General features: G+C 54.8%; 62 protein-coding genes, 4 tRNA genes, 6 pseudogenes and 1 riboswitch (2 of these 73 running past the window's edge). Of the genes and pseudogenes, 61 read left to right on the top strand and 11 right to left on the bottom strand.

Annotated features, from left to right (window positions below):
* Both MUN79_RS00610 and MUN79_RS00605 read right to left on the bottom strand, forming a co-directional pair.
* On the bottom strand, positions 1–152 hold the beginning of the coding sequence (locus MUN79_RS00610) for a helix-turn-helix domain-containing protein (RefSeq protein ID WP_244675901.1). Its footprint begins 421 nt before the window's first position; only the first 152 of its 573 coding nucleotides appear in the window; the start codon lies at positions 150–152; its stop codon lies off the left edge, out of view.
* Positions 149–508 (bottom strand): hypothetical protein, encoded by a 360-nt coding sequence (locus MUN79_RS00605; RefSeq protein WP_244675900.1) that lies wholly within the window; start codon positions 506–508, stop codon positions 149–151. The genes MUN79_RS00610 and MUN79_RS00605 overlap by 4 nt, the downstream gene beginning before the upstream one ends.
* 248 nt (positions 509–756) lie before the next feature.
* Between MUN79_RS00605 and MUN79_RS00600 the strand changes: the two genes are divergently transcribed.
* A complete protein-coding gene (locus MUN79_RS00600) occupies positions 757–1,020 on the top strand; it encodes a hypothetical protein (protein ID WP_244675899.1) in 264 nt (87 codons plus the stop codon).
* A 95-nt stretch (positions 1,021–1,115) separates the two neighbouring features.
* Here the strand turns inward: MUN79_RS00600 and MUN79_RS00595 are convergent, their stop codons facing one another.
* Both MUN79_RS00595 and MUN79_RS00590 read right to left on the bottom strand, forming a co-directional pair.
* A complete protein-coding gene (locus MUN79_RS00595) occupies positions 1,116–2,210 on the bottom strand; it encodes a YncE family protein (protein WP_244675898.1) in 1,095 nt (364 codons plus the stop codon).
* A gap of 44 nt (positions 2,211–2,254) precedes the next feature.
* Positions 2,255–4,153, bottom strand: a complete 1,899-nt coding sequence (locus MUN79_RS00590; RefSeq protein ID WP_244675897.1) for a TonB-dependent receptor — start codon at positions 4,151–4,153, stop codon at positions 2,255–2,257.
* A gap of 222 nt (positions 4,154–4,375) precedes the next feature.
* Positions 4,376–4,601, bottom strand: a riboswitch (cobalamin riboswitch).
* A gap of 79 nt (positions 4,602–4,680) precedes the next feature.
* Here MUN79_RS00590 and MUN79_RS00585 point away from each other — a divergent pair.
* On the top strand, positions 4,681–5,283 hold the full coding sequence (locus MUN79_RS00585) for a DNA-3-methyladenine glycosylase (RefSeq protein WP_244675896.1): 603 nt from the start codon (positions 4,681–4,683) through the stop codon (positions 5,281–5,283).
* 163 nt (positions 5,284–5,446) lie between these two features.
* Here MUN79_RS00585 and MUN79_RS32235 read toward each other — a convergent pair whose 3' ends face one another.
* Genes MUN79_RS32235 through MUN79_RS29755 form a run of 3 tightly spaced genes read right to left on the bottom strand, consistent with a single transcriptional unit; the run spans position 5,447 to position 7,293 of the window.
* Positions 5,447–6,655, bottom strand: a complete 1,209-nt coding sequence (locus MUN79_RS32235) for a hypothetical protein (protein ID WP_445991687.1) — start codon at positions 6,653–6,655, stop codon at positions 5,447–5,449.
* 33 nt (positions 6,656–6,688) lie between these two features.
* A complete protein-coding gene (locus tag MUN79_RS00575) occupies positions 6,689–7,120 on the bottom strand; it encodes a hypothetical protein (protein WP_244675895.1) in 432 nt (143 codons plus the stop codon).
* A gap of 41 nt (positions 7,121–7,161) precedes the next feature.
* Positions 7,162–7,293 (bottom strand): hypothetical protein, encoded by a 132-nt coding sequence (locus MUN79_RS29755; RefSeq protein WP_262922963.1) that lies wholly within the window; start codon positions 7,291–7,293, stop codon positions 7,162–7,164.
* Between the two features lie 185 nt (positions 7,294–7,478).
* Between MUN79_RS29755 and MUN79_RS00570 the strand changes: the two genes are divergently transcribed.
* From MUN79_RS00570 to ahcY, 3 genes are all read left to right on the top strand, one after another.
* Positions 7,479–8,045 (top strand): DUF4397 domain-containing protein, encoded by a 567-nt coding sequence (locus MUN79_RS00570; protein ID WP_244675894.1) that lies wholly within the window; start codon positions 7,479–7,481, stop codon positions 8,043–8,045.
* Positions 8,042–8,227, top strand: coding sequence for a hypothetical protein (locus MUN79_RS00565; protein ID WP_244675893.1), 186 nt, complete (start codon positions 8,042–8,044; stop codon positions 8,225–8,227). Before MUN79_RS00570 ends, MUN79_RS00565 begins: the two co-directional genes overlap by 4 nt.
* 125 nt (positions 8,228–8,352) lie before the next feature.
* Positions 8,353–9,672 carry an adenosylhomocysteinase gene (ahcY, locus tag MUN79_RS00560; RefSeq protein ID WP_244675892.1) on the top strand — a complete coding sequence of 440 codons (1,320 nt, stop codon included), beginning with the start codon at positions 8,353–8,355 and terminating at the stop codon, positions 9,670–9,672.
* 39 nt (positions 9,673–9,711) lie between these two features.
* Here ahcY and MUN79_RS00555 read toward each other — a convergent pair whose 3' ends face one another.
* A complete protein-coding gene (locus tag MUN79_RS00555; RefSeq protein WP_244675891.1) occupies positions 9,712–10,917 on the bottom strand; it encodes a hypothetical protein in 1,206 nt (401 codons plus the stop codon).
* 149 nt (positions 10,918–11,066) lie between these two features.
* Here MUN79_RS00555 and MUN79_RS00550 point away from each other — a divergent pair, with 149 nt between their 5' ends.
* The 7 genes and pseudogenes from MUN79_RS00550 (at position 11,067) to nadD (ending at position 16,390) form a co-directional block, all read left to right on the top strand.
* Complete coding sequence (locus MUN79_RS00550) at positions 11,067–11,843, top strand: glycosyltransferase family 2 protein (RefSeq protein ID WP_244675890.1); 777 nt, start codon at positions 11,067–11,069, stop codon at positions 11,841–11,843.
* Positions 11,844–11,940: 97 nt separating this feature from the next.
* Complete coding sequence (locus MUN79_RS00545; protein WP_244675889.1) at positions 11,941–12,879, top strand: glycosyltransferase family 9 protein; 939 nt, start codon at positions 11,941–11,943, stop codon at positions 12,877–12,879.
* Between the two features lie 348 nt (positions 12,880–13,227).
* Positions 13,228–14,187, top strand: a complete 960-nt coding sequence (locus tag MUN79_RS00540) for an O-antigen ligase family protein (protein WP_244675888.1) — start codon at positions 13,228–13,230, stop codon at positions 14,185–14,187.
* A 78-nt stretch (positions 14,188–14,265) separates the two neighbouring features.
* A complete protein-coding gene (locus MUN79_RS00535) occupies positions 14,266–14,904 on the top strand; it encodes a sigma-70 family RNA polymerase sigma factor (protein ID WP_244675887.1) in 639 nt (212 codons plus the stop codon).
* A 21-nt stretch (positions 14,905–14,925) separates the two neighbouring features.
* Complete coding sequence (locus MUN79_RS00530) at positions 14,926–15,216, top strand: hypothetical protein (RefSeq protein WP_244675886.1); 291 nt, start codon at positions 14,926–14,928, stop codon at positions 15,214–15,216.
* A 9-nt stretch (positions 15,217–15,225) separates the two neighbouring features.
* Positions 15,226–15,809 (top strand): annotated as a pseudogene (gene gmk / locus MUN79_RS00525) (guanylate kinase).
* Positions 15,806–16,390 carry a nicotinate (nicotinamide) nucleotide adenylyltransferase gene (nadD, locus tag MUN79_RS00520; protein ID WP_244675885.1) on the top strand — a complete coding sequence of 195 codons (585 nt, stop codon included), beginning with the start codon at positions 15,806–15,808 and terminating at the stop codon, positions 16,388–16,390. The pseudogene gmk and the gene nadD overlap by 4 nt, the downstream one beginning before the upstream one ends.
* 72 nt (positions 16,391–16,462) lie before the next feature.
* Here the strand turns inward: nadD and frr are convergent, their stop codons facing one another.
* From frr to MUN79_RS00505, 3 genes are all read right to left on the bottom strand, one after another.
* Positions 16,463–17,026 carry a ribosome recycling factor gene (frr, locus tag MUN79_RS00515; RefSeq protein ID WP_244675884.1) on the bottom strand — a complete coding sequence of 188 codons (564 nt, stop codon included), beginning with the start codon at positions 17,024–17,026 and terminating at the stop codon, positions 16,463–16,465.
* Between the two features lie 92 nt (positions 17,027–17,118).
* The gene (gene pyrH / locus MUN79_RS00510; RefSeq protein WP_244675883.1) at positions 17,119–17,904 is read right to left on the bottom strand and encodes a UMP kinase; all 786 of its coding nucleotides are present in this window, start codon (positions 17,902–17,904) and stop codon (positions 17,119–17,121) included.
* A 107-nt stretch (positions 17,905–18,011) separates the two neighbouring features.
* The gene (locus MUN79_RS00505; RefSeq protein ID WP_244675882.1) at positions 18,012–18,515 is read right to left on the bottom strand and encodes an acyl-CoA carboxylase biotin carboxyl carrier protein subunit; all 504 of its coding nucleotides are present in this window, start codon (positions 18,513–18,515) and stop codon (positions 18,012–18,014) included.
* Positions 18,516–18,789: 274 nt separating this feature from the next.
* Here MUN79_RS00505 and MUN79_RS00500 point away from each other — a divergent pair, with 274 nt between their 5' ends.
* From MUN79_RS00500 to rpsD, 49 genes and pseudogenes are all read left to right on the top strand, one after another.
* Positions 18,790–21,204, top strand: coding sequence for a M1 family aminopeptidase (locus MUN79_RS00500; RefSeq protein ID WP_244675881.1), 2,415 nt, complete (start codon positions 18,790–18,792; stop codon positions 21,202–21,204).
* A 250-nt stretch (positions 21,205–21,454) separates the two neighbouring features.
* A tRNA-Tyr gene (locus MUN79_RS00495) sits at positions 21,455–21,535 on the top strand.
* Positions 21,536–21,605: 70 nt separating this feature from the next.
* Positions 21,606–21,678 (top strand) — tRNA-Gly (locus MUN79_RS00490).
* Between the two features lie 29 nt (positions 21,679–21,707).
* A tRNA-Thr gene (locus MUN79_RS00485) sits at positions 21,708–21,779 on the top strand.
* A 169-nt stretch (positions 21,780–21,948) separates the two neighbouring features.
* Positions 21,949–23,134 (top strand): annotated as a pseudogene (gene tuf / locus MUN79_RS00480) (elongation factor Tu).
* Between the two features lie 127 nt (positions 23,135–23,261).
* Positions 23,262–23,332, top strand: a tRNA-Trp gene (locus MUN79_RS00475).
* Positions 23,333–23,384: 52 nt separating this feature from the next.
* On the top strand, positions 23,385–23,579 hold the full coding sequence (gene secE / locus MUN79_RS00470) for a preprotein translocase subunit SecE (protein WP_100337266.1): 195 nt from the start codon (positions 23,385–23,387) through the stop codon (positions 23,577–23,579).
* Positions 23,580–23,594: 15 nt separating this feature from the next.
* Positions 23,595–24,155 carry a transcription termination/antitermination protein NusG gene (gene nusG, locus MUN79_RS00465; protein ID WP_226181917.1) on the top strand — a complete coding sequence of 187 codons (561 nt, stop codon included), beginning with the start codon at positions 23,595–23,597 and terminating at the stop codon, positions 24,153–24,155.
* Positions 24,156–24,343: 188 nt separating this feature from the next.
* Complete coding sequence (gene rplK / locus MUN79_RS00460; protein ID WP_100337268.1) at positions 24,344–24,787, top strand: 50S ribosomal protein L11; 444 nt, start codon at positions 24,344–24,346, stop codon at positions 24,785–24,787.
* Positions 24,788–24,808: 21 nt separating this feature from the next.
* Positions 24,809–25,504: a 50S ribosomal protein L1 gene (rplA, locus tag MUN79_RS00455; protein WP_135395071.1), complete on the top strand. Its 696-nt coding sequence runs from the start codon at positions 24,809–24,811 to the stop codon at positions 25,502–25,504.
* 17 nt (positions 25,505–25,521) lie between these two features.
* Positions 25,522–26,076 carry a 50S ribosomal protein L10 gene (rplJ, locus tag MUN79_RS00450; RefSeq protein WP_135395070.1) on the top strand — a complete coding sequence of 185 codons (555 nt, stop codon included), beginning with the start codon at positions 25,522–25,524 and terminating at the stop codon, positions 26,074–26,076.
* A gap of 64 nt (positions 26,077–26,140) precedes the next feature.
* Complete coding sequence (rplL, locus tag MUN79_RS00445; protein WP_244675880.1) at positions 26,141–26,521, top strand: 50S ribosomal protein L7/L12; 381 nt, start codon at positions 26,141–26,143, stop codon at positions 26,519–26,521.
* Positions 26,522–26,725: 204 nt separating this feature from the next.
* Positions 26,726–30,615, top strand: a pseudogene (gene rpoB, locus MUN79_RS00440) (DNA-directed RNA polymerase subunit beta).
* 355 nt (positions 30,616–30,970) lie between these two features.
* Complete coding sequence (gene rpoC / locus MUN79_RS00435) at positions 30,971–35,317, top strand: DNA-directed RNA polymerase subunit beta' (RefSeq protein ID WP_244675879.1); 4,347 nt, start codon at positions 30,971–30,973, stop codon at positions 35,315–35,317.
* Between the two features lie 98 nt (positions 35,318–35,415).
* Complete coding sequence (locus MUN79_RS00430) at positions 35,416–35,829, top strand: hypothetical protein (RefSeq protein WP_244675878.1); 414 nt, start codon at positions 35,416–35,418, stop codon at positions 35,827–35,829.
* Between the two features lie 12 nt (positions 35,830–35,841).
* Positions 35,842–36,173, top strand: a pseudogene (locus MUN79_RS00425) (DUF3467 domain-containing protein).
* A gap of 428 nt (positions 36,174–36,601) precedes the next feature.
* Positions 36,602–37,030, top strand: coding sequence for a 30S ribosomal protein S12 (gene rpsL, locus MUN79_RS00420; RefSeq protein ID WP_100337276.1), 429 nt, complete (start codon positions 36,602–36,604; stop codon positions 37,028–37,030).
* 84 nt (positions 37,031–37,114) lie between these two features.
* Positions 37,115–37,582 (top strand): 30S ribosomal protein S7, encoded by a 468-nt coding sequence (gene rpsG, locus MUN79_RS00415; RefSeq protein ID WP_100337277.1) that lies wholly within the window; start codon positions 37,115–37,117, stop codon positions 37,580–37,582.
* 113 nt (positions 37,583–37,695) lie between these two features.
* Positions 37,696–39,839: pseudogene (gene fusA, locus MUN79_RS00410) on the top strand (elongation factor G).
* Positions 39,840–39,859: 20 nt separating this feature from the next.
* Positions 39,860–40,165 (top strand): 30S ribosomal protein S10, encoded by a 306-nt coding sequence (rpsJ, locus tag MUN79_RS00405; protein ID WP_022822123.1) that lies wholly within the window; start codon positions 39,860–39,862, stop codon positions 40,163–40,165.
* 159 nt (positions 40,166–40,324) lie between these two features.
* Entirely contained in the window at positions 40,325–41,602 is a 1,278-nt protein-coding gene (locus MUN79_RS00400) for an O-antigen ligase family protein (protein ID WP_244675877.1), read from the top strand.
* A gap of 287 nt (positions 41,603–41,889) precedes the next feature.
* A complete protein-coding gene (gene rplC, locus MUN79_RS00395; RefSeq protein WP_244675876.1) occupies positions 41,890–42,510 on the top strand; it encodes a 50S ribosomal protein L3 in 621 nt (206 codons plus the stop codon).
* A gap of 6 nt (positions 42,511–42,516) precedes the next feature.
* Positions 42,517–43,155 carry a 50S ribosomal protein L4 gene (gene rplD, locus MUN79_RS00390; RefSeq protein WP_244675875.1) on the top strand — a complete coding sequence of 213 codons (639 nt, stop codon included), beginning with the start codon at positions 42,517–42,519 and terminating at the stop codon, positions 43,153–43,155.
* Entirely contained in the window at positions 43,155–43,442 is a 288-nt protein-coding gene (rplW, locus tag MUN79_RS00385; protein ID WP_100337282.1) for a 50S ribosomal protein L23, read from the top strand. Before rplD ends, rplW begins: the two co-directional genes overlap by 1 nt.
* A gap of 37 nt (positions 43,443–43,479) precedes the next feature.
* Positions 43,480–44,307: a 50S ribosomal protein L2 gene (gene rplB, locus MUN79_RS00380; protein ID WP_244675874.1), complete on the top strand. Its 828-nt coding sequence runs from the start codon at positions 43,480–43,482 to the stop codon at positions 44,305–44,307.
* Positions 44,308–44,310: 3 nt separating this feature from the next.
* Positions 44,311–44,589, top strand: coding sequence for a 30S ribosomal protein S19 (rpsS, locus tag MUN79_RS00375; protein WP_044515463.1), 279 nt, complete (start codon positions 44,311–44,313; stop codon positions 44,587–44,589).
* A gap of 1 nt (position 44,590) precedes the next feature.
* Positions 44,591–45,076, top strand: coding sequence for a 50S ribosomal protein L22 (gene rplV, locus MUN79_RS00370; protein WP_100337284.1), 486 nt, complete (start codon positions 44,591–44,593; stop codon positions 45,074–45,076).
* Positions 45,077–45,081: 5 nt separating this feature from the next.
* A complete protein-coding gene (gene rpsC, locus MUN79_RS00365; RefSeq protein ID WP_244675873.1) occupies positions 45,082–45,975 on the top strand; it encodes a 30S ribosomal protein S3 in 894 nt (297 codons plus the stop codon).
* A gap of 39 nt (positions 45,976–46,014) precedes the next feature.
* On the top strand, positions 46,015–46,440 hold the full coding sequence (gene rplP, locus MUN79_RS00360) for a 50S ribosomal protein L16 (RefSeq protein ID WP_100337286.1): 426 nt from the start codon (positions 46,015–46,017) through the stop codon (positions 46,438–46,440).
* A gap of 1 nt (position 46,441) precedes the next feature.
* On the top strand, positions 46,442–46,654 hold the full coding sequence (gene rpmC, locus MUN79_RS00355) for a 50S ribosomal protein L29 (protein ID WP_100337287.1): 213 nt from the start codon (positions 46,442–46,444) through the stop codon (positions 46,652–46,654).
* Positions 46,655–46,656: 2 nt separating this feature from the next.
* Positions 46,657–46,947, top strand: a complete 291-nt coding sequence (gene rpsQ / locus MUN79_RS00350; RefSeq protein WP_244675872.1) for a 30S ribosomal protein S17 — start codon at positions 46,657–46,659, stop codon at positions 46,945–46,947.
* A gap of 1 nt (position 46,948) precedes the next feature.
* Positions 46,949–47,317, top strand: coding sequence for a 50S ribosomal protein L14 (rplN, locus tag MUN79_RS00345; protein WP_100337289.1), 369 nt, complete (start codon positions 46,949–46,951; stop codon positions 47,315–47,317).
* Positions 47,318–47,321: 4 nt separating this feature from the next.
* Positions 47,322–47,558, top strand: a complete 237-nt coding sequence (rplX, locus tag MUN79_RS00340) for a 50S ribosomal protein L24 (protein WP_511177093.1) — start codon at positions 47,322–47,324, stop codon at positions 47,556–47,558.
* Positions 47,540–47,584: a hypothetical protein gene (locus MUN79_RS32330; protein WP_511177092.1), complete on the top strand. Its 45-nt coding sequence runs from the start codon at positions 47,540–47,542 to the stop codon at positions 47,582–47,584. The genes rplX and MUN79_RS32330 overlap by 19 nt, the downstream gene beginning before the upstream one ends.
* A gap of 15 nt (positions 47,585–47,599) precedes the next feature.
* Complete coding sequence (rplE, locus tag MUN79_RS00335) at positions 47,600–48,160, top strand: 50S ribosomal protein L5 (protein ID WP_100337291.1); 561 nt, start codon at positions 47,600–47,602, stop codon at positions 48,158–48,160.
* Positions 48,153–48,422 carry a 30S ribosomal protein S14 gene (gene rpsN / locus MUN79_RS00330; RefSeq protein ID WP_135464447.1) on the top strand — a complete coding sequence of 90 codons (270 nt, stop codon included), beginning with the start codon at positions 48,153–48,155 and terminating at the stop codon, positions 48,420–48,422. Before rplE ends, rpsN begins: the two co-directional genes overlap by 8 nt.
* A gap of 186 nt (positions 48,423–48,608) precedes the next feature.
* Positions 48,609–49,006 (top strand): annotated as a pseudogene (rpsH, locus tag MUN79_RS00325) (30S ribosomal protein S8).
* An 18-nt stretch (positions 49,007–49,024) separates the two neighbouring features.
* On the top strand, positions 49,025–49,579 hold the full coding sequence (gene rplF / locus MUN79_RS00320; RefSeq protein ID WP_100337294.1) for a 50S ribosomal protein L6: 555 nt from the start codon (positions 49,025–49,027) through the stop codon (positions 49,577–49,579).
* A gap of 9 nt (positions 49,580–49,588) precedes the next feature.
* Positions 49,589–49,939 (top strand): 50S ribosomal protein L18, encoded by a 351-nt coding sequence (gene rplR / locus MUN79_RS00315; RefSeq protein WP_100337295.1) that lies wholly within the window; start codon positions 49,589–49,591, stop codon positions 49,937–49,939.
* A 128-nt stretch (positions 49,940–50,067) separates the two neighbouring features.
* Positions 50,068–50,541 carry a 30S ribosomal protein S5 gene (gene rpsE / locus MUN79_RS00310; RefSeq protein ID WP_188556339.1) on the top strand — a complete coding sequence of 158 codons (474 nt, stop codon included), beginning with the start codon at positions 50,068–50,070 and terminating at the stop codon, positions 50,539–50,541.
* Positions 50,542–50,636: 95 nt separating this feature from the next.
* Complete coding sequence (locus tag MUN79_RS31610) at positions 50,637–50,726, top strand: uL30 family ribosomal protein (RefSeq protein WP_375378277.1); 90 nt, start codon at positions 50,637–50,639, stop codon at positions 50,724–50,726.
* A 13-nt stretch (positions 50,727–50,739) separates the two neighbouring features.
* Entirely contained in the window at positions 50,740–51,186 is a 447-nt protein-coding gene (rplO, locus tag MUN79_RS00300; RefSeq protein ID WP_135464449.1) for a 50S ribosomal protein L15, read from the top strand.
* Between the two features lie 13 nt (positions 51,187–51,199).
* Positions 51,200–52,522, top strand: coding sequence for a preprotein translocase subunit SecY (gene secY / locus MUN79_RS00295; RefSeq protein ID WP_244675870.1), 1,323 nt, complete (start codon positions 51,200–51,202; stop codon positions 52,520–52,522).
* 7 nt (positions 52,523–52,529) lie between these two features.
* Positions 52,530–53,300 (top strand): type I methionyl aminopeptidase, encoded by a 771-nt coding sequence (gene map, locus MUN79_RS00290; RefSeq protein ID WP_244675869.1) that lies wholly within the window; start codon positions 52,530–52,532, stop codon positions 53,298–53,300.
* 4 nt (positions 53,301–53,304) lie between these two features.
* Positions 53,305–53,523: a translation initiation factor IF-1 gene (infA, locus tag MUN79_RS00285; RefSeq protein ID WP_086592757.1), complete on the top strand. Its 219-nt coding sequence runs from the start codon at positions 53,305–53,307 to the stop codon at positions 53,521–53,523.
* 9 nt (positions 53,524–53,532) lie between these two features.
* Entirely contained in the window at positions 53,533–53,649 is a 117-nt protein-coding gene (rpmJ, locus tag MUN79_RS00280; protein WP_046246595.1) for a 50S ribosomal protein L36, read from the top strand.
* 26 nt (positions 53,650–53,675) lie between these two features.
* Positions 53,676–54,053, top strand: a complete 378-nt coding sequence (rpsM, locus tag MUN79_RS00275) for a 30S ribosomal protein S13 (RefSeq protein WP_244675868.1) — start codon at positions 53,676–53,678, stop codon at positions 54,051–54,053.
* A 76-nt stretch (positions 54,054–54,129) separates the two neighbouring features.
* Positions 54,130–54,522 (top strand): 30S ribosomal protein S11, encoded by a 393-nt coding sequence (rpsK, locus tag MUN79_RS00270; protein WP_100337301.1) that lies wholly within the window; start codon positions 54,130–54,132, stop codon positions 54,520–54,522.
* A 130-nt stretch (positions 54,523–54,652) separates the two neighbouring features.
* On the top strand, positions 54,653–54,738 hold the 5' portion of the coding sequence (gene rpsD / locus MUN79_RS00265; RefSeq protein WP_100337302.1) for a 30S ribosomal protein S4. The gene runs 520 nt beyond the window's last position; the window shows 86 of its 606 coding nt (coding positions 1–86); its start codon is at positions 54,653–54,655; the stop codon falls past the right edge of the window.

Genomic DNA, 54,738 nt, shown 5'->3' with positions numbered 1-54,738 from the left:
ACGGCCGGGTCGGCGGGCGTGGTATGGTCGAGCTGCGCCTGGCCGAGAGTCACCTCGGTAGGACGGTAGCCGGCCTGTTCGAGAAGGTGGCGCACTGCGTCGATGCAGCGAGGGCACACCATGTTCTTAATGTGGAGGAGCGTCGTTTTCACGGATGTTTTGGAGTGTTCTGCCGCGGCGCGGGCCGCGTGGGTTTCCGATTATTTACTGCAACCGAAGCCGAAGCCGGCCGGGCGCGCCGCACGGGAGCCGCGGGCTCATCCGACCATTCTTTACCAAACCAACGAGTAGCCGCCCAGTTCACGAAAGGCACAACGCCCAGGAACGTAACGGCTAAGAGCCAGAATAATACGAAAAAAGCACCAAACAATCGACCGAAGAAATGATCTGACACCCCGAAAAGGTAGGTTATCAGCAGCAGGGCCAATAAAAAACTTACGCCCGCCAGCACGCCGGCGCGGCGCAGCAGGGCAGGAGAAAAGGCAGACAGGGCGGTAAGACGATTCATAAGCTAAGCGTGGCAACAAATATACCCGGAAAGCAGTTTCGGCGCATTTGGCGGCAAGGCTCAGCTTGTCGGTTACCCTGATCTTGCGCCGGCCGCTAGCTGTCCGGGTGGCAGGCAAAGCAAATTTATTCTGGCGGTTGTTGGTCTGATTGAGGAGCTGGCTGAGGGGCCTCCGTGCTTACGCAAAAACCACGGCGGCGGTCAGCCGTAGGTAGTACTTCAGCTCTCCATCCTATTTAGCCCAACCCATGAAAACCTTTCTGCTCCGACCCCTCGCGCTGGCTTTCCTGCTGGCCACTGCTTCCCTCACGGCCTGTAACACCGGTAACGACTCGGGTGATACGAACGTAGAGCGCGGCGCCGACAAAACCAAGGACCCCGCTCCCGGCGAAAGAAGCAGCTCCAATACCAACGGCATGGCCAACGACACAGCCAAGGTCACCACTGGTAAGGACCTGTACGACCACGCCGGCGAAGCCAAAGACCGTAACAACGACGGCCTGGAAGACTAAGCCGACCTCCGCATTCATAGAAAAAGCCCTTCTGCATCGTCGCAGAAGGGCTTTTTCATTCACAAGGAATAAAGCACTAAGGATAAGTCACACGATTAATAGAACACAAAGCCGTTGGGAGCAATATTGACCTCGAATGAGTCGATGGCTGCACCCGTGCCCTGGTAGCGGATAAACTTGCCGGCCGTGGTGTAGGAAGGCGTAACGGCGGCATAGATGGTGTTGTCCTTGGGGTCAATGTCTAGGCCGCTGAAGCTGCGCCGGATCAGCGGGGTAGCGGGCAGCGTAAGGTCGGTGGTGCTCATGCGGTAGATGGCGCCCTTGTAACGGTAGAAGAGCTGGGCGCCCGTCCCGTCGATGCGCAGGCCGCTGGGGTTGTTGCTGGCAAAAGCCAGGCTCGACTGCACCGTGTTGGTCGTCGGGTTCACCTTGGTCAGGCTGCCGGGCGTCGACGACAGCACGGCGTAGGGCGGGTTGGAGTCGTACACGGTAAAGCCCGCGCCCAGCACCCAGATGGTGTTGGTTTTGTCGACTACAAGGCTGCTGGGGCCGTCGGGCACCGTGATGGTGGCTTCAACCACGTCGGTAGCCGGGTTGATAACGCTCAGGTTATTGTCGCCCGAGTTGGCCACGTACACCTTGCCGTTCACGGCCACGATTTGCTCGGGCTGCTTGCCAACGGTAATGGTCTTAACCACGGTATTAGTAGTCAAGTCCAGCACCGATACCCGGCCCGGGCTGCCGTATTTTACCCACTCGGTGATGTACGCCTTGTTGGTACCGGCCGCTACCGCGTAGCGGGGCTGCTCCAGGTTTTTGACCGTAGCTATAGTCTTAAACGTGGTCAGGTTCACTACTTCCACCTTCTTGCTGTTGTTGGCCACGATGTAGCCTTGGTTGCCTACCACCAGCATCGACTGTACCACGTCGCCCAGTTCCCGCTGGTTTACGGTCTGGAAAATGCTCTTGTCGACTACCGTCTTGCTGCCCTTGTTGAAGTAGGAAACGGCCCCGTTAGGAGTCTGAAACTTGCCTTCATTCAGTACGAAGACGTTGTTGCCATCCTTGCTGATGTTGTACAAGGGCCCGGCTTCTTCCGGATCGTCGGAGCAGCTGCCCAGGGCCAAAGCCAGGCCGCCGACGAGGGCGAAGCGGGAAAACAGAGTAGAAAAGGGTTGTGCGGAAAGCATGGGTAGGGGAAAGTGGAAAAGTGAAGAGTTATTGATTCGTTGGACTAGTGCCAGTTCACGCGCAGACTCACGCTGCCCGAGCGTAGCGGCATGGCGCGGTACTCGTAGCTCTGGTACACCAGGTTGGTTAGGTTGAAGCCCTGCACCAGCACCGTGGCCGACCAGGCCGGCGTGACCCGTACCGTGTGGCCCACCGTGGCATTGAGCAGGGTATAGCCCGGCAGTTTGTTGCTGCCCGTGGCGTCGATAAAGCGGGTGCCCGTGTACGTCAGGACCGTGGACAGCACCCAGCGCCGCCAAGCGTGGTCGGAGCTGAAGGCCGCCGCGTGCAGGGGCACGTAGGCCAGCTGCTGGTTTACCGGGTCGGGGTCGTCGTTGTAGCCCCGCACTTTCCTGGACTGGGTATAGGCGTATTCCACTCCGGCCCGCACCTGGTAGCACCGGTGCGTCCAGCGCAGGTGGGAGCCAAGCTCTACGCCCTGGGCCCGCACCTGGCGCAGGTTTTTGGGCGTGTAGCGGCCCAGGCGGTCGGGCAGCCACTGCACCCAGTTATCCACGAGTTGATGGTAACCAGTCAGCTCACTCTGTAGTGTCAGGTCTTCCCGTGGTTTCCACTCGTAGGTCAGCCCGCCCTCGTAGCCCAGCCCCGACTCCGGAGCCAGGTTTGGGTCGCCGGTGGGCCAAAACCGCTCATTGAGCGTGGGAGCCCGGTAGCTGCGCGATGCGTTGGCCTTCGCGGCCAGAGTTTGGGCATCGGTTTGCCAGAACTGCCACTCCGCACCTAGAGTAGGAGTGAGGGGCGCCCGCCGTCCCGGGAGCAAGGCCTGGCGCAGGTTAGCCGTCAGGTGCAGCCTGGGCCGCGGGTCGTAGCGCAGCAGGGCAAAGCCGGCGTAGCGGTTCTCGTCGATAGACTGTTGGTAGCCATCTACCCGCCCGCTGAAGTGCTGGGCTTCTGCACCCACGCGCAGACTGGCATTGGGTCGAAAGGTAAACGTGTGCTCCGCCTGAGCCTGGGTGGTCTGCACCCGGGAGTTGTTGGTCACGTCATCGGAGCGGTAGTTGAGCACGTCTTCAAACCAGGCTACCCGCACCCCCGACTCGTGACGAGCCGCTACGTGGTGGTAGCCGGCCAGCAGGCGGCGGCTTTGGTCGCGCTGCCGGGCATGGGTATTGGCCGAGCCCGTCGAGGGCTGAATCTGCCGGTCGGCATCGGTCAGCCAAGCGGCGGCCTGCCACTCGCTATGCTCGCCGGTGCGCAACTGGATGTCCTGAGCTAGGCTCCACTGGCGAAAAGCGGCATTTTCCTGGCGGCGGCGCACCATCCCGCTGGCCTCGCGCACCTCGTAGGAAAAATCGTTCTGGGCCGAGCGTTGGGAGGCGCTGGTCCGCACCGAAACGCGGGCATTGCTGAAGCCGCCTTCCAGACTGTTGGCCTGCAAGCCAAAGTTGCCCAGCTCGGTTTGAAACGAAGCCCGCGGGCCCGTATTCCAGCGGGCCGGTGAGGAAAGCAATACGGTGCCGCCGATGGAACTGCTGCCGTACAATGCGCTGGCCGGGCCGTGCTGCACCTGCACCTGGGTAGCGCCGCTATTAGGCAGCAACGCAAAGTCCGACTCGCCCAGGGACGGCAGGCTGATGTTGAGCCCGTTCCAGAGCACGGCTGTATGGCGGGCTGAGGTACCTCGAATTGAAATAGAGGATAACTGCCCCGGCCCGTAGTTCTTAATATATAAAGGCGTGCGGGCCGACAGCACATCAGCCACGGTGCCGCTGCGGTAGTGGGCCAGGGCCACCGAGTCGAGGGTGAGCGTGCGGCTACCGACGGCAAAGCGGCTGGGTTGCCCGGCCTGAACTCTGACCGCGGGCAGCTGCTGCACCTGCTGAATCTGCCGTGTCGAGTCGGCGGGCAGTTGCTGGGCGTGCCCTGCTATTGGCCCAGCCATGCCGGCGGCCAAAGCAAGTAGAAAAGGTGGCCCAAGCCACCGGAAACGGTAAAAACCAATCATCCGAACCAAATTTCCGGTTTAGGAAAATTCGGTTCAAAACTTCCCGCCGGCCTATTTCTGCGAAGAAAAGCCAACTAGAAGCCGAGGCTGAAAACAGGGAAATCAACGACCCGGGGCCGCCACTGTCATCATTCTCCGCCTTTCACCCGAAAGCGCTGAACACTATAATTTGTATAGGCAGGTCTCCTGGCTTGCTCCCGGTAGGCCGCCTTCCCATTTCTCGGGTCGTTTCAGCGGGTGAAACGGCCTTCGGCGAAACAGTGGCGAGAATGGGCCTACCAATACTCGAAGCGTACAGTTGCGGGGACAGCTCCGGATTTAAACCGGATTCCCTTTTCAGCCTCGCCCCAATCGGGGTCTGGCCACCTATAACGGGACAAAGATACGGCGTTTTTAGTATGCACCGCCAAACGTTCAGCTCCGTCAGCCGTTTGGGTGTCAAACTCCCTATCTGCTCACTCTATATGCCCAAGCTGCCCCTGGCCTTTTACCAGCGCCCCAACGTAGTCCAAATAGCCCGCGACCTGATCGGCAAATACCTGTTCACCACCATCGACGGCGTGCTCACCGGCGGACGAATCGTGGAGACGGAAGCCTACGCCCATATCAACGACCAGGCCTGTCATTCCCACCTGGGCCGCTACACGGCCCGCACCAAGGTAATGTACGAAGCCGGCGGCGTGGCCTACACCTACCTCATTTACGGCCGCTACGTGCTGTTCAACATCATTACCAACGAGGCCGGCAAAGCCGATGCTGTCTTAATTCGGGGCCTGGAGCCCACCGAGGGCATCCCGGAAATGCTGCTGCGCCGCGGCCTTACGGCTTCGGCCCGCAACCTGACCGGCGGCCCCGGCCTGCTTACCCAGGCTCTGGGCATTACCACCAAGCACTACGGTACCGACCTAACCGGCGACCTGATCTGGATGGAAGACCGCCAGGAGCCCGTCCACGAGGAGTTAATCGTTGCCAGCCCCCGCGTCGGTATCGACTACGCCGGCTCGGATGCCGCCTTGCCCTGGCGCTTCCGCCTCAAAGGCAGCCCCTGGACCAGTCCGGCAAAGTGAGAAGTGGTAGGCGAACGAAATAAATAGTGAGAACGTGTCATGGCGAGGCCGAAGGCCGTGGCCATCCGTCCTCTGAAATGTGCTGAGCCCTCTAAAATGAAAAGCCCTAACGCCTGAGCAGGCGTTAGGGCTTTTTGGTAAAAGGGTTAAATCGTGCTGCGTCTCACATTGACAGATGGTGCTGCCTACAGCTTTTCACAGACCAAAACCGCCAATCTGCCCTGCAGGTCCGTGGTGGCAAACATGTATAGGTTGCCACCTTCCCGGATGCCGGTACGGTGGCGAAAATCAGCCACGGTGTCGGGAAAGTTGCGGGTCGTGACGTGGGCTCGGGCTTCGGGCCGAGGTGGGCCCGCAGGGCGTCCCGGTCGTAACGCTCCGTAGCCACGATGCGGAAAATTCGGCCGGGGAAGTCGGCGCGCAGCACGTCGGACGTGTAGAGGTGGCTGTGCTGATGCAGCTTAAGCAGCTCGAAAGCCGTGCCTACGCTCTTGAAGCCTCCAGCCTTGAGCACTGCCACATTGGGTTCGTACAGGTAGCCCTGAGCTTCGGCGTAGCGGGCAATAGCGCGGGTTTCGCGGGCTTTATTCAGCCGGAATTCCTGCTGCTGCCCATTACGCAGCAAGTTCACGGTGTAGCGCTCCGGATCCACAGCCGGCTCGGGGCTCAGCTCGTAGAGCACTTCCTTGCACTCATTGTCCACGGCTACCACCCACAGGCGGCGCACTTGCTTAAGCTCCAGCAGCGCTTGCTCAATGTCCAGCATCGGCGAGGTTTTGAGCAGCACCCGGTTGCCTTTGTGCAGCAGCAGGGGCAGAATACGGAGCACGTCGGGCTCACAATCCTGCAGGCGGTAAATCTTCTTGTCGGCCGGATTGCGCCGGGCCGGGTCCAGATAAATCCAGTCGAACGTATCGGGTGTGCTCTTTAGGAAGCTCAGCGCGTCACCGGCGTGGCAGCTGATATTAGTGATGCCGAGCTGGGCCAGGTTGTATTCGACTACAGCCACCAGACCCGGGTCCCGCTCCACATAATGCACCTCCGGAATCTGCTCGGCAAAATGCGTGGCATCCACCCCGAAGCCGCCGGTTAGGTCCACCAGCCGCTGCCCGCTTACCAGGCTGGCCTTAAAAGCCGCGGTGCGGGCCGAGGAAGCCTGTTCTACCGACAAAGCCGGGGGAAATATCAGGTCGGGGTTATCGGCCCAGGCCGGCAGCTTGGTACGGGCTTTCTGGCGGGCCTGGATTTGGCGCACCAATTCCGGCACCGGCAGGCCCGGGTATCGGCGGGCCTGCAGAGCTAGTTTAGCAGGGTCATCATGCAAATGGTCGGCAACGTATTGCCGGGCCGCTGCAGGAAGCGGATAGTTCATGAAGGGGAATTACGGGAAAATAGCGCGAACGGCTTACCGCACGTTCCAGCGCAAAGCTAGCAGCGGATAGCCACTAGGCGCTGCTGCTATTCCAACAGACGACGGCGTCAGCCGGTTCAGCATGCTGCCCTGAGCCGTCGAAAGTCCGGCGTTGTGCGCCTCTACGGCCCGCTGAAACCGTTCGTTGGTGTGGCGGGTAATAAGGATGTTGGACAACAAACTTGCCGCTGCCACCCCAATAGCCACTTTCTGAGTATTCTGGAAATACTGCTGGTCGCCGTCGCCGGCCAGTACCTGCTGGCTGTAGAGCGCTACGGCACCCACAAACGTCAGCCGCTCGCCCAGGTACAGCCATTTGTGCAGGCGGTAGCTGTTCAGGCTGGCCAGAGCTTCCTCGTTGCCTTTCAGGTACGGGCGCAGACGCTGCCCGAAAAAGCCGGCATTCTTATAATCTTCCTCCCGCATGCCGTCACCGGCCTGAAAGAAGAAATTCCGCTGCGGGCCATTCAGCCCCGGGCCTGATCTTCCGGGCTGAGCCGGATGGCGGGCGGAGCGGGAGTAGGTGCCTGCTGGGCAAAACCGGCCAAAGAAGACAAAGAGAGGCCAAGCACGAAAGTAGTGCGACGAAGAGCTGACATGGAGGGTTGCAAAGGTAGAATAGGCGTGAATGCAAATATAGCGCTCTGTACAATAGCTCACTAGACCGTTGGTCGAGGAAAAAATCCTATTCGTCTAGAAAAAGTTTATTGCCCCCATCCAACAAAAGCCCTAAGTCTTACGTTCTGTCGGCAGTTGAATTTGCACCTACCTTTTTTCTCTGCTTATGAAAACCTTACTAAACATCCTGCAGCGCCGTATTTTCCTCGCAGCCGTACCCGCTGTATTGGCTTTTGCTGGCTGCGGCAAGGACGATGATTCGCCGGCTCCCGCCCCCGACCAGGGCCGAATCGTAATCGTGAATGGTGCTGCTAGCCTGAACGTACCAGTAAAAGTGCTGGCCAACGATGTCGAAAAAGCGCAGCTTTCCTACGGGCAGAGCAGTTCTTACCAGAACATCAACACGGGCGCCCAGACGTTTAAGGTAAACGTGGCCTCCTCGGGGCAGAACGTCGTTACCCAGCCGTCTTCCCTTAGCATCGAGAAGGACAAGAGCTATTCTTACTTCCTGTATACGCCCAACGCTACTACTGCCGGGGCTGGCCTGCAGGTAGTCGACGACCTGACGGCGCCGGCCACTGGCAAAGCCAAGATTCGCCTGGTAAACCTGGCTATGGCCTCGACTGGGCCGCTGCGCCTAAGCCAGCAATTGGCCGTGGGATACTCCGATATTATTCCGGACGTAACTTTCCCCGGTGCTTCCAGCTTCATTGAAATCAACGCCGGCCCTTGAATCTGGCCGTGTCGGCTGGCAACCCGAGCTTGCCTATCTATCAGGTAGGTGATGGCAGCGGCAGCGGTACCGGTACCAAAACCTACGAAGCCGGTAAAATTTACTCGGTCATCGTGCGCGGCGACGTCAACAACCTCGACCCCGAGCGCAAGCCCAAAGCTTTTTTGCTGCAGCATAACTAAGCTGAGCAGAAATCAGCTCTCAGAATCAAAAGCCCGGACCGCCATGGTCCGGGCTTTTTTGTCTTATATAAGCCCGCGAACAAAAACCGTATCTTTGTGGTTGAATCGCAAATATCTTCTGCATCATGGTTGAAACCACGACGAATACGTACGTTCCGTACAAAGTAAAGGACATGTCGCTGGCCGAATGGGGCCGCAAAGAAATCCGGTTGGCTGAGGCCGAAATGCCGGGTTTGATGTCCCTGCGTGAGGAGTTCGGTGCTTCCCAGCCGCTGAAAGGCGCGCGCATCGCCGGCTGTCTGCACATGACCATTCAAACGGCGGTTCTGATCGAAACGCTTATCGCGCTGGGTGCCGATGTTACCTGGTCGTCTTGCAATATCTTCTCTACCCAGGACCACGCCGCTGCTGCTATTGCCGCCGCTGGTATTCCGGTGTATGCCTGGAAAGGCATGAACGAAGAGGAGTTTAACTGGTGCATCGAGCAGACGCTGTACTTCGGCGAAGAGCGTCAGCCCCTGAACATGATTCTGGACGACGGCGGCGACCTGACCAACATGGTTCTGGACCGCTTCCCCGAGCTGGCCGCCGGCATTAAAGGCATTTCGGAAGAAACCACAACGGGTGTACTCCGCCTGCTGGACCGCGTGAAAAACGGTACGCTGCCCATGCCTGCTTTCAACATCAACGACTCGGTTACCAAGTCGAAGTTTGACAACAAGTACGGCTGCAAAGAGTCGGCCGTGGACGCTATCCGCCGCGCTACCGACGTGATGATGGCCGGCAAGATTGCCGTGGTGGCCGGTTACGGCGACGTAGGAAAAGGCACTGCTGCCTCCCTGCGTGGTGCCGGCGCCCGCGTTATCGTGACCGAAATTGACCCCATCTGCGCCCTGCAGGCAGCCATGGACGGCTACGCGGTGAAGAAGATGAGCAATGCCATTAAAGAGGCCGATATCGTGGTAACGGCTACCGGCAACTGCGACATCATCACCGAGGAGCACTTCCGTGCCCTGAAAGATAAGGCCATCGTCTGCAACATCGGTCACTTCGACGATGAAATCGACATGGCTTGGCTCAACAACAACTACGGCCACACCAAAGACACGGTGAAGCCACAGGTTGACCTTTACAGCATCGACGGCAAGGAAGTAATTATCCTGGCTGAAGGCCGCCTCGTAAACTTGGGCTGCGCTACGGGTCACCCTTCGTTCGTAATGTCGAACTCGTTCACGAACCAGACGCTGGCGCAGCTGGAGCTGTGGCAGAACTCGGCCGCCTACGAGAACAAGGTGTACACCCTGCCCAAGCACCTCGACGAGAAAGTAGCCCGTCTGCACCTGGCCAAAATCGGCGTGGAGCTCGACGAGCTGCAGCCCAAGCAGGCCAGCTACATCGGTGTGGAAGTACAAGGCCCGTTCAAGTCGGACCTGTACCGCTACTAAGCCCGTTTAATCCTTTATAAAAAAGCCCGCCTGTTTATTTCAGGCGGGCTTTTTTATTCTAGAATAGTAAACCAAGGAATGGACAATGCCCCGGCTGCAGCAGAACCTGAGCTTTGGTGCCGGGTTGGGCGCTTTCGTAGAAGTCTTCGGATACGGTGACGTCCTCAGCCGTGGTGCGCGGCCCCACGGGCTCACCTTTACATAATACGTAGTGGTTTTGCCCGAGCTTTTGTGCTTGTCGAGAATCTGCACATCGTAGGTAGCGCCTTGGCTTTCGTCGAAGGTGCAGTTGTAAGAAATTACGGCCGCAAAGCCATACACGGCAGCGTAGGCTATGCAGGATAGCAGTAAGGAGGCGCGGGAGTCGTTACGGGCTATAAATGGCTGGCTCCCTACCAGCAACAGTAAGGCTACCAGCACGGCTACGGTGCCGGCCACAGGCCAGAGCGGGGCATAGCTTAAAAGCTCAAAGTCCATTAGCACCCGCATTACCAGCGCCAGCGCCGGCATCAGGAACGCCACGGTTATGGAAGGGTAGGCACTGTTCTTTACCTCGTCGGGCCGAATTACACCCCGGTGCAGCCAGAGCAGCACCGTAGCTAGCAGCGGCAGGGCCAGTCCGGCGGCTATGGCCCACTGATAAGGCTGGGGCTCTAGAAAAAGCCAGGCCGCTACCAGTCCGCCAGCAATGTTGGCCACTTTTGCTACCTGGCTAGCTGTGGCCAGGGTTGCTTCGCGCTCTTCTACAGTGCGCCCCAAGTCTTCTTCCTGCAGCAGGCGGGCGGCTGCTTCCTGCTGCTCCTGCACATCCAGATTGGGGTAGTGAGCAGCAAACCACTGCTGCATGGCGCTATATTGCTCACTGGTGTAGCCAATGCGGATTTTAGGATCTGCAGGGCTCATCGGCACTATGTGGGTGTAGTGCTCATCAATACGAAACCCTTTGATATTAGCCAGCGGCAATTCCTTGCGCCGCAACACGCCCTGGTAGATAAGTTTGTCGGCAGTAATGATGTGCCTGCCCTGAATAGTTTCCAGCAGGCCATAGCCCAAAAACAGCGCCATGCCAATGGCTCCCACGGTTACCCCGATGGTGAGGCCAAGCTGGTCGTCGTCTTGCCACAGCAGAAAAGGCACCGCCAGCAGTCCCAGAATCAGGGGTGGAATGATAATGTATATGAACAGGCGCCAGCCTTTAGCAGTGCCGTACTCCTGACGGACTTCCGGCGGTTGGGTTGTAAGCATTAAGAGTAGAGTTGCGAAATAGAGCAGGAGTAAAGAGAAATGCTTTTGAGAATTGAGTCAGGGCAAAGTATTCCAAACGTATCTTAAAGTACGGTTTAGGGGTGTCCAAAAGCAAGAAGCTGAACTCAAATCCGGATATTTGACGCCTTATGCTCCCCATTTCTCTCTCGGTCGTCGTCATCACCTTCAACGAGGAAGCCAATATTGGCCGCTGCCTTGCCGCACTGCAGGACGTGGCCGACGACGTGGTAGTTGTTGACTCCTTTTCCACTGATGGCACCGTGGAAATCTGCCGTCAGCACGGGGCGCGGGTTGTTCAGCACGCGTTTGCTGGCTACGTCGAGCAGAAAAACTACGCCACGGCCCAGGCCCGCTACGACCATGTGCTCCAGCTCGACGCCGACGAAGTGCTAACCGATGAGCTCCGGGCCTCCATTCGGGAGGTAAAAGCCAGTTGGCAGCACGCGGGCTACACCCTGGCCCGGCTTACCAACTACTGCGGCACCTGGGTGCGGCACGGAGGCTGGTACCCCGACCGGAAGCTACGCCTCTACGACCGGCGTCTGGGCCAGTGGGAGGGCCTGCTGCTACACGAGCGGTTTGAGGTAGCAGCCGGGCAGTCGGTGGGGGCCTTGGCCGGCGACGCGCTGCATTATTCCTACCATTCTGTGGAGCAGCACGTGAGTCAGCTCAACCGCTTTACCAGTATTTCGGCCGCTGAGCTGGCCCTGCGGGGCAAAACCCGGGTGGGCCTGTTTCATCTGCTGCTCAAGCCCCTGTGGAAATTTGTGCACGGCTATTTTTTCCGTCTGGGCTTCCTCGACGGTTTTGCCGGGCTGTGCATTGCCACGATTTCCGCCTGGGGTGTTTTCTTGAAGTTCGCCAAGCTGCGTACCAAACCGGCTCCTGCCGCCTTGCCCATATGAGAACGTTCCTGATCAGCCGTACCGATGCCATTGGCGACGTGGTACTGACGCTTCCCATATGCGGCTTGCTCAAGCTGCAAGTCCCGGCTGCCGGGTCGTGCTCATAGGCCGTACTTACACGCAGGCTGTAGCGGAGGCCTGCCCCTGGGTTGATGATTTTCTGAACGTTGACGAGTTGCTCAAGCGCAGCGAAGCTGAACAGGTAGCCGCTCTGCGGCAATACAAAGCGGAAGCCATTGTGCACGTGTTTCCCCACAAGGTACTGGCCCGGATAGCGCAAAAAGCGGGCATTCCCGTGCGCATCGGTACCCGCAACCGGTGGATTCACTGGCTCACCTGCAACCGGCTGGTGTCCCTGAGCCGCCGCAACTCGCTGCTGCACGAGGCTCAGCTCAACGCAAAGCTGCTACTGCCATTGGGATTCTCCCAGGAGTGGCCGTTGGCAGAGTTAGCGTCCTTGGTAAAGCTGCAGGCCACGGCGTCACTTCCGGAACCGGTGCAGCAGCTTCTGCAGGCCCGCACTACCGGGCAGCTCAACATCGTTCTGCACCCTCGGTCCCGCGGTAGTGCCCGGGAGTGGGGCCTTACGCATTTCGGCACTCTAGCTAAGCTGCTCCATGAGGCGGGGCACCGGGTGTTTGTTACCGGCACTGCCGCCGAAGGGGAAGAGCTGACCGATTGGCTCCAGCAACACGCCGCCTACCTGGCCGGCAACCTGACCGGGCAGTTGTCCCTGGCGCAGCTGCTCGGCTGCATAGCGGCTGCTGATGGCCTGGTTGCAGCCAGCACGGGACCATTGCACCTGGCAGCCGCTTTGGGCCGGCATGCCCTGGGTTTGTACCCGCCCATGCGGCCCACGCACCCCGGCCGGTGGGCCCCGCTCGGAACCCATGCCGAATACTTGGTCTTCGACCGGCCTGATTGTTCCGACTGCCGCCAGGAACCTAGTACCTGTGCCTGCATTAAAGCCATTACGCCTCTGCAGGTAGCCCATCAGGTTCTTGGCTGGCCGCCGCTGCCCTCTGGCTTATCCTAACGTTATTGCGCCTTTCTTCTGCATATGACACATTCCTCCCGGGAATACGTTGCGTAGTGCCTACCACGATGGTCGGCTTTCTCAATACCTGCTGCTGGTGGCCTGCCTGGCCGGTGTGGTAGGGCTGTTTGCCGCACGGGCATTGGTGTCTCTGAGCCCGGTAGCGGCGGTGGTTGCAGCGTTCCTGAATCCTGATATCCGGCAGCAAATACCGCGGTGGCTGCGCAATGGAGCGGCCATCCGGCTGGCTCTGCTATATGCTTTACTTCTGATTAGTGGCTTCTATACGTCTGCTTGGGACGTCTGGCGGCATGAGGTTTTTCGCCAGCTTCCACTGCTGGGGTTCCGTTGGCTTTTGCCCTGGCAGTTCCCCTGACCCGGCTCCAACGCTACTGTGTAGGCTGCTTTTTTACAGTTGGCGTCGCTTTGATTGGTCTTGCTACGTTGGGCAAATACCTGCTCAATCCAACAGAAGCCAACCGCCTTATCGAAACTGGGCAGAATATTGCCTCCGTAACCCGCATCTTCCATATTCACTTCAGCATCATGCTGGTGCTGGGCGTGTATTTTGGTTATTTCCTGCAGCGCGAAGCCACTGCCCCGGCGCTTCTGCGCTGGATCTTGCGCGGCGCAGCCCTCACGTCGGCCGTGGTTTTGCACGTGCTGGCCTACCGCACAGGGCTCCTAGCGCTCTACACTACGCTGCTGGTCGATGTGGTGTTGGTCGTAATTCTGAAACGGAAGCTCCTGGTCGGACTAGGGTTGTTGACTTGTCTGGTGGTGGTGCCTTATGCCGCCTATGAGAGCCTGCCTTCTATTCAGCGCCGTTTCTGGGGCTCCCTTCACGATGTAACGCAGTTTCGGGAAGGCCGGGATATCAATACTTCTTCCCTGTCGCAGCGCTTGGCTGCTTGGCAAACCGCCCAGGACGTCGCCGCGCGCAGTCCGTGGTTGGGCGTGGGCCCAGCCGATGCCTTCGACGCCATGATGCAGGAATATGCTTGGCAGGATTACGGGCTGCGCTCCGAACACCGGCCTATGATTCATAATCAGTACTTACACTACTTGGTTGCAAGTGGACTACTGGGCTTATTCCTCTGGTTACTGGTGCTTCTTACGCCGCTGTTGCAACCCGCAATGCGGCAGAACCCGTACGTAGTGCATTTCCTAGTGATTCTTGGGGCCGCTATGCTGGTCGATTCCTTGTTGGAAGTTCAGATCGGCTTCAACCTTTTCGTATTTCTTTACGGCTTTCTCGTAGTGAGTATGGAAAGGCAGGTGCAGGCTGCCCAACAAAACCCTTCTTGAGCGGATTAGTATAATCTGTACATTTGTTTACACGGCTGCTATTTTTTAGTCTAGCGTAGCCGCAATCTTTTAGCGCCCATGAGCGATTCTCCCGAACGGGTTCCGAAGTTGAGCAAAGAGGAAAAAGACCGCCGTTTTCAGGCGGAATTGATGCCTGTGCTCGATTCGCTGTACAACTTTGCCTTCCGCCTCACACTCGATGAAGACGACGCCAACGACCTCGTCCAGGAGACCTATTTGAAGGCCTACCGCTTCTTTGAGTACTTCGAGCAGGGAACCAACGCCAAAGCGTGGCTGTTTCGCATCCTGAAAAATTCGTTCATCAACGACTTCCGGAAAAAAAGCAAGCAGCCCGCTAAAGTTGACTACAGCGAAATAGAGGGCTACTACAATACGGAAGACGTGGAGTCCGAAGGCGACGCGGGTAGCACGTCGTCCGACATGCGGCAGCAGGCCGTGCGCGACCTTATCGGTGATGAGGTGGCCAGCGCCCTGAACTCGCTGCCGGTTGATTTTCGCACCGTCATTATCCTCTGTGACCTGGAAGGGTTTACTTACGAGGAAATGGCCAAAGTCTTGGACATTCCAATCGGGACTGTCCGTTCCCGCTTGCACCGGGCGCGCAATTTTCTAAAGGAGAAATTAGAAAAATACGCAAAATCAATGGGCTACGGTAACGATATCGATGGCTCTGATGTTGAGGACGAAAACGAATAAACTTTAATACCGGGCTCGGTTATGGAAAACACTGCTACTACATCAACCAATCAGCAAGCTGCTTCTCAAGTGGAAGGGGCCGATTGTGAACGCGTGAATACAATTCTCGACCAAATCATCGTAGGCCAAGAGCCTAGCGTGGAAGATGAAGAATACTTTGTTAACCATGCCGAAGATTGCTCCCCTTGCTTTGATAGCATCGGCAAGCAGCAGATTTTCATCGACTTTCTGTCCCAGCATGTAGGGCGGAAAGGCGTGCCAACTTCGCTTTCGCAAACAATTTTAGCGCGCGTTCAAGCAGAAATGGCCTAATTTTACCCCATGCAGGGTAAAATCATCGCTTTTTCGGCTCCTTCCGGTGCCGGTAAGACTACTATCGTCCACCGGCTTATGGAACAAATTCCGGAGCTGAGCTTTTCCATTTCGGCCTGTACGCGTGATAAGCGCGGCCGCACCGAAGCCAATGGCAAAGATTATTACTTCATTTCCGTCCAGGAATTCCAAGAGAAAATTCGTCACGACGAGTTTGTGGAATGGGAGGAAGTGTATGAAGGGGCCTTTTATGGCACTCTCAAATCCGAAATTGAGCGCATCTGGGAAAGCGGCAAACATGCCATTCTGGACGTGGATGTAAAAGGCGGCCTTAGCATTAAGGAGTTCTATAAGGACCGGGCCCTAGCCATTTTTGTAAAGCCCCGTCCCTGGAGATTCTGGAAGAGCGCCTGCGCACCCGCGCTACTGATTCAGCTTCTAGTATTTCAGCCCGTCTCTACAAAGCCAACTTCGAACTCACCTTCGAGGACCGGTTTGATGTCACAGTCGTTAACGACGACTTAGACCATGCCACTGAGCAGGCTGCCAAGCTAGTACGGGACTTTATTACTGCCGAGCCCGCCATTTTGTGAAATCAGCACCTAAAATAGGACTGCTTTTCGGCTCGTTCAATCCTATTCATACCGGCCACCTGATTTTGGCGCATTTCATGGCCACGCACACCGACTTGGACGCGGTGTGGCTAGTCGTGTCGCCCCAAAGCCCATTTAAGGTAGGGCAGGAGATGCTGGGCGAGCAGGAGCGGTTTGATATGGTTAGCCTGGCAATTCAGCACAACGACCGGCTGCGGGCTTTGGACATTGAGTTTGCCATGCCCAAGCCCAGCTATACCATCGATACCCTCGATGAGCTGCACCGGCGTTACCCCGACCATAGCTTTGTGTTACTCATGGGGGAGGACAACCTGCCGGGCTTACCCCGTTGGAAGCAAGCCGACCGTATCCTGGCTGAGTACGCCGTTTATGTGTATCCTCGACCCGGAGTAGACGCTACCGACGTTAATGCTCACCCCGGTGTGCAGGTAGTAGAGGCGCCCCTGCTGGACATATCAGCTACCTTCATCCGGGACTGTGTGCACACCGGCAAGTCAATTCGGTATCTGGTACCGGAAGCCGTAGAGGCCCAGATTTTGGAGAAGGGTTTCTGGCGCTAACAAAGTACATTAGCATAAAAAAGCCCCGGCAGCTAACTGTCGGGGCTTTTTTATGCTCGGTAAGAACCAGAATCAGATGGTCATGATTTCCGATTCCTTCTTGCTCAGCAGGTCGTCTACTTTGCTGATGTAGGAATCCGTGGCTTTCTGCACCTTGGCTTCGGCGTCTTTAATCGAGTCTTCCGCAGCGCCGTCTTTCAGCAGCTTGCGCAAGGCTTCGTTCACGTCCTTACGGATACCGCGGATACGAACTTTGCCCGATTCAGCTTCGGTTTTGGCTTGCTTTACCAGGTCACGGCGCCGCTCTTCCGTCATGGGCGGGATGTTCAGGCGTACTCCTTCAGCATCCGACTGTGGGTTCAAACCCAGGTCGCTGTTCTTGATGGCCTTGGCTACCTCGGAAATAATGTTCTTTTCCCAGGGCTTGATGAAGATGGTGCGGGCATCAGGCGTAGAGATATTCGCTACTTGGCTAACCGGCGTCGGGGTTCCATAGTAATCCACTCGCAGGCCATCCAGCATGGCGGGCGAGGCTTTACCCGCCCGGATTCGACTCATCTCGAGGCTGGTGTGCTGCAGCGACTTGGCCATCGACTCTTCGGCATCGCTGAGGTAAAACTGAATTTCTTCGTCCACTTTTAAAAGGTTGAATGTTGAAGTTTGAATGATATGAATGCCTGGGCTTTAACAACAAATTGCTTGATTCAGCGCCCGGAATCCAGAATTTCTTAGGCCTGCTCCGTGGGAGAAGTCAGGGAAGGCTGCAGAACGCTAGACTTAGCATCGGTCTTGGGCGTTTCCGAGCCGTTCATCGACACCCGGGTACCGACTGTTTCACCATCAATGAGGCGCTGCAGGTTACCGGGCTTGTTCATATCGAATACGATGATGGGCAGGTTGTTTTCCTTGCACAGCGTGAAAGCCGTCATGTCCATCACGTTGAGGTTCTTTTCCATTACCTCGTCGAAGGTAATTTCCGGATAGCGGGTCGCGGTGGGGTCTTTCTCCGGATCTGCCGTGTAGATGCCATCCACGCGGGTACCTTTCAGCACCACGTCTGCTTCAATCTCAATGGCTCGTAGGGAAGCTGCCGAGTCAGTCGTGAAGTAGGGGGAGCCGATGCCGGCGCCAAAGATGACAACCCGGCCTTTTTCGAGGTGGCGCAGCGCCCGGCGGCGGATATAGGGCTCACACACCCGCTGAATCGTAACGCCTGAAAGCAGACGGGTATTTACGTTAAGCTTCTCCAGGGCGCTCTGCAGGGCCATCGAGTTGATAACCGTGGCCAGCATACCCATATAATCGCCCTGCACCCGGTCGAGACCAAACGCCTCAGCCTGCACACCGCGGAAGATGTTGCCCCCGCCAATGACGACGGCCACCTGCGTACCAGTAGCGGCGGCAGTCTTGATTTCCTCGGCGTATTGCATCAGGCGGACCGCATCGATGCCATATTGCTGCTGGCCCATCAGGGCCTCACCGCTCAGTTTTAGCAGAATTCGGTTGTACTTCAAAGGGTGGGGGGTTAAGCGTGAATATGTTAGTCGTTTTAAAGCAGCCCGCCAGGGGAGGAGTTAGGCCTCAAGCCGGTATACTGGCAAACGAGGAACAGGTTAAAGACTTAGCTGAATTGAATGAGCACCTGGCCTTTGGTGACATTGTCGCGCAGGCCGACCTTGATGGCGCCTACTGTTCCGTCGCCGGGTGCTTTGAGGATGTTTTCCATTTTCATGGCTTCCAATACGAGGAGCGGGTCGCCCTTCTTCACTTGTTGGCCGGCTTCTACCCGAATGGCGACTATCAGGCCGGGCATGGGCGCTTTGAGTTCATTCACCTTACTGGCCGCGGCATTGCTCATTCCGAGCTTGTCGAGCAGCAAATCGAACCGGTCTTTTGCCTGGAGTTCGATGAGCTTGCCGTTGAGCTTAAGCACGAAAGTTTTGGCTGTATAATCGGTGCTGATAACTTCCGCTGAATACGAGCGGCCTTCGTGCAGCAGGTGGTAGTGGCCATTTCCGAGCGAAACCAGGTCCCAACTAAACGGCTCACCGTTAACTAGTGTGGAGCCGTTGGGACGATAATCAACATCCCAGGTCTGGTTGGAACCGGTGCTTACCTGTAGCATAGAGAGGGGGCAGATGGGCGGAAAAGGGCTTAAAGATAGGCCAAATCTGAAATATTTTCGGAACTTTAGCCCACTTACCCCTATTGCCACTCTGCATGAAATATTCGGTCCTCGGCATTCTTGGCCTGGTCCTTACGTGCCATCTGACAGCTCCGGCGCAGACTGCTAAATCGGCGAAGCCTTCTTCGGAAAAGCCCGCCGTACGTAAGAAAGCTACGCCTGCTGCCGAACTGCCAGCTACGGAATCCGCTACGAGTACCATCATCGTGCCTTCTTGGCTGCCCCCACCAATCCGGTGCAGCCTGCTGCTACCATCGTAACCGACTTGCTGGATACCAAGCTCGATGTGCGGTTCGATTGGGCCAAGCAATGGCTGCTGGGTACGGCTTCCCTCACCTTACGCCCACATTTTTTTCCTCAAAGCCAGGTTGTGCTTGATGCCAAAGGCTTCGACATCAAAAGTGTGCGCCTGCTGGCCGGCGGCAAGGAGAAAAACCTGAACTATACCTACGACAAGCGCAAAATCACCGTCACGCTTGACCGGCCGTATTCCCGCACCGAGTCCTACCAGATTCGCATCAGCTACACGGCTAAGCCGAACGAGCTGGAACAAGGAGGCAGCGCGGCTATTACCAGCAATAAGGGCCTGTACTTTATCAACCCGCTTGGCACCGATAAGAATAAGCCCAAGCAGATCTGGACTCAGGGTGAGACGGAAGCCAACTCCTGCTGGTTTCCGACCATCGACAAGCCCAATCAGCGCATGACCCAGGAAATTGCCATGACCGTGGACGCTCAGTACAAGACGCTGTCTAATGGGTTGATGATTTCCTCCAAGAAAAACGCCGATGGCACCCGCACCGATGTGTGGAAGCAGAGCCTGCCCGCGGCCCCTTACCTGACCATGATGGCCGTGGGCGACTTTGCCGTCGTCAATGATACCTGGCGTGGTAAGGCTGTGGACTACTATGTGGAGCCCAAGTTCCAAGGTACGGCCAAGACCATCTTCGGAAACACCCCGGCCATGCTGGACTTCTTCTCCAAGAAGCTCGGCGTAGACTATCCCTGGGAAAAGTACGCGCAGGTATCTATCCGCGACTTTGTGTCGGGAGCTATGGAAAATACCTCCGCTACCACCATTCGCCAGGAATGGACCCAACTGACGCCCCGGGAGCAGCTCGACAAAACCTATATCACCGAGGGTACCATTGCCCACGAGCTGTTTCACCAGTGGTTCGGCGACTATGTTACGGCCGAGTCATGGGCCAACCTGCCCCTGAACGAAGCCTTTGCCGACTACTCGGAGCTGTTGTGGGCTGAGTTTAAGTATGGGGCTGACGCTGCCGAGCTAGTGCAGCAGGAAAAGCTTACCCAATACCTGAGTGAAGCCGAAAGCAAGCGGGAGCCTCTGATTCGCTACCGCTATGCCGAGCAAGAGGACATGTTCGACCGGCACTCGTACGACAAAGGTGGCCGGGTGCTGCACATGCTGCGCAAGTACGTAGGCGACGAAGCATTCTTTGCCTCACTCAACCGGTATCTGACGACCAACAAATTCTCGGCTTCGGAAATAGCCAAGCTGCGCATTGCCTTCGAGGAAACGACCGGTGAAGACCTGATGTGGTTCTTCGACCAGTGGTTTATGCAGCGGGGCCATCCTGAGCTACGCATCACGCACTCCTATGCCAATGGGCAGGTGACTATGCGGGTGCAGCAGGTGCAAGACTCCACCTTTACGCCTATCTACCGCCTTCCCGTCACGGTTACTACCTGGATCAACAAGCAGGCTACCGATACGCGAGTTGTTATCACCAAAGCCGACCAAACCTTCCAGTGGGCTGCCCCACAGCGTCCCAATCTGGTCAAGTTTGATTCCGAAGGCCAGCTGCTAGCCAAAGTGCAGGAGGAGCGCACTCAGGATGAGCTGATGTTCCAGTACTACAATGCCCGCAATTACCTGCAGAAGTATGAGGCTATTGATGGGCTGCGTAGCAAAGTAGGGGACCTGGCCGTGAGCGGACTCCTGCGCAATGCGCTAAATGATAATTTTTGGGCCGTGCGTAATGCCGCTCTCGAGGCTCTGCGTAAATACAAAGGCCCCGAAGGCAATGCCGTTCGTAAAGACATCAAGCGAGTAGCCGCCGGCGACGTGAAAAGCCAGGTGCGCGCTACGGCACTAGGGACCCTCTCTACTTTCCCAAATGAAGACTTCGGCGACGTGTACAGCGTAGCACTCAACGACAGTTCTTACCTCGTGGCTAGTGCTGCTATAAATGCGCTTACCAAAGCTCCTACCGTTGGTACCCGGGACCGAATCAATGCATTGCAGGAAACTAGTAGCACAACGGTCCTTAGCGCTTTAGCCAACTACTATTCTCTCAACGGCAACCTCGACCACTATCCCTGGTTTCTGCGCCGTCTGAATGATGTACCCGAAGAAGACCTGTATAACTACCTGCAGAACTTCGGCACTCTCATGACCCGTATCCCACCGATTGAGCGAGAGAAGGGTATTCAAAAGCTCGAAACGTTGGCCCGTACTCACCGCAACTATGCTGTGAAACTTGGCGCCTACCGTGCTTTAAATACACTTGTGGCTAGTACTCCTAGTCTCAAGCCCATCCTGCAGGATATTAAAGCCAAGGAAAAAGACAGTCAGTTAAAGGCCTTTTATAGCCTGCTTCAATAAATTTTAATAAATTTTTTGCCTGATTTGGGTTGGATATGCTCTAAGCTTACTCCTCCCAAATCAGAGGCTTAGCTTCACGTAGCACCAAAAAGCAGCCCTGTCCCCAGAAAAATATTACAACGATTTTTGGCGGAGGACTTGACTTGCATCAGAAAGTGCCTAATTTTGCAACTCCTTTAGCAACCACCCCACTTCTAGGTCACGGTTCAAAGGAAAAACACTCAGCGCAAATGGTGCTGAAAAACTAACTGGGGGTATCGCATAGCGGCAATTGCGGGTGACTGTAACTCACCTCCTTCGGGTTCATAGGTTCGAGTCCTGTTACCCCACAGTAAGTGAAATATTAGAGTAGAGGTTCGATGAACTTAAATCGTCGGACCTCTACTCTGAAGCTCACAAACGCGGGAGTAGCTCAGTTGGTAGAGCGGCAGCCTTCCAAGCTGCAGGTCGCGGGTTCGAACCTCGTCTCCCGCTCTAAAGTAAATCCCGAGTACAATACATAAGCCGTTTTAGCTCAGTGGTAGAGCACTTCCTTGGTAAGGAAGAGGTCATGGGTTCAAATCCCATAAATGGCTCACATTACATTACAAATACCGACGGAGCAGCGCGACTGCACTGTTTGGATCTGTCAAACAGGTAAAGCGACGTGCAGGCCCTAGGTGGAGCTGCGTTTCGCTTTCTTGTAGTATAGCTCAGTCGCGTTTTACTCTCATCCCCACAAAATCTCCTCTTAATCTCTTTACAATGGCCAAAGAAAATTTTGATCGTTCCAAGCCGCACGTGAACATCGGTACGATCGGGCACGTCGACCACGGCAAAACCACCCTGACTGCTGCTATCACCACGGTACTGGCGAACAAAGGTTTGGCTGCTAAGCGTGACTTCTCTTCGATTGACAATGCTCCCGAAGAAAAAGAGCGTGGTATCACCATCAACACCGCTCACGTAGAATACTCGACCGAAAACCGTCACTACGCTCACGTTGACTGCCCTGGTCACGCTGACTATGTGAAGAACATGGTAACGGGTGCTGCCCAGATGGACGGTGCTATCCTCGTAGTAGCTGCTACCGACGGCCCAATGCCCAGACGCGTGAGCACATCCTACTGGCTCGCCAGGTAGGTGTACCTCAGCTGGTAGTGTTCATGAACAAAGTGGACATGGTGGATGACCCGAGCTGCTCGAGCTGGTGGAAATGGAAATCCGTGAACTGCTCTCGTTCTACGACTTCGACGGCGACAACATTCCCGTTATCCAGGGTTCGGCTCTGGGCGGCCTGAATGGCGACGCTACTTGGGTTCCCAAGATCGAAGAACTGATGGACGCTGTTGACTCGTTCATTCCGATTCCTGCCCGTCTGACCGACCTGCCCTTCCTGATGCCCGTAGAGGACGTATTCTCTATCACGGGTCGTGGTACGGTAGCTACTGGCCGTATCGAGCGTGGTATCATCAACTCGGGTGAGCAGGTTGACATCCTCGGCATGGGTGCTGAAGGTCTGAAGTCGACCGTAACCGGTGTTGAGATGTTCCGCAAGATCCTCGACCGTGGCGAAGCTGGCGACAACGTAGGTCTGCTGCTCCGTGGTATTGAAAAAGAAGCCATCCGTCGTGGTATGGTTATCTGCAAGCCCGGTTCGGTAACTCCTCACCAGAAGTTCAAAGCTGAGGTGTACGTACTGTCGAAAGAAGAAGGTGGCCGTCACACGCCCTTCTTCAACAACTACCGTCCACAGTTCTACCTGCGTACCACGGACGTTACTGGCATCATCACCCTCCCAGAAGGTGTTGAAATGGTAATGCCCGGTGACAACATCACCATCCAGGTTGAGCTGATCAACAAGGTGGCAATGGAGAAAGGTCTGCGTTTCGCTATCCGCGAAGGTGGCCGTACAGTAGGTGCCGGTCAGGTAACTGAAATCCTCGACTAGTTTCTGCTGGAAATCCAGTAAATCAATACAATCCGCCTCTGATTTTTTCAGGGGCGGATTTGTTTTGTATAAAGAGTTCAGTACATTTGCAGTCCCAATCCGGCTTTACTGAGAAAGGGACGCATCCACGGGCGTAGTTCAAGGGTAGAATAGAGGTCTCCAAAACCTTTGATGGGAGTTCGAATCTCTCCGCCCGTGCAAGATTGGTTACGGAGAAGTAACCGCAGTAGTTAAAGCCAAAACCGGCACCATGAGCAAGCTGACGAAATATTTCCGCGATACCACGGAGGAGATGCGTTACAAGGTAACGTGGTCTTCTTTTGAGGAACTGCAGAAGAGTGCCGGTCTGGTGCTCATCGGTTCGCTCGTGTTTGCCGCTGTTGTAGGCATTATGGACGTGGTGTTCAATAAAAGCCTCGAAGCGTTTTACAACTCGTTCCGTTAATCGAATTCAGTAGAGATGGGAGAGTTGAAGTGGTACGTGGTTCGCTCGGTTAGCGGACAGGAGAAAAAGGCCAAGCAGTACTTGGAAACCGAGATTGGCCGTCATGGCCTTTCGGAGCTAGTCCCTCAAGTATTGATTCCGGCCGAGAAGGTTTACGAAATGCGCAATGGTAAGAAGCGCGTTCGGGAGCGGAACTTCTTCCCCGGTTACATCCTGATCCACGCTGACCTGACCCACGGCGAAGTTGACCACATTATCACCAGCACACCAGGGGTAATTGGTTTCCTGAGCGACAAAGAAGGCAAGAGCACCAACACCAAGCCGATTCCGCTGCGCCTGTCCGAAGTAAACCGGATTCTAGGCATTGTTGACGAAGCCGAAGAAGAAACGGCCAGCCTCGAAACGCCTTTTGTAGTAGGCGAGCTGGTGAAAGTAGTCGATGGAGCCTTTAGCGGCTTCTCGGGCAACGTTTCGGAGGTGTTCGAAGAGCGGAAAAAGCTCAACGTAATTGTGAAAATATTCGGCCGTAGCACGCCCATGGAGCTGAGCTACACCCAGGTCGAGAAAGAATCATAAGTCAGTTAGTAAAAGACGAGAGCGTAGAAGTAGGAGACTCCTCCTTTTTCTACGCTCTCTGATCTAACTTCTGCAAAGAACGTCGTCGGTTATTCGCTCTGAGCCGGCGGGGCTTCCACTAGAGCACACATAAAATAAAACGGAGGGTTGCTTGTGTTACGACATACAGCCCGAAGCCTTTCAAACCAATGGCCAAAGAAATTAGAGGTTATCTGAAGCTTCAGATAAAGGGAGGCGCTGCGAACCCCTCGCCGCCGGTTGGACCTGCACTTGGTAGCAAAGGCCTTAACATCATGGAATTCTGCAAGCAGTTCAATGCTCGCACCCAGGATAAGGCCGGCCAAGTATGTCCCGTATTGATCACCATGTACACCGACAAGTCGTTTGACTTCGTGGTGAAGACCCCTCCAGCACCAGTGATGCTGCTGGAAGCTGCCAAGCTCCAGGGTGGTTCGAAAGAGCCTAACCGGAACAAGGTAGGTTCGGTTACGTGGGACCAAATCCGCACCATCGCCGAAGTGAAAATGCCCGACTTGAACGCCTTCCAGGTGGAGTCGGCCATGAAGCAAGTGGCAGGTACGGCCCGCAGCATGGGTATTACCATCAAGGGCGATTCTCCCTTTGCTGAATAACTTTAAAGGAGAAGAAAACTGATGGCACAAGTTAGCAAAAAGCGCAAGGAAGCCCTTGCCAAACACGACCTGACGCAGGTACGCAACCTTGTTGAGGCAGCCAAAGTGGTGAAGGACATTACCTACACCAAATTTGACGCTTCCGTTGACATCGACGTACGTCTGGGCGTTGACCCCCGCAAAGCCGACCAGATGGTTCGTGGCGTCGCCACGCTGCCCCACGGTACCGGCAAAACCGTACGCGTTCTGGCTCTGGTTACTCCCGACAAGGAGGCCGAAGCTACCGCTGCCGGCGCTGATTTCGTAGGCTTGGACGACTACATCTCGAAAATTGAGAAAGGCTGGACCGACATCGACGTGATTATCACGATGCCGTCGGTAATGGCTAAAGTAGGTCGCCTGGGCCGCGTACTTGGTCCCCGTGGTCTGATGCCAAACCCCAAGTCGGGTACGGTAACGACCGACGTGGCTAAGGCAGTGCAGGAAGTGAAGGCTGGTAAAATCGACTTCAAAGTTGACAAAACCGGTATCATTCACACCAGCATCGGCAAAGTGTCTTTTGATGACCAGAAGCTGGCTGAAAACGCCATCGAAGTAATCCAGACGCTTCAGCGTTTGAAGCCTTCGTCGGCCAAAGGCACTTACATCAAGAGCATCACGCTGAGCAGCACGATGAGCCCCGCCGTTCCGGTTGACACCACGGTTACTTCCGCTTAATTCACAATCAAGACGATATGACCCGGGAAGAAAAACAAGCCCTCGTCGACGAGTTGAGCGAAAAGTTTCAATCGCACAACGCGTTCTACATTACCGATGCTTCGGGAATGTCGGTGGCGAAAATCAACGAATTCCGCCGGTTGTGCTTCAACCGTGGCCTGGAGTTCAAAGTGTATAAAAACACGCTAATCCGTAAGGCGCTCGATACGTTGGGCACTGACACGGCAGAACTGGACGCAGCGCTGAAAAGCCAGTCGGGTGTACTATTCTCGAAAGAGGCTGGCAACGCTCCCGGCAAACTGCTGAAGGACTTCTATAAGGCTCAGAACTACGGCAAAAACGTAGAGCCCAAGCCTGCTCTGAAGGGTGCTTACATCGATGCTAGCATCTATCTGGGTGCTAATCAGCTCGAGACGCTGAGCACGCTGAAAGGCAAAAACGAGCTTATCGGTGAAGTTATCGGTTTGCTCCAGTCGCCTGCCAAGAACGTTATCAGCGCTCTGTCGAGCGGTGGCAACAAGCTGGCCGGCATCCTCAAGACGCTTTCCGAAAAAGAAGAGGCGGCTGCTTAATTGCCCCTACCTTTTTCCTCCTAAATCAAATTCAACAACCCTCTTTTTTTAACAATCTACAGAAATGGCAGATTTGAAAGCATTCGCTGAGCAGCTCGTTAACCTGACGGTGAAAGAAGTAAACGAACTGGCTACTATCCTGAAGGACGAGTATGGCATTGAGCCTGCTGCTGCTGCTCCCGTAATGATGCAAGGTGGTGGCGGTGGCGCTGCTGCTGACGCTCCCGAGGAGAAGACGGCATTCGACGTAATCCTGAAGTCGGCTGGCGCTAGCAAGCTGGCAGTAGTTAAGCTGGTGAAAGACCTGACCGGTCTGGGCCTGAAAGAAGCCAAAGAACTGGTTGACGGTGCTCCCAAGGCCCTGAAAGAAGGTGTTGCTAAAGACGAAGCTGATTCGTTGAAGAAGCAACTGGAAGAAGCCGGTGCTGAAGTAGAAGTTAAGTAAGCTGCTCCGCGCTTTTTCTCTTAGAAACATGGATAGGCCTGGCAACTAAGCCAGGTCTTTTCCTGTTTGTAGGCTACAAGCTTTACCAGATTGCCCCCAGACGCCGCATTGCGGCTTTTTGTGCCTACGGGTAACGGACGAGGGCGCGGCAGGGTTTGCCGATAGTTTAGTACGCTTCAGTGTCCATTTTTAACCTTCAACGCATTGGCTACACCGAAAGCACAGGCTTTGCAGAAAGCCGACGAGCGAATCAATTTCGCCAAGATTAAGAAAGTTATCGAGTATCCGGATTTCCTGGACGTGCAGGTTCGCTCGTTCATGGATTTCTTCCAGTTGGAGACGGCGGCCGAAAGCCGCACCGACGAAGGCCTGTTTAAGGTATTCGCCGAGAACTTCCCCATCTCGGACTCCCGCGAGAACTTCGTACTGCAGTTCATGGACTACCACGTCGATCCGCCGAAGTATTCGGTTGACGAGTGTATTGACCGTGGCCTGACGTATTCGGTTCCGCTGAAAGCCAAGTTGCGCCTGATCTGTAATGATACGGACAACGAGGATTTCGAAACGATTGAGCAGGAAGTGTTTTTGGGCAACATCCCGTACATGACCGAAAAAGGCTCGTTCGTTATTAACGGTGCCGAGCGGGTTATCGTTTCACAGCTGCACCGCTCACCCGGTGTGTTCTTTGCCCAGAGCAAGCACACCAACGGCACCAAGCTGTATTCGGCCCGTATCATTCCGTTCAAAGGTTCGTGGATTGAATTTGCCACGGACGTGAACAACGTGATGTACGCCTACATCGACCGGAAGAAGAAATTCCCGGTTACCACGCTACTGCGCGCCATTGGCTACGGCACCGACAAAGACATTCTGGACCTGTTCGGTTTGTCGGAGGAGGTGAAGGCTGAGAAGAAGGCTTTGAAGAAAGCCGTCGGCCGTAAGCTGGCTGCTCGGGTGCTGCGCACTTGGACGGAAGACTTCGTGGACGAGGATACCGGTGAAGTAGTATCTATCGACCGCAACGAGGTACTCCTGGAGCGTGACTCCACCATCGAGGAAGACGACATCGACACCATCCTGAATGCTGGTGCCAAGTCGGTTATTCTGCACCGCGAGAACGTGAACATTGCAGACTTCGCAATTATTTACAACACGCTGCAGAAAGACAACTCCAACTCGGAGAAGGAAGCTGTTGAGCAAATCTACCGTCAGCTCCGTAATACGGAAGCTCCCGACGAAGAAACTGCCCGTGACATCATCCAGAAGCTGTTTTTCTCGGATAAGCGCTACGACCTCGGTGACGTAGGCCGCTACCGTATCAATAAGAAGCTGGGCCTCGACAAGAACTGGGAAGCTCGGGTACTCACTAATGAGGACATCGTCCTGATCGTGAAGTACCTGATCGGCCTGATTAACTCGAAGGCTGTAGTCGACGACATTGACCACTTGTCAAACCGTCGGGTACGGACCGTAGGGGAGCAGCTCTACGCCCAGTTTGGCGTAGGCCTGGCTCGTATGGCTCGTACCATCAAGGAGCGCATGAACGTGCGGGACAACGAGGACTTCAAGCCGGTTGACCTGATCAACGCCCGGACGCTGTCGTCGGTAATCAACTCGTTCTTCGGCACCAACCAGTTGTCGCAGTTCATGGACCAGACCAACCCGTTGGCCGAGGTGACGCACAAGCGTCGCGTATCGGCACTGGGGCCGGGAGGTCTGTCGCGCGAGCGGGCCGGTTTCGAAGTACGTGACGTTCACTACACGCACTACGGCCGCCTCTGCACCATCGAAACGCCGGAAGGACCAAACATTGGTCTGATTTCGTCGCTGTGCGTGCACGCCCGGGTGAACTCGATGGGCTTCATCGAAACGCCCTACCGCACGGTAGAGAGCGGCAAGGTGGATACAAGCTCGAACGTAAAATACCTGACCGCCGAAGAGGAAGATACCCACCACATTGCTCAGGCTAACGCCCGCATCGATGAGAACGGTAACTTCATCAACGAGCTGGTAAAAGGCCGTTTCGAAGGTGACTTCCCCGTGGTTGGTCCCGACGAATACAGCTACATGGACGTAGCGCCGAACCAGATTGTATCGGTGGCTGCTTCGCTGATTCCGTTCCTGGAGCACGATGACGCCAACCGGGCACTGATGGGCTCGAACATGCAACGTCAGGCCGTACCGCTGCTCCGCCCGCAGGCGCCCATCGTGGGCACTGGCTTGGAAGGCCGTACCGCTATTGACTCGCGTGCTCTCGTAGTTGCCGAAGGTGACGGTGTTATCGACTACGTTGACGCCAATAAGATCGTAGTTAAGTACGACCTTACTGAAGACGACATTCTGGTAAGCTTCGACGCTGAGAAGATTTCGTATGATCTGATCAAATTCCGTCGGACCAACCAGGATACCTGCATCAACCTGACCCCATCGTGAAGCGCGGTCAGCGCGTGACGAAAGGTCAGCCGCTGTGCGAAGGCTACGGCACCAACAATGGTGAGTTGGCTCTGGGTCGTAACATGCAGGTGGCATTTATGCCCTGGCAGGGTTACAATTTCGAGGATGCCATCGTTATTTCGGAGCGCGTTGTGCGTGACGACATCTTCACCTCGATTCACATTGAGGAGTTCGAACTCGAAGTGCGCGAAACCAAGCGCGGCGAGGAAGAGCTGACGTCGGAAATTCCGAACGTAAGCGAAGAAGCTGTTCGTAACCTCGACGACAACGGTATCATCCGTCTGGGTGCTGAGGTGAAGGAAGGTGACATCCTGATCGGTAAAATCACGCCGAAAGGTGAGACGGACCCGACTCCGGAAGAGAAGCTGCTCCGCGCCATCTTTGGTGACAAAGCCGGCGATGTGAAAGATGCCTCACTTAAGGCGCCGCCATCCTTGAACGGTGTTGTTATCGGCACCAAGCTGTTCTCACGTCCGAAGAAAGACAAAAACCTGCGGGCCAAGTCGAAGAAGGAAGTAGAAGAGCTGAAGGATTCCTATGCGAAGGAGCTCCGCGGTGTGAAAGCCGTGATGATCGACAAGCTGGTGCAGTTGCTGGAAGGCAAGACGTCGCAGGGCGTGAAGCACAAGTTTGGCGACGAAATCCTGACTAAGGGTGTGAAATTCGGGAAGAAGAACATTGCTGATGCTCTGTTCCCCGAGAAGAACCCCTACAAGGATGAGAGCAACTACGCCGTACCGGAAGAGGTGAACATGTTCAAGGACCTGATCCTGGAGAACTGGACCGCCGACGAGAAAGTGAATGGCATGGTGCTGCAACTGGTGAAAAACTATACCAAGCGCCGTAACACCATCACGGCTCGTTTCAAGCGTGACCGGTTTACCCTCGAAGTAGGGGATGAGCTGCCCGCCGGTATCGTACAGCTGGCCAAAGTATACATCGCCAAGAAGCGTAAGCTGAAGGTGGGTGATAAAATGGCCGGTCGTCACGGTAACAAGGGTGTGGTAGCCCGCATCGTGCGCGATGAGGATATGCCCTTCCTGGCCGACGGTACGCCAATGGACATCGTACTCAACCCGCTTGGTGTACCAAGCCGGATGAACATCGGTCAGATCTACGAAACCGTACTGGGCTGGGCTGGCCTGAAGCTGGGCCGTACCTACGCTACCCCGATTTTCGACGGTGCTACCGAAGAGGAAGTATCGCGCGAGTTGACGGAAGCTGGTCTGCCAACCTTCGGCCGCTCGTACCTGCACGACGGTCTGACCGGTCAGCAATTCGACCAGCCGGTAACCGTAGGCGTTATCTACATGCTGAAGCTGGGTCACCTTGTCGACGACAAGATGCACGCCCGTTCGATCGGACCGTACTCCCTCATCACGCAGCAGCCGCTGGGTGGTAAGGCCCAGTTCGGTGGTCAGCGCTTCGGTGAAATGGAAGTGTGGGCTCTGGAAGCCTTCGGTGCGTCGAACGTGCTGCAGGAAATCCTGACCGTGAAGTCGGACGACGTGATTGGTCGGGCCAAGGCCTACGAAGCCATTGTAAAAGGCGACGTTCTGCCCAAGCCGAATATCCCCGAGTCATTCAACGTACTCATCCACGAGTTGCGCGGTCTGGCCCTGGAAATCACGCTGGACTAATAAGGCTCATTGAAATTAGGAGTTGTTGGTGCCGCGGTACCGGCAACTCCTATTTCGGGCTTTATACCATAAAGTTTACTGCGGTTCGGGCAACCGAGAATAGCTGCCGCCGGCGTCGTTCCGAGATATGGTCAGAGCGACATTCACAGCCGACAGTAATTAGCCGCACCAAGTTCAGGTTTGCCAAAACCTGCGCTATTGCCCATTAGACCTGTTGAAACCTGCTGCCTGGCGTACCTATCCGACCGGCAGAGCACTTTTATCAGAGTCGAACTGTTTTGGTTTTTCGGACTCCTCTTAAGAAGAGCCGATCATTCAAGGCAGCCACAAAGCCAACAGCTAACAGCTCTACTACATGGCGTTTGCAAAAAACAAAAAACTGGTACAGGACTTCTCGAAAGTCACTATTTCGCTGGCCTCGCCCGAATCCATTCTGGAGCGGTCGAACGGCGAAGTTGTGAAGCCGGAGACCATTAACTACCGGACGTACAAGCCCGAAATGGGCGGCCTGTTCTGCGAGCGGATTTTCGGTCCCGTGAAGGACTGGGAATGCCACTGCGGTAAGTACAAGCGGATTCGCTACAAAGGCATCATCTGCGACCGTTGCGGCGTGGAGGTGACCGAGAAGAAAGTACGCCGGGAGCGGATGGGCCACATCGAACTGGTGGTGCCCGTAGCGCACATCTGGTACTTCAAGTCGTTGCCAAACAAAATCGGCTACCTGCTGGGCTTGCCCACCAAGAAGCTCGACCAAATTATCTATTACGAGCGGTACGTAGTTGTTCAGCCTGGTGTACTTGCCGAAGAAGGCGTACAACAGCTGGACTTCCTGACCGAAGACGAATACCTCGACATCATCGACAAGCTCCCCCGCGAGAACCAGATGCTGCCCAACGAGGACCCCAACAAATTCATTGCCCGCATGGGGGCGGATGCTCTGCAGCTGTTGCTGGAGCGCACCAACCTCGACGAGCTTTCCTATAGCCTCCGCGACTCGGCTGCGCACGAGACTTCGCAGCAGCGTAAGGCTGAGGCGTTGAAGCGTCTGCGCGTAGTAGAAGCGTTCCGCGACGCGGCTACCCGCATCGAGAACAAGCCCGAGTGGATGGTCATCCGCATGGTGCCGGTGATTCCGCCGGAACTGCGCCCCCTCGTGCCGTTGGATGGTGGCCGTTTCGCTACTTCCGACTTGAACGACCTGTACCGCCGCGTTATCATCCGCAACAACCGCCTCAAGCGCCTGATCGAAATCAAGGCTCCCGAGGTGATTCTGCGGAACGAGAAGCGCATGCTGCAGGAAGCCGTTGACTCCCTCTTCGACAACTCGCGTAAGGTAAACGCCGTGCGCGCCGAAGGCAACCGTGCCCTGAAGTCGCTGTCCGATATGCTGAAAGGCAAGCAGGGCCGCTTCCGTCAGAACCTGCTCGGTAAGCGTGTCGACTACTCCGGTCGTTCGGTAATCGTGGTAGGTCCTGAGCTAAAGCTGCACGAGTGCGGTCTGCCCAAGAACATGGCGGCCGAGCTGTTCAAGCCCTTCATTATCCGTAAGCTCATTGAGCGCGGTATCGTGAAGACGGTGAAGTCGGCCAAGAAGATTGTGGACCGCAAGGACGCCGTGGTATGGGACATCCTGGAGAACGTGCTGAAAGGCCACCCAGTGCTCCTGAACCGGGCTCCAACCCTGCACCGCTTGGGTATCCAAGCATTCCAGCCCCGCCTCATCGAGGGCAAGGCTATCCAGCTGCACCCGCTCGTTTGTACGGCCTTCAACGCTGACTTTGACGGTGACCAGATGGCTGTGCACGTTCCCCTGGGACCGGCTGCTATCCTTGAAGCCTCCATGCTGATGCTGGCCTCGCACAATATCCTGAACCCGGCCAACGGCGCGCCCATCGCGGTACCGTCGCAGGACATGGTTCTGGGTCTGTACTATGTAACCAAAGGCAAGCGCAGCACCGACGACGAGAAGATCCAAGGCGAAGGCCGTATGTTCTACTCGGATGAGGAAGTTGTAATTGCCCTGAACGAAGGTCAACTGTCGAAGCACGCCTATATCAAGGTGCGCACGCAGGTTCGCGACGAGGAAGATAACCTCGTAACGAAGATCATCGAGACCGTAGCCGGCCGCGTGCTGTTCAACCAGCTCGTGCCGACCGAAGTAGGCTTCGTAGATGAGCTGCTGACCAAGAAAAAGCTGCAGCAGATCATTTCGATGGTGTTCAAGCGGACTGGCATGGCCCGCACCGCACAGTTCCTCGACGACATCAAGACGCTGGGTTTCCAGTCGGCTTACAAAGGAGGTCTGTCGATGGGTCTGGGCGACATCCAAATTCCGAAAGAGAAAGATGCCCTGGTTCTGCAAGCGCAGAACGACGTGAAGGCCGTTACTCAGAACTACCAGATGGGTCTGATTACCGACAACGAGCGTTACAACCAGGTTATCGACATCTGGACCCGCATCAACAACCAAATCACTGAAACCCTCATGGGTCGCCTCGAAAAGGAGAACCAGGGCTTCAACTCGATTTACATGATGATGCACTCCGGCGCCCGTGGTTCGCGTGAGCAGATTCGTCAGCTCGGCGGTATGCGTGGTCTGATGGCTAAGCCCCAGAAGTCGTTGCAGGGTTCGGTGGGTGAGATTATCGAAAACCCGATTCTGTCGAACTTCAAAGAAGGCCTGGACGTAATCGAGTACTTCATTTCGACCCACGGTGCCCGTAAGGGTCTGGCCGATACGGCTCTGAAGACGGCTGACGCCGGCTATCTGACCCGTCGTCTGGTGGACGTGTCGCAGGACGTAATCGTAAACGAAAACGACTGCGGTACCCTGCGTGGCATCGAAACCTTTGCGTTGAAAGACAACGAGGACGTGGTAGAGCCCCTGGCTGAGCGTATCCTGGGCCGCGTGGCCGTTCACGACATCGTGGACCCGCTGACGGACGAGGTAATCCTGCCCGCTGGTACGGAAATCACCGAGGAAATCACCCGCCGCATCGATGCTACGGCTATTGAGTCGGTTGAAATCCGCTCGGTACTGACCTGCGAATCGAAGCGTGGTATCTGCGCCAAGTGCTACGGCCGTAACCTGTCGTCGGGCCGCATGGTCCAGAAGGGTGAAGCTGTAGGCGTAATTGCCGCTCAGTCAATTGGCGAGCCCGGTACCCAGCTTACGCTGCGTACCTTCCACGTAGGTGGTACGGCTTCTAACATTGCTGTTGAAGCCAGCCTGCGCGCCAAGTTCGCCGGTGTGGTTGAGTTCGAAGATATCCGTACTGTTGACTCCGTAAACGCCGAAGGCGAGCCGGTGAAAGTAGTAATGGGTCGTTCGGGCGAAATCCGCATCGTGGAGAAAGGCACCGGTAAGGTCTACATCTCGAACCACGTGCCGTACGGCTCGTTCCTGCTGGTCAACGAAGGCCAGGAGGTAGAGAAAGGCCAGGAGCTCAACAACTGGGACCCTTACAACGCCGTTATCTTGGCCGAGTTTGATGGTACCGTTCAGTACGACGCTATTACGGAAGGTGTCACTTACCGTGAGGAGTCGGACGAGCAGACCGGTCACCGCGAGAAAGTAATCATCGAAAGCCGCGACAAGGCCCAGAACCCCTCCATCATCGTGAAGGCTGGGAAGAAGGACGCCGAGGAAGGGCAGCGTGGTTACAGCATCCCGGTAGGTTCGCACATCAACGTCGACAACGGCGAGAAAATCAAGGCTGGTCACATTCTGGCTAAGATTCCTCGGGCCGTGGGTAAAACCCGCGACATCACCGGTGGTCTGCCCCGCGTTACCGAGCTTTTCGAGGCTCGTAACCCATCGAACCCGGCCGTTGTGTCGGAAATCGACGGTGTAGTAACCTACGGTACTGTGAAGCGTGGTAACCGCGAAATCTTCGTCGAGTCGAAAGACGGTGTGAAGAAGAAGTACATGGTGCCGCTGTCCAAGCACATTCTAGTGCAGGACAACGACTTCATCCGCGCCGGCATGCCGCTGTCGGATGGTGCCATTACCCCTTCGGACATCCTGAGCATTCAGGGCCCCGGCGCCGTGCAGGAATACCTCGTGAACGAGATTCAGGAAGTATACCGCTTGCAGGGTGTGAAAATCAACGATAAGCACATCGAGGTGGTCGTTCGCCAGATGATGCAGAAAGTTGTGATTCTCGATGCCGGCGACACGACCTTCCTGGAGCACCAGGTTATCGACAAAATCGTCTTCATGGAAGAAAACGATACCATCATCGACATGAAGGTGGTAACGAATGCCGGCGATTCGACGAACCTGAAGCCCGGTCAGATCGTGAGTGCCCGTCGTCTGCGCGATGAGAACTCCTCGCTGCGTCGTCGCGACCTAGCTCTGGTAGAAGTGCGGGAAGCTCAGCCGGCCGTATCGCGGCCTACGTTGCAGGGTATCACCCAGGCTTCGTTGGGTACTCAGTCGTTCATCTCGGCCGCATCCTTCCAGGAGACGACCAAGGTGCTGTCGGAAGCCGCCATCCGTGGCAAGGCTGACGAACTGCTGGGTCTGAAGGAGAACGTAATCGTAGGTCACCTCATCCCGGCCGGTACCGGCCTGCGCGAGTACACGCGTCAGGTGGTTGGGTCGAAAGATGAGCCCGAGGTTACGGCTCCCGCGAAGTCGGACGCTCCCGAGCCGAAGACCCGTGCCTCGCGTGCCAAGCGTGAAGTATCGGCTGACTAAGCTGAATTGAATACTGGAGAAGCCGACCGGAGAAATCCGGTCGGCTTTTTCTTTTTAGTAGCTTTAGCAGCAACTCTTCCTCCTCTTACTTACTACGTATGGCAGCCGATGCTCCGGTTCCTTTAGTTGATATTACTACTTCCCGGTTTCAGGTTGGGCAAGTTTGGGAGTATCACACAAGGCCGACCGAAACCGATTCTTTGTTGACTGTTGTCAAAGTGGAATTGCAGCATGGTGCCGATGTTGCCGTGCATGTATACGTGGATGGGTTAAGGCTAAAGACGCCTAACCCAAGCGGGAAGCCCGGTACTACGGCGTCCCACCTGCCTTTTTCGGAAGAAGCTTTAACTGCCAGCGTAACTCATGTAGTGCGCCATGCAAATACGCTTCCTGACTTTGAGGAAGGCTATGAAATCTGGCGGGAAGCTTTTCTGACCGGACAAGCCGGGATATTTAGCGTAACAGTAGCTGAAGTAATGGACTTCATCGAGTCTACTTTCGGCAATCAGTAAAACAATCACCTCATGAACGAACCCCAGGAAATTCCCGGACCTCAGGACCCCAACGCCATCAACATTGAACTCTCCGAGGCCATTGCCGAAGGCGAGTATGCTAACCTGGCCATGATAGCGCACAGCAGCAGCGAGTTTGTCATCGACTTCATTCGCCTGATGCCCGGTGTGCCCAAAGCCAAGGTGAAGGCCCGTATTATCGTGACGCCCGAGCACGCCAAGCGGCTGCTGTCGGCCTTGGCTGATAATGTGGAGCGATTTGAGCAGACCTTTGGCCCGATCAAGCAGCAAAACGACATGCCCAGCTACCCCTGGGTTTCGGTGGCACGATGGGAGAGGCTTAGACCTCGAAATAATACAGTGTAAGGAGCGGCTTTTATCGGGAAGATAGAAGCCGCTCCTTTGTTGAATACAAAAAGTAAGCTGAGTGAACTGTCAAAGGCAGGTTGTACGATAAAACATTCGCGCAATTAGCTCAAGTAGCTCCACATGCCCAGTTACCCCATAGGTCTTGGTGGTACAATGGAGAGACATATGCTTATCAAGACCCTAGATCGAACGTATTCAATGCTAAAAAGCCTTATGGACTTATCCGTAAGGCTTTTTTCATGCAGGTATTTAACCGGAATAGACAGTTTGGGACACTTAGCAAGCTCTTCTATGTGTTCCTAAAACAAACTATTTCAACCTGTTTGCTATTTCGAAGCAACTTTTATACCTTTGCAAGCCTAATTTTTTGGGAGAGAACCCTCCTTGACAAACCATTCCGTAGATGCCTACCATTAACCAATTAGTACGAAAAGGCCGCGAGAAGCTGACGACGAAGTCAAAGTCGCCGGCTCTTGACTCGTGCCCGCAGCGCCGTGGCGTTTGCACCCGGGTGTACACCACCACGCCTAAGAAGCCGAACTCGGCTATGCGTAAAGTAGCCCGTGTGCGCCTCACCAACGGCAAAGAAGTTAACGCCTACATCCCTGGTGAAGGCCACAACCTGCAGGAGCACAGCATCGTGCTGATCCGTGGTGGCCGTGTGAAAGACCTTCCCGGTGTGCGTTACCACATCATCCGTGGCGCTCTGGACACCGCCGGTGTAAACGGCCGTACCCAGCGTCGCTCGAAGTATGGCGCCAAGCGTCCCAAGCCAGGTCAGCCTGCTGCTACGGGCAAAGGCGGCAAACCAGCACCCGGCAAGAAAAAGTAATTGATACGAGTGTGGTAGCGCGCAGTGCTGGATAGCACATGGTTCTTATCCCACTTCCCGCTACTCACCCTCATTTCTAAACTCATGAGAAAGTCAAAACCAAAGAAGCGCATCCTGCTTCCCGATCCTAAGTACAAGGAGACCTTGGTAACTCGTTTCGTCAACTACATGATGTATGACGGAAAGAAGAACCTGGCCTACACCATTTTCTACGATGCCTGCGAACTGGTTGAGCAGCGCACCAAGGAAAACGGCCTGGAAATGTGGCGTAAGGCCCTGAACAACGTGATGCCGACCGTAGAAGTGAAGAGCCGCCGCGTAGGTGGTGCTACCTTCCAGGTGCCGATCGAAGTTCGCCCCGACCGTCGTATCTCGGTAGGTGCTAAGTGGATGATTCAGTACGCTCGTCGTCGTGGTGAGAAAACCATGAAGGACAAGCTGGCTGGCGAAATCATTGCCGCTGCTAAAGGTGAAGGTGCTTCCGTTAAGAAGAAGGACGACACCCACCGCATGGCTGAAGCCAACAAGGCCTTCTCGCACTTCCGCTTCTAACAATCGTTATTAGGCACTCTAGGGTCTTAAGGACTTGGATTTTTTTGACGGATTTTTCTGTTGAGCAGCCCAAGACCTTAAGACCTTAAGTATCTAAGACCCCAATAAAAGCAATGGCTGTTAATAAAGACCTGCAATACCTCCGGAATATCGGGATTATGGCGCACATCGACGCCGGTAAGACCACGACTTCGGAGCGCATTCTCTACTACACCGGTAAGACCCACAAAATCGGGGAAGTGCACGAAGGTGCCGCCACGATGGACTGGATGGAGCAGGAGCAGGAGCGTGGTATCACCATCACTTCGGCTGCTACCACCACGTTCTGGAATTACCCCACCGACGCAAAAGGTGACCCAACCCCAGAGACCAAGCAGTACAAGATCAACCTCATCGATACCCCCGGCCACGTTGACTTCACGGTAGAAGTTGAACGCTCGCTGCGTGTACTCGACGGTGCTGTTGCTCTGTTCTGCGCCGTTTCGGGTGTTGAGCCCCAGTCGGAAACCGTATGGCGTCAGGCTGACAAGTACAAGGTGCCCCGCATCTGCTTCGTCAACAAGATGGACCGTGCCGGTGCTGACTTCTTCAAGGCTGTTAGCGAAATCAAAGACAAGCTCGGTGCTAACCCCGTGCCCCTGCAAATCCCAATCGGCGCCGAAGACACCTTCAAGGGTGTAGTCGACCTGCTGACGGGTAAGGCTATCGTATGGGATGATGCTACCCAAGGCAAGTCGTACTCCGAAATCCCGGTTCCCGAGGATCTGGTGGAGACGGTAGCCGAATGGCGTCAGAAGCTCGTTGAGAGCGTTGCCGAGTATGATGACCGTCTGTTGGAGAAATTCTTCGACGATCCAGACTCCATTACGCGCGAAGAAATGATGGTTGTTATCCGCCAGGCGGTTATCGACATGAAGTTCTCGCCCGTAATGTGCGGTTCGGCGTTCAAAAACAAAGGTGTTCAGTCGATGCTGGACGGCGTTATGGCTTACCTGCCTTCGCCGCTCGACATGCCGGCCATCGTTGGTACGGACCCTGAGACCGGTGAGTCCGTTGAGCGTCACCCCGACAACAGCGAGCCTTTCACGGCTCTGGCCTTCAAAATCGCAACTGACCCCTTCGTAGGTCGCTTGTGCTTCTTCCGCTGCTACAGCGGCGTGCTGGATGCTGGCTCGTACGTGCACAACAACCGCACGAACAAGAAAGAGCGTATTTCGCGTCTGATGCAGATGCACTCCAACAAGCAGAACCCAATCGATAAGATTCAAGCGGGTGACATTGCTGCTGGTGTTGGTTTCAAAGACATCAAAACCGGTGACACGCTGACCGATGAGAAGTCGCGCGTGGTACTGGAGTCGATGAGCTTCCCTGAGCCCGTAATCGGCTACGCCATTGAGCCTAAAACTCAGGCTGACGTTGATAAAATGGGTATGGCTATTGCCAAACTCGTGGAAGAAGACCCCACGCTGGTTGTTCAGACCGACCCCGAGACCGGCCAGACCGTGTTGAAAGGTATGGGTGAGCTTCACCTTGAAATCATCATCGACCGTATGCGTCGTGAGTTCAAGGTTGAAATCAACCAGGGTGCTCCTCAGGTTGCCTACAAAGAGATTCTGACCAAGTCCGTGGAACACCGCGAGACTTACAAGAAGCAGACGGGTGGTCGTGGTAAATTCGGTGATATCGTATTCGAACTCGGTCCGAAACTGACCGATCCGGAGAAACCCGGTTTGGAGTTCGTAAACGACATCACGGGTGGTGTTATCCCCGCGAATTCATTGCTCCGGTTCAGAAAGGTTTCGAAGAAGCCATGAAGAACGGTCCGTTGGCGGGCTTCCCCATCGAAGGCATGCGCGTGCGTCTGTTCTACGGTTCTTACCACGATGTTGACTCGGACGCTCTGTCGTTCGAACTCGCTGCCCGTGGTGGTTTCCGTGAAGCCGGCCGCTTGGCTGGTCCGAAACTGCTCGAGCCTATCATGGCTGTAGAAGTAGTTTCGCCCGACGAGTACACGGGTTCGGTAACCGGTGACTTGAACCGTCGCCGCGGCATCATGAAGGGCCTCGATACCAAAGGTGGTCTGAACGTAATCAAAGCTGACGTCCCGCTGTCGGAGCTGTTCGGCTACGTGACTACGCTGCGTACGATTTCGTCGGGTCGCGCTTCGGCGTCGCTCACGTTCTCGCACTACGACCAGGTTCCTCAGAACCTTGCCGACGGTATCATTGCCAAGCAAAAGGGTAACGCCATTCGCTAATCCGCTTCCACATTACAGACATGAACCAGAAAATTCGCATTAAACTTAAATCCTACGACCACAACTTGGTGGACAAATCGTCGGAGAAGATTGTGAAGGCGGTGAAGGCTACGGGCGCTATCGTAAGCGGTCCAATTCCATTGCCGACCGACAAGGAAAAATTCACCGTTCTTCGTTCGCCCCACGTGAACAAGAAGTCGCGTGAGCAGTTCCAGCTCTGCACCTACAAGCGCCTCGTGGACATCTACTCGACTTCGTCGAAGACCGTAGATGCTCTGATGAAGCTTGAGCTGCCCAGCGGCGTTGACGTTGAAATCAAAGTCTGAGGACTGGTTTCAGTAGCTGAATAAGATAAACACCCCATCAGTTTTCGGACTGGTGGGGTGTTTTCTTATATATACTAGCCAACTTGCGCCGTTGAGTTGGTCTCTATTTCGAAGTAAGTAGGAGGAAGGCTCCCAAAATCTCACCCCGCAAGATTCCTTATGCAGTTGATCCTGACAGTGCCACGCTTGACCTTAGCCGCAGCTGTGTTCTGCTCCTTCATTATCGTGGGGTTGTTTGTGGCTGACTTCTTCCGGATCCTGCCTAGCATCGGTATTGTAGGGGTTACACTCACCGCAATTTGCTACAGTGTGGTGCATCGGCAGCAGGAGGGAAGCAAACGCGACTGGCGCGTGTATGCTGCTTTGGCTTGCGTGTTCTTGCTCCATCTGGCGGCTGGGCTTACAACCGAGCCCCGAAATCTCGGAGAGTACACCCGGGATGTGGTTCTGCAGTCGCCATTTCTCTTGTTGCCCTTGTCGTTCTGGTTGCTGCCGGCATTGCCAAGCCATTATCTGACTCGTTTGTGGGAATTGTTTATTGGCTGCGTCGTAGTAGCTGCTTTATTAGCTACTGGCAATTATCTGTTGCACACGGCTGAAATCAATGAAATGTATCTGCATTCGAAGATAATGCCCACGGAGCCCGACCATATTCGCTTTAGCCTGATGGTGACGCTGGCGGTGGCTGTAGCCGTTGTGCACTTGACCTTCGATACTACTTTGCAGAGCACTCGGCGTCATCTGCTCGTTATAGCCGTTGTCGTGCTGGCTCTGTTCCAGCATCTTTTGGCAGTACGAAGTGGCCTGGTAACATTTTATGTAGTAGGAGCCCTAATGATAGGCTGGCTAATACTACAACGGCGTGCTTACCGTCGAGCAGCCGTTATAGCGGCAATACTGCTGCTATTACCAGTGCTGAGCTACGTGAGCTTCCCTACTTTTCGTAATAAGTTTACCAACACCCAAGAAGACCTCAGCAAAGTGGATAACACCGCTGCGGCTAATAACTATTCGCTTGTAGCTCGGGTGTATTCCTATAAGGTTGCCGGTAAGTTGGTACAAGACAATCCATGGTTTGGAGTGAGTAAGGCTGATATGCCCGAAGAAATGGCTATTCATTACCAGCGCGATTATCCCAGCATCCATCCCGAGTCCTACATCCAGCCCCACAATCAATTTATTTATTCTGCAGTGGCTTTTGGTTTGGTTGGCGTGCTCGTCTTTACGCTGTGCTTTTATTATCCCCTTCTCTGGACTTGGCCCCGCTTTGCGCCACTGGTCGTCATTCAGTACGCTATAGTCTCTCTTTCCTTTCTGGTGGAGTATACCCTGGAAACTCAGATTGGCCTGACTTATTCCCTGTTTTTCATCCTGCTTGGATTAAACGGGTTGCGCGTCACCGCTGCTGAAGAATCCCAGACCTGGAGACCAGCCTGATTAATCTTTCTGAACCTAGTTATTGTACTTTTTAAGAGCTCAACTTTGCCCCGCTGGAACTGGGAGGAAGTGGAGCTTCTTCATGCAGTGGCTGTACCCGACAGAAGTGGGGTAGGGAAGAAGCTGAAACTGAGTTAATAGCCTCCTCAACGAGCCAACTAAGTGATTCTGAAAATATTTCAGAGCGGGGTTGGATTATGCCCCAACAATTTGCTAGCTTTGCACTCCCATTCCGAAAACGCTATTTGGGCGTTTTCTTATTGCGTCTTTTCATAAAATCTAACAGAATGCCTGGCATCATCGGTAAAAAAATCGGTATGACAAGCCTCTTCACTCCGGACGGGAAAAACATTCCCTGCACGCTCATCGAGGCGGGTCCGTGCGTAGTGACGCAGGTTAAAACGCTGGCCAACGACGGTTACACCGCCGTTCAGATCGGCTACGGCGAGAAAAAAGCGAAGAACACGACCAAAGCTTTGGCTGGTCACTTCGCTAAAGCCGGTACCACCCCCAAGAAAAAGCTGGTTGAATTCCGTCTCGACGCGGAATCGACGTACGCTGCAGGTTCTACCATCGACGCTAGCCTCTTCGAAGAAGGCGAGTTTGTTGACGTAGTAGGCACCTCAAAAGGTAAAGGTTTCCAGGGCGTAGTTAAGCGCTACAACTTTGCCGGTGTAGGCGGGCAGACCCACGGTCAGCACAACCGTCTGCGTCACCCTGGTTCTATCGGTGCTTGCTCCTGGCCTTCGCGCGTATTCAAAGGAATGCGCATGGGTGGCCGTATGGGCAATGACCGGGTAAAAGTGCAGAACCTGAAAGTAATGCGCGTAGTAGCCGACAAGAACCTGATTCTGGTGAGCGGCTCTATTCCCGGCTCCAAGAACTCTTACGTGGTCCTGGAAAAATAACGCAAGATGGAACTGTCAGTATATAACATCAAAGGTGAGGACACCGGCCGCAAGGTAACCCTGTCCGACGCCATCTTCGGCCTCACGCCGAACGAGCACGTGATGTACCTCGACGTGAAGCAGTACTTGGCCAACCAGCGCCAGGGTACGCACAAGTCGAAGCAGCGCAACGAGGTGCACGGCACCACGAAGAAGCTCAAGAAGCAAAAAGGTACGGGCGGTGCCCGCGCCGGCAGCATGAAGTCGCCAGTATTTATCGGTGGTGGCCGGGTATTCGGTCCTGAGCCCCGTGACTACGGCTTCAAGCTGAACAAAAAGACCAAGCGCCTGGCCCGTCTGTCCGCTCTGTCGGTACTGGCCCAGGATGGCAAGGTTGCTCTGGTGGAGAATATCTCCCTGGACGCTCCCAAAACGAAAGATTTCCTCTCGATCTTGAACGGTCTTAAGCTCAACAACGGCAAGAAAACCTTGTTCGTTGCCGCTGAAGCCGACAAGAACGTGCTGCTCTCGGCCCGTAACATCCAGCGCGTGAAGATTGCTACTCCAGTAGCTCTGAACACTCACGACCTGCTGAACACGGACACCCTGCTGCTGTCGGAAGACGGGTTGAAATCCTTGGAACAACTCTATACTACCGCTGAGTAATGAGCACGCTGAAGAAACCTATCGTGACCGAGAAGGCCACGGCCCTGAACGAGAAAGGCCAGTACGCTTTCGAAGTAGAGCGCACTGCCAACAAGGTTCAGATCAAAAAGGAAATCGAGGCTCTGTATGGTGTAACGGTAACGGGCATTAGCACGATCCGCACCAACGGCAAGCTGAAGTCGAAATTCACCAAGGGTGGCTCCGTTTCGGGCCGTCGCCCCCACGGAAAGAAGGCTATTGTAACCGTGAAGGAAGGCGACGTAATCGACTTCTACAACGGTATCTAAGGTCGGGCAACCGACGAAACGCGCATTTTAAGATAAAATGGCACTCAAAAAACTAAGACCAACATCACCGGGTCAGCGCTTCCGCATCGCACCCGCGTTCGACGAGATTACGACGTCGACGCCGGAGAAGTCGCTGTTGGCACCCCTGAAAAAATCCGGTGGCCGGAATGAATCCGGAAAAATGACCAACCGCTACATCGGCGGTGGTCACAAGCAGAAGTATCGGGTTATCGACTTCAAGCGTGACAAGGCTGGTGTTCCAGCTACTGTTAAGACGATTGAATACGATCCGAACCGCACTGCTCGTATCGCTCTGCTGAGCTACGCCGACGGCGAAAAGCGCTATATCATTGCGCCCGCCGGTCTGGAAGTAGGCACCACGGTGGTATCGGGCCCAGGCGTAGCTCCTGAAGTTGGCAACGCTCTGTCCCTGCGCGAAATTCCGCTGGGTACGATCGTGCACAACATCGAGCTGATGCCCGGTGGCGGTGCTTCTATCGCTCGCTCGGCTGGCACGTATGCTCAGCTGGTAGCTCGCGAAGAGAAATACGCAACCCTGAAATTGCCTTCCGGTGAGATGCGCATGGTACTGGTTACCTGCATGGCTACGGTTGGTACGGTTTCTAACGGTGACCACATGAACGTACGTCTCGGCAAAGCCGGTCGTAACCGTTGGATGGGTCGTCGCCCACGTGTTCGTGGTGTTGCCATGAACCCAGTGGATCACCCAATGGGTGGTGGTGAAGGTAAGTCGTCGGGTGGTCACCCACGTAGCCGCAACGGTATCTTCGCTAAGGGTCAGAAGACCCGCAACAAGAACAAGTACTCCGAGCAGCTCATCGTTAACCGTAAAGGCAAGAAGTAACCAATGGCACGTTCGCTAAAAAAAGGGCCGTACATTGACTTCCGGCTCGAGAAGAAAGTCACGGCAATGGAAGATTCCGGCAAAAAGTCGGTGGTGAAGACCTGGTCTCGCCGCTCGATGATTTCGCCCGACTTCGTAGGCCACACCTTCGCCGTTCACAACGGCAATAAGTTCATCCCGGTGTATGTAACGGAGAACATGGTAGGTCACAAACTCGGTGAGTTTGCCCCCACCCGTAACTTCCGTGGCCACATCGCCAAGAAAGATAAAGGCAAGCGCTAATATGGAAGCTACCGCTAAACTCCGTAACGTGCCTACCTCGCCTCGCAAGATGCGCATGGTAGCCAACCTGGTACGTGGTCAGAAAGTGACCCGCGCTCTGGGCTTGCTGAAATTTGAAGCTAATTCGGGCGCTGAGAAAATCGAGAAACTGCTCCTGTCGGCTCTGGCCAACTGGCAGCAGAAGAACGAGGACGAGCGCATCGAGGATGCTAACCTCTACATCAAAGAGATTTTCGTTGATGAAGGTCGTCAGCTGAAGCGTCTGCGTCCCGCCCCTCAGGGTCGTGGTCACCGCATCCGCAAGCGTAGCAATCACGTGACGCTGACCATCGACACCAAAGTAGAAGCACTGGGAAGCAAGGCTGCTGTAAAGCAGGCTGCTGAAACCAAACCTGCTACTGACGCTGTTGCTGAGGCTCCGAAGAAAACTACTCGTCGTAGCTCGGCTAAGAAATCCAACGAAACCTCGGCTGAAGCCACCGCATAAGCACTATGGGACAGAAAGTAAATCCGGTTGGCTTCCGTTTGGGCGTCATCAAAGGGTGGGACTCGAACTGGTATGGCGGCAAGGACTTTGCCGATAAGCTGGTTGAGGACGAAAAAATCCGCAAATATGTACTCGCTCGTATCCCGAAAGGTGGCATTAGCCGCATCGTAATCGAGCGTACCCTGAAGCGCATCACCATTACCATCAACACGGCTCGTCCAGGTGTGGTAATCGGTAAGGGCGGTCAGGAAGTTGATAAGATCAAGGACGAGCTGAAGCAGATCACCAGCAAGGACGTTCAGATCAACATTTTCGAAATTAAGCGTCCGGAACTCGACGCCAAGCTCGTGGGCGAGAGCATCGCTCAGCAGCTGCAGGCTCGTATCTCGTTCCGTCGCGCTATGAAGATGTCTATCCAAGCTGCAATGCGTGTTGGTGCCGAAGGCATCAAGATTCAGTGCGGTGGCCGTTTGGGTGGTGCCGAAATTGCTCGTTCCGAGCAGTACAAAGAAGGCCGTACCCCGCTGCACACGCTGCGTGCCGACATCGACTACGCTCTGTCGGAAGCTCAGACTGTGTATGGCAAGATCGGCATCAAGGTGTGGATCATGCGTGGTGAGGTATTCGGCAAGCCCGACTTGTCGCCAAACCAGCAGCCTGCCAACCAGGGCAACGACACTCGTGGCGGCGGTAACGACCGTGGCCCACGTGGTGAGCGTGGCGACCGTGGTGGTGACCGTGGCCCACGTGGCCCTCGCAATGAGCGTGGCGGTGACAACCGCGGTGGTCAGGGTGGTGGCGACAACCGTGGCGGTCAAGCCGGCGGTGGTCAGCGTCGTGGCGGTGGAGCACCCGGTGGTGCCAACCGTGGCGGCGGTCAGGGCGGCCCACGTCGCTAGTCCTTTTCTCTTTTCAAGAATTTCAATTTTCGATAACTCATGTTACAACCGAAAAGGACCAAGTATCGCAAGATGCAAAAGGGTCGCGTAACAGGCCTAGCCTACCGCGGCAGCTCCATAGACTTCGGTTCCTTCGCTATCAAATCGTTGGAAGTGGCTTGGATCACGGCTCGTCAGATTGAGGCAGCTCGTATCGCCATGACCCGCGCAATGAAACGGGAAGGTCAAGTATGGATCCGTATTTTTCCAGATAAGCCAATTACCAAGAAGCCCGCTGAAGTTCGCATGGGTAAGGGTAAGGGTAGCCCAGAATATTGGGTAGCCTGCGTGAAGCCCGGCACTATCATGTTCGAATCGGACGGCGTGCCGCTGGAAGTGGCTCAGGAATCCCTGCGTTTAGCTGCGCAGAAGCTGCCAGTGAAAACTAAGTTTGTTGTTCGTCGCGACTACGAAGAGAACAAGTAAGATGAAGAACGCAGAAATCCAAGCCCTTTCGCTAGAAGCGCTGAAGGAGCAAATCAAGACTGAACAAACCAGCGGCCAGGCACTGCGTTTCGCGCACGCCATCTCGCCCTTGGAAAACCCAGTTCGCCTGAAGCACAGCCGCCGTACCGTAGCTCGTCTGAAGACTGAGTTGACCCGTCGCGAAAACGAGCAGGCAAACCAAACTGCTAAATAACGATGGCAACCAACGAAGAACAGCAGGTAACGACCGCCGAAGAGCGGAACCTGCGGAAAGAAATCATCGGGCGCGTAGCTTCTTCCAAGATGGATAAGTCCATCACGGTAGTAGTGGAAAGCAAAATGAAACACCCGATCTACGGCAAATTCGTTACCAAGTCGACCAAATTTATGGCTCACGACGAGAATAACGAGTGCGGTGAAGGCGATACGGTTCGCATCATGTCGACCCGCCCGCTGAGCAAGAACAAGCGCTGGAGATTGGTAGAAATTGTAGAACGCGCCAAGTAAGATGATACAGCAAGAATCCCGTCTGACCGTCGCTGATAACAGCGGCGCCAAAGAAGTTCTATGCATTCGTGTCCTCGGTGGCACGGGCAAGAAATACGCCAGCGTAGGCGACAAGATCGTTGTTTCGATCAAGTCGGCTCTGCCTTCCGGTAATGCCAAGAAGGGCACTGTATCGAAGGCTGTGGTAGTTCGCACGAAGAAGGAAGTACGCCGCAAAGACGGTTCGTACATCCGCTTCGACGACAATGCCGCTGTTCTGCTTAACAACAACGATGAGCCCCGTGGTACCCGTATTTTCGGCCCAGTAGCTCGTGAGTTGCGTGAGCGTCAGTTCATGAAAATTGTTTCACTAGCTCCTGAAGTTCTCTAAGCATATGGCAACGAAGACGAAAGCACAGCCCGTGAAACTGCACGTTAAAACCGGTGATACCGTTCTGGTAATTGCTGGTGATGAGCGTGGCAAGACCGGCGTTATCAAGTCGGTAAACCGTTCGACGCAGCGCGTTATCGTGGAAGGCCTGAACCTGGTGACCAAGCACAACAAACCCAGTGCTAAAAACCCGCAAGGGGTATCACCAAGATCGAAGCCCCAATCCACGTATCCAACGTGAAGGCAGTTGAATCGAAAAACGCCTAACCCGGTACGACGACAATGGCCCGACTGAAAGATATATATCAAAAAGAAGTAGTACCCGCGCTCCAGGAGAAATTCCAGTTCAAGAGCATCATGCAGGTACCACGCATCACCAAGATCTGCATCAACCGCGGTATTGGCTCGGCAGTAGCCGACAAAAAGCTGGTTGACAATGGTGTGGATGAGCTGACGACCATCACTGGTCAGAAAGCCGTTGCTACCATTGCCAAGCGTTCGGTGTCGAACTTCAAACTCCGTGAAGGCATGCCCATCGGCGCCCGCGTTACCTTGCGTGGCGAGCAGATGTACGAGTTCATGGACCGTTTGCTGACAGTTGCTCTCCCCCGGGTGCGTGACTTCAAAGGCATCAATGATAAAGGCTTTGACGGCCGGGGTAACTATACCCTCGGTATCAAGGAGCAGATCATTTTCCCCGAAATTTCGATCGACAAGATTAAGTCAATCTCGGGTATGGACATTACCTTCGTAACGACCGCCGAGAACGACGAGCAGAGCTACGAGCTCCTCAAAGCTTTCGGAATGCCGTTCGCTAACGCCAAGAAACAGAACAATGGCTAAGGAATCCGTCAAAGCAAGAGAAAGAAAGCGCATCGCTACGGTAGAGCGTTATGCTGAAAAGCGTAAGGCTCTGAAAGCCGCCGGCGACTACGAAGGTCTGGATAAGTTGCCCCGCAACGCCTCGCCCGTACGCGTACACAACCGGGATAAAATCAACGGTCGTCCTCGTGGCTACATGCGTAAGTTTGGCATCAGCCGGGTTACGTTCCGCGAAATGGCGCTGGCTGGTAAGATCCCCGGCGTAACGAAGTCGAGCTGGTAATACAGCTTTTGCCTTACTCACACTAAGGCAGTGATATTTGGCAGGTTGCCGAAAGAAACCATTGGCCGAGCCTCAATAAGTCGAGCCAAGTAGTCTTAACCGAAAATTTCGTCGCCACTTTCAAATGGCGGCGAAATTTTCATATCTTTGCGGCTCCCTAAAAAATGGGCTGCTCTCATCTACACAATGAATACAGATCCAATTGCCGACTTCCTGACCCGGGTGCGCAATGCCATCAAGGCAAACCACCGGGTAGTCGAAATTCCGGCCAGCAACATCAAAAAGGAAATCACGAAAGTGCTTTACCACAAGGGTTACATCCAGAGCTACCGCTTTGATGACTCTTCGGTACAGGGCACTATCAAGATTGCCCTGAAGTACAACCCTACTACGAAGCAGCCTGCTATCACCAAACTGGAGCGCATCAGCACCCCCGGTCTGCGTCAGTACGCTCACGTGGAGAACATGCCGCGTGTACTCAGCGGTTTGGGTATTGCCATCCTGTCGACCTCGAAAGGGTAATGACGGAGAAAGAGGCAAAAGCTCAGAACGTGGGTGGTGAAGTATTGTGCCACGTTTACTAATCGAGGAGAAACGAGACTATGTCACGCATTGGTAAACTGCCGATCAGCCTGCCTTCGGGCGTTCAGGTTGAAGTAAGCAACGAAAACACCGTCACGGTGAAGGGCCCGAAAGGTACCCTGACTACCCCAGTTGACCGCGACATTACCCTTACCCAAGCCGATGGCCAGTTGGTTGTTGAGCGTCCTACTGAGCAGAAGCGCCACAAAGCTATGCACGGTTTGTACCGCTCTTTGATCAACAATATGGTCAATGGTGTAAGCAACGGCTTTGAACTGAAGCTGGAGCTGGTAGGTGTAGGTTACAAAGCCGCAATGGCCGGTACTACGCTGGAATTGTCGCTGGGTTACTCGCACAATATCTTCTTGGCCTTGCCAAAGGAAGTTACTGCTACGGCCGTAACCGAAAAAGGTAAGAACCCAATCGTTACGTTGAACAGCATTGACAATCAATTGCTGGGTCAGGTAGCTGCTAAGATTCGCTCGCTGCGCAAAGTTGAGCCTTACAAAGGCAAAGGCGTGCGTTTCGTGGGTGAGCAAATTCGTCGTAAGGCTGGTAAAACGGCTTCGAAATAATTTCGCATCATGGCTTTCGATAAAGCAACTAGAAGAAAACGGATCCAGCGCATCATCCGCACTAAGGTGGCTGGCACGTCCGAGCGTCCACGTTTGTCAGTGTTCCGCAGCAATACGGGCATCTATGCTCAGATTATTGACGACACCACTGGCCGTACGTTGGCGGCTGCTTCCTCGAAGCACGTTTCGGTGGAAGAGGGCAACGGAGTCGCCCTGGCTGCCGCAGTAGGCAAAGAACTTGCCTCCCGTGCTCAGGAGAAAGGAATTTCGAAAGTGGTATTTGACCGTTCGGGTTACCTCTACCACGGCCGCGTAAAATCATTGGCAGAAGGAGCCCGCGAAGGCGGCCTCAATTTCTAAATCATCATGGCAGAATTCAATAACAACCCCGTGGTGGTGGCAATGACCGTGGCGGCAACGACCGTCGTGGTGGTGGCAATGACCGTGGTGGCAACCGCGACCAGGCACCCCGCGCTGGCGAATCCGATCTGAAAGAGAAGGTAGTCGCTATCAACCGTGTTGCTAAAGTAGTTAAAGGTGGTCGTCGCTTCAGCTTCTCGGCCATCGTAGTAGTAGGTGACGGTAACGGCACCGTAGGTTACGGTCTTGGCAAAGCCAACGAAGTTACCGACGCTATTGCCAAAGGTATCGACGACGCTAAAAAGAACTTGGTGAAGGTGCCGCTTTACAAGCACACCGTTCCTCACGTGATGGAAGGCAAATATTCTGGCGGCTTCGTGCTGGTGCAGCCTGCTGCTGCCGGTACCGGTGTAATTGCTGGTGGTGCTATGCGTGCCGTGTTTGAAAGCGCTGGTATCAAGGATGTACTTGCTAAGTCGAAAGGTTCTTCGAACCCCCACAACGTGGTAAAGGCAACCTTTGATGCTCTGCTGAAGATGCGTGACCCGATGCAGATTGCCCAGCAGCGTGGTATCACTCTTTCCCAAGTTTTTAACGGTTAAGCAGAGATGGCGCAGATCCAAATCAAACTCGTGAAAAGCGTTATTGACCGCCCGAGCGTCAAAAGCGTACCGTTAAGGCTCTAGGCCTCGGTAAAATTGGCAGCACGAAGGCCGTGGAAAACACGCCTCAGGTTGCCGGTATGGTGGCCGCTGTGCAGCACCTCTTGGAAGTAACTGAACTCTAGGATTCCCCTCGATATGAATCTCAGCAATCTCTCACCCGCCGTAGGCTCAACGCGCAACAACAAGCGCCTTGGCCGTGGTACGGGTTCCGGCCGCGGCGGCACGTCGACGCGTGGTCACAAAGGTCAAAAGTCTCGTTCGGGTTACTCCAAGAAGTCTGGCTTCGAAGGTGGCCAGATGCCGCTGCAGCGTCGTGTTCCGAAGTTCGGCTTCAAGAACATCAACCGTGTGGAGTACAAAGGCATCAACCTTGATGCTCTAACCAGCCTCAACGAAAAGAACAGCACTTCCACGATGGACGTTGCTTACTTCGTGTCGGCTGGCTTGGTGTCTAAGAACGCCAAAATCAAAATCCTGGGTCGTGGTGAAGTTACCACCGCTCTGGAAGTACATGCCCACGCCTTCTCGAAATCGGCTGTTGAAGCCATCGAGAAAGCCGGTGGTAAAGCTGTGACGCTGTAAAGTCTTATCGGCGATGAAAAAGTTTATCGAAACGATAAAGAACATTTTTGCGATTGAAGATCTGCGTACGCGGATCTTCAATACGCTTTTTTTCATTGCCATCTATCGGCTGGGTTCCTACGTGGTACTCCCCGGCGTCGACGCGTCGCGTTTGAAGCAGGGTGGCGCTGAAGGTCTGTTTGGTATTCTGGATACACTGCTTGGCGGTGCCTTCAGCCATGCCTCTATCTTCGCCCTGGGTATCATGCCCTACATCTCAGCCTCGATTGTATTGCAGCTGCTAACCATTGCAGTGCCTTACTTCCAGAAGCTACAGAAAGAAGGCGAATCAGGTCGGAAGAAGATTAACCAGTACACCCGGATTCTCACGATTCCGATTGTAATGGCACAGTCTATCGGCTTCATTGCCACTATTAATGCGGAAGCTATTATCGCTCCTGGCCCTTTCTTTACTTTCTCCACAATGCTCATCATTACGGCTGGAACGCTGTTTTGTATGTGGCTAGGTGAGAAGATTACGGATAAGGGTATTGGTAACGGTATTTCCATGATCATCATGATCGGGATTGTATCGCGCTTTCCAGGAGCTATTATCGGTGAGGCAGCAGCTAAAGGCATGCGCGGCTCGCTGATCTTCCTCATTGAATTGGTAGTGTTGTTCTTGGTCGTAATGGCCGTAATCGTATTGACGCAGGCTGTTCGCCGGATTCCAGTACAGTATGCCAAGCAAGTAGGCGGTACTACACAACTGAACGCTCAGCGCCAGTTTATTCCGCTGAAAGTAAACGCCGCTGGAGTAATGCCTATCATCTTCGCGCAGTCGTTGATGTTTGTGCCCGCTATTGTTGCCTCCGTTTGGCAAGCCGATAGCGACTTTGCAGCCGCTGTTGGTCAGAAGTTCTCGGACTATACTTCTTGGCAGTACAACGTAGTTTTTGCTACACTCATCATCGTCTTCACTTACTTCTACACGGCTATCAGCGTTAACCCCAATCAAATTGCGGACGACCTGAAGCGTAGTGGTGGTTTCGTTCCGGGGGTTAAGCCTGGCCGCGATACCTCGGAGCACATTGACGAGATTTTGACGCACATCACCCTGCCTGGTGCCATTGTCTTGGCTCTTATAGCCATCTTCCCAGCTTTGGCTCTTCTTGCTGGTGTGACGCGTCCCTTTTCTGCTTTCTACGGTGGTACTTCATTGATCATCATGGTAGGCGTTGTTCTGGATACCTTGAACCAGGTAGAAAGCTACTTGCTCATGCGTCATTACGATGGTATGATGAAGACGGGCAAGCTGCGTGGTCGTTCTACTCAGAACGTAGCCTTGGCATCCTAATTCGGTTATGATCATCTACAAGACCGAAGAAGAAATAGAACTCATCCGAGCCAGCGCGAAAGTGCTGGCTCAAGCCCACGGAGAGGTTGCGGGCATGATCAAGGAGGGCATCACGACGCGCGCGCTAGATCAGCGGGCGGAAGAGTTCATCCGGGACCATGGCGGGCAACCTTCCTTCAAAGGGTATAATGGTTTTGAATACAGTCTCTGCATCTCGCCTAACTCAGTCGTGGTGCATGGTTTCCCGAGCGACTATCAGCTTAAGAGCGGAGATATTGTTTCGGTAGACTGCGGAGTCTTGTTGAACGGCTACCATGCCGATAGTGCTTACACCTACCCAGTAGGGGAGGTGGTACCAGAAGTGCTCAAGCTGCTGGAAGAAACCAAAAAGTCGCTTTACCTGGGCATTGAACAGGCAGTAGCCGGCAACCGAATGGGTGACTTAGGTTACGCCATCCAAAACCACGTTGAAAAACAAGGATATGGAGTTGTGCGGGAACTTGTCGGCCACGGAATTGGTCAAAAGCTTCACGAGCGGCCAGAAGTACCTAACTACGGTAAGCGTGGTGCAGGTTTGAAGCTGCAGGCTGGCTTGGTACTGGCCATTGAGCCGATGGTGAATCTGGGCACGAAGAGTGTAATCCAGGAAAAGGATGGCTGGACTATCCGGACTAAGGATTTCAAACCTTCTGCTCACTTTGAGCACACGGTAGTAGTACGTAAAGACAAAGCGGAGATTCTCACTTCCTTTGAATACATAGAAAAAGCCTTACAGTAGCCTTATGGCCAAACAATCCTCCATTGAACAGGACGGAGTCATTCTGGAAGCCCTTTCAAACGCCATGTTCCGCGTGGAATTAGAAAACGGTCACCAGCTCGTTGCTCACATTTCGGGCAAAATGCGAATGCACTACATCAAAATCCTGCCGGGCGATAAGGTGAAGCTGGAAATGTCCCCTTACGACTTATCGAAGGGCCGAATTGTTTACCGTTACAAATAACCCGACGACATGAAAGTCAAAACCTCGGTCAAGAAACGCAGTGTTGACTGTAAGCTTGTTCGCCGCAACGGCAAGCTGTACGTCATCAACAAAAAGAACCCACGCTTCAAGCAGCGTCAGGGTTAGTAGCACCAGACTTTTTAAGAAAGCAAATGGCTCGTATTGCAGGGGTAGATATCCCGGACAACAAGCGCGGTGAAATCGCGCTGACCTACATTTTCGGCATCGGCCGTCCATCCGCACAGAAAATCTTGACCAAGGCCGGCATCGACCTGAACAAGAAAGTAAAGGACTGGACGGAAGCAGAAGCTGGCGAAATCCGCAGCATCATTGCTGCCGAAATTAAGACCGAAGGTGTTCTGCGCTCGGAAGTGCAGCTGAACATTAAGCGTTTGATGGACATCGGTTGCTACCGTGGTCTGCGTCACCGCAAAGGTCTGCCAGTTCGTGGTCAGCGTACCAAGAACAACTCGCGCACGCGCAAAGGCAAGCGGAAAACCGTTGCCAACAAGAAAAAAGCTACTAAATAAATTGTAGCGGGAATCGAAGCCGGTTCGGGACACTGAACCGGCTTCAACACCTTCCGCAGTTTTTTGCGATAACCAAATGGCACAAAAGAGAAAAGACAAAGCCAAAAAGCGCGTTGTCGTTGTTGAGCAGGTAGGCCAGATTCACATCAAGGCTTCCTTCAACAACATCATCATCTCCATCACCAACAACAATGGTCAGGTTATTTCCTGGGCATCGGCTGGTAAGATGGGTTTCAAAGGTTCTAAGAAGAACACGCCCTACGCTGCTCAGATGGCAGCTACGGACTGCGCCAAAGTTGCCCACGACCTGGGCATGCGCAAGGCCGAAGTATTCGTGAAAGGTCCGGGCGCTGGCCGTGAGTCGGCTATTCGTACCCTCCAGAACGTGGGCATTGAGGTAACCACCATCCGCGACGTGACCCCGCTGCCCCACAACGGCTGCCGTCCTCCTAAGCGTCGTCGCGTCTGATATACTGAACTCGCGAACCATCTGGTTCGCCCCTGTGTCGGGTTTCCGATCCGGCTTGCCCTGCGGGTGAGCCGCATCCGAGAGGCCCGACACGCGTGGTTCAACCCCTGCAAAACTCAAATACCCCGAAATGGCACGTTATACTGGTCCTAAAACCAAGATTGCCCGTCGCTTCGCAGAGCCAATCTTCGGCCCAAGCAAGGCACTCAACAAAAA

This window comes from Hymenobacter cellulosilyticus (assembly GCF_022919215.1).
Taxonomy (GTDB): Bacteria; Bacteroidota; Bacteroidia; order Cytophagales; family Hymenobacteraceae; genus Hymenobacter; species Hymenobacter cellulosilyticus.
Note: the sequence above shows the minus strand (reverse complement) of the source record. Positions and strands in the feature narration are given on the sequence as shown.

Excerpts from the sequence above, each read along its gene's own strand:
- rpoC (WP_244675879.1), top strand. The coding sequence starts at position 30,971 with ATGGCGTTTGCAAAAAACAAAAAACTGGTACAGGACTTCTCGAAAGTC.
- nusG (WP_226181917.1), top strand. The coding sequence starts at position 23,595 with ATGGGAGAGTTGAAGTGGTACGTGGTTCGCTCGGTTAGCGGACAGGAG.
- MUN79_RS00585 (WP_244675896.1), top strand. The coding sequence starts at position 4,681 with ATGCCCAAGCTGCCCCTGGCCTTTTACCAGCGCCCCAACGTAGTCCAA.
- rpsG (WP_100337277.1), top strand. The coding sequence starts at position 37,115 with ATGAGAAAGTCAAAACCAAAGAAGCGCATCCTGCTTCCCGATCCTAAG.
- rplJ (WP_135395070.1), top strand. The coding sequence starts at position 25,522 with ATGACCCGGGAAGAAAAACAAGCCCTCGTCGACGAGTTGAGCGAAAAG.
- rplW (WP_100337282.1), top strand. The coding sequence starts at position 43,155 with ATGAGCACGCTGAAGAAACCTATCGTGACCGAGAAGGCCACGGCCCTG.
- rpsL (WP_100337276.1), top strand. The coding sequence starts at position 36,602 with ATGCCTACCATTAACCAATTAGTACGAAAAGGCCGCGAGAAGCTGACG.
- rplR (WP_100337295.1), top strand. The coding sequence starts at position 49,589 with ATGGCTTTCGATAAAGCAACTAGAAGAAAACGGATCCAGCGCATCATC.
- rpmC (WP_100337287.1), top strand. The coding sequence starts at position 46,442 with ATGAAGAACGCAGAAATCCAAGCCCTTTCGCTAGAAGCGCTGAAGGAG.
- rplV (WP_100337284.1), top strand. The coding sequence starts at position 44,591 with ATGGAAGCTACCGCTAAACTCCGTAACGTGCCTACCTCGCCTCGCAAG.
- rplE (WP_100337291.1), top strand. The coding sequence starts at position 47,600 with ATGGCCCGACTGAAAGATATATATCAAAAAGAAGTAGTACCCGCGCTC.
- MUN79_RS00430 (WP_244675878.1), top strand. The coding sequence starts at position 35,416 with ATGGCAGCCGATGCTCCGGTTCCTTTAGTTGATATTACTACTTCCCGG.
- MUN79_RS00590 (WP_244675897.1), bottom strand. The coding sequence starts at position 4,153 with ATGGCTGGGCCAATAGCAGGGCACGCCCAGCAACTGCCCGCCGACTCG.
- rplF (WP_100337294.1), top strand. The coding sequence starts at position 49,025 with ATGTCACGCATTGGTAAACTGCCGATCAGCCTGCCTTCGGGCGTTCAG.
- rplO (WP_135464449.1), top strand. The coding sequence starts at position 50,740 with ATGAATCTCAGCAATCTCTCACCCGCCGTAGGCTCAACGCGCAACAAC.
- MUN79_RS00555 (WP_244675891.1), bottom strand. The coding sequence starts at position 10,917 with ATGCTTACAACCCAACCGCCGGAAGTCCGTCAGGAGTACGGCACTGCT.
- MUN79_RS00505 (WP_244675882.1), bottom strand. The coding sequence starts at position 18,515 with ATGCTACAGGTAAGCACCGGTTCCAACCAGACCTGGGATGTTGATTAT.
- rplK (WP_100337268.1), top strand. The coding sequence starts at position 24,344 with ATGGCCAAAGAAATTAGAGGTTATCTGAAGCTTCAGATAAAGGGAGGC.
- MUN79_RS00575 (WP_244675895.1), bottom strand. The coding sequence starts at position 7,120 with ATGCGGGAGGAAGATTATAAGAATGCCGGCTTTTTCGGGCAGCGTCTG.
- MUN79_RS00605 (WP_244675900.1), bottom strand. The coding sequence starts at position 508 with ATGAATCGTCTTACCGCCCTGTCTGCCTTTTCTCCTGCCCTGCTGCGC.
- MUN79_RS00550 (WP_244675890.1), top strand. The coding sequence starts at position 11,067 with ATGCTCCCCATTTCTCTCTCGGTCGTCGTCATCACCTTCAACGAGGAA.
- rpsJ (WP_022822123.1), top strand. The coding sequence starts at position 39,860 with ATGAACCAGAAAATTCGCATTAAACTTAAATCCTACGACCACAACTTG.
- rpsS (WP_044515463.1), top strand. The coding sequence starts at position 44,311 with ATGGCACGTTCGCTAAAAAAAGGGCCGTACATTGACTTCCGGCTCGAG.
- rplP (WP_100337286.1), top strand. The coding sequence starts at position 46,015 with ATGTTACAACCGAAAAGGACCAAGTATCGCAAGATGCAAAAGGGTCGC.
- rpmJ (WP_046246595.1), top strand. The coding sequence starts at position 53,533 with ATGAAAGTCAAAACCTCGGTCAAGAAACGCAGTGTTGACTGTAAGCTT.
- rplN (WP_100337289.1), top strand. The coding sequence starts at position 46,949 with ATGATACAGCAAGAATCCCGTCTGACCGTCGCTGATAACAGCGGCGCC.
- MUN79_RS00600 (WP_244675899.1), top strand. The coding sequence starts at position 757 with ATGAAAACCTTTCTGCTCCGACCCCTCGCGCTGGCTTTCCTGCTGGCC.
- rpsM (WP_244675868.1), top strand. The coding sequence starts at position 53,676 with ATGGCTCGTATTGCAGGGGTAGATATCCCGGACAACAAGCGCGGTGAA.
- rplA (WP_135395071.1), top strand. The coding sequence starts at position 24,809 with ATGGCACAAGTTAGCAAAAAGCGCAAGGAAGCCCTTGCCAAACACGAC.
- MUN79_RS00530 (WP_244675886.1), top strand. The coding sequence starts at position 14,926 with ATGGAAAACACTGCTACTACATCAACCAATCAGCAAGCTGCTTCTCAA.
- rplL (WP_244675880.1), top strand. The coding sequence starts at position 26,141 with ATGGCAGATTTGAAAGCATTCGCTGAGCAGCTCGTTAACCTGACGGTG.
- rplC (WP_244675876.1), top strand. The coding sequence starts at position 41,890 with ATGCCTGGCATCATCGGTAAAAAAATCGGTATGACAAGCCTCTTCACT.
- MUN79_RS00400 (WP_244675877.1), top strand. The coding sequence starts at position 40,325 with ATGCAGTTGATCCTGACAGTGCCACGCTTGACCTTAGCCGCAGCTGTG.
- map (WP_244675869.1), top strand. The coding sequence starts at position 52,530 with ATGATCATCTACAAGACCGAAGAAGAAATAGAACTCATCCGAGCCAGC.
- MUN79_RS32235 (WP_445991687.1), bottom strand. The coding sequence starts at position 6,655 with ATGAACTATCCGCTTCCTGCAGCGGCCCGGCAATACGTTGCCGACCAT.
- rpsK (WP_100337301.1), top strand. The coding sequence starts at position 54,130 with ATGGCACAAAAGAGAAAAGACAAAGCCAAAAAGCGCGTTGTCGTTGTT.
- rpsQ (WP_244675872.1), top strand. The coding sequence starts at position 46,657 with ATGGCAACCAACGAAGAACAGCAGGTAACGACCGCCGAAGAGCGGAAC.
- secE (WP_100337266.1), top strand. The coding sequence starts at position 23,385 with ATGAGCAAGCTGACGAAATATTTCCGCGATACCACGGAGGAGATGCGT.
- rpsC (WP_244675873.1), top strand. The coding sequence starts at position 45,082 with ATGGGACAGAAAGTAAATCCGGTTGGCTTCCGTTTGGGCGTCATCAAA.
- rplD (WP_244675875.1), top strand. The coding sequence starts at position 42,517 with ATGGAACTGTCAGTATATAACATCAAAGGTGAGGACACCGGCCGCAAG.
- ahcY (WP_244675892.1), top strand. The coding sequence starts at position 8,353 with ATGGTTGAAACCACGACGAATACGTACGTTCCGTACAAAGTAAAGGAC.
- rplB (WP_244675874.1), top strand. The coding sequence starts at position 43,480 with ATGGCACTCAAAAAACTAAGACCAACATCACCGGGTCAGCGCTTCCGC.
- MUN79_RS00570 (WP_244675894.1), top strand. The coding sequence starts at position 7,479 with ATGAAAACCTTACTAAACATCCTGCAGCGCCGTATTTTCCTCGCAGCC.
- infA (WP_086592757.1), top strand. The coding sequence starts at position 53,305 with ATGGCCAAACAATCCTCCATTGAACAGGACGGAGTCATTCTGGAAGCC.
- rplX (WP_511177093.1), top strand. The coding sequence starts at position 47,322 with ATGGCAACGAAGACGAAAGCACAGCCCGTGAAACTGCACGTTAAAACC.
- MUN79_RS00535 (WP_244675887.1), top strand. The coding sequence starts at position 14,266 with ATGAGCGATTCTCCCGAACGGGTTCCGAAGTTGAGCAAAGAGGAAAAA.
- MUN79_RS00595 (WP_244675898.1), bottom strand. The coding sequence starts at position 2,210 with ATGCTTTCCGCACAACCCTTTTCTACTCTGTTTTCCCGCTTCGCCCTC.
- MUN79_RS29755 (WP_262922963.1), bottom strand. The coding sequence starts at position 7,293 with ATGTCAGCTCTTCGTCGCACTACTTTCGTGCTTGGCCTCTCTTTGTCT.
- secY (WP_244675870.1), top strand. The coding sequence starts at position 51,200 with ATGAAAAAGTTTATCGAAACGATAAAGAACATTTTTGCGATTGAAGAT.
- rpsN (WP_135464447.1), top strand. The coding sequence starts at position 48,153 with ATGGCTAAGGAATCCGTCAAAGCAAGAGAAAGAAAGCGCATCGCTACG.